General features: G+C 63.3%; 47 protein-coding genes, 1 tRNA gene, 1 pseudogene and 1 riboswitch (2 of these 50 cut by a window edge). Of the genes and pseudogenes, 22 read left to right on the top strand and 27 right to left on the bottom strand.

Translation table 11 applies throughout. The annotated features are described in order from the left end of the window. Positions 1–691, top strand: partial view of a 5-aminolevulinate synthase gene (gene hemA / locus PD284_RS21195; protein WP_274630105.1) — the 3' portion only. It extends 587 nt beyond the left edge of the window; 691 of the gene's 1,278 nt are visible here — the last part of the coding sequence; its start codon lies off the left edge, out of view; it ends in the stop codon at positions 689–691. A gap of 132 nt (positions 692–823) precedes the next feature. Here hemA and PD284_RS21200 read toward each other — a convergent pair whose 3' ends face one another. Together PD284_RS21200 and mscL are read right to left on the bottom strand one after the other, a co-directional pair. Beyond that, positions 824–1,990, bottom strand: a complete 1,167-nt coding sequence (locus tag PD284_RS21200; protein ID WP_274630106.1) for a pyridoxal phosphate-dependent aminotransferase — start codon at positions 1,988–1,990, stop codon at positions 824–826. Between the two features lie 123 nt (positions 1,991–2,113). After that, the gene (gene mscL, locus PD284_RS21205; protein ID WP_274630107.1) at positions 2,114–2,533 is read right to left on the bottom strand and encodes a large conductance mechanosensitive channel protein MscL; all 420 of its coding nucleotides are present in this window, start codon (positions 2,531–2,533) and stop codon (positions 2,114–2,116) included. 183 nt (positions 2,534–2,716) lie between these two features. On the opposite strand from mscL, the gene PD284_RS21210 reads away from it, so the two are divergent. Then, positions 2,717–6,211 carry a PAS domain-containing hybrid sensor histidine kinase/response regulator gene (locus tag PD284_RS21210; protein WP_274630108.1) on the top strand — a complete coding sequence of 1,165 codons (3,495 nt, stop codon included), beginning with the start codon at positions 2,717–2,719 and terminating at the stop codon, positions 6,209–6,211. 101 nt (positions 6,212–6,312) lie between these two features. Here the strand turns inward: PD284_RS21210 and PD284_RS21215 are convergent, their stop codons facing one another. Together PD284_RS21215 and PD284_RS21220 are read right to left on the bottom strand one after the other, a co-directional pair. After that, positions 6,313–6,972 (bottom strand): response regulator transcription factor, encoded by a 660-nt coding sequence (locus PD284_RS21215; RefSeq protein ID WP_274630109.1) that lies wholly within the window; start codon positions 6,970–6,972, stop codon positions 6,313–6,315. A gap of 127 nt (positions 6,973–7,099) precedes the next feature. Beyond that, positions 7,100–7,519, bottom strand: coding sequence for a hypothetical protein (locus PD284_RS21220; protein ID WP_274630110.1), 420 nt, complete (start codon positions 7,517–7,519; stop codon positions 7,100–7,102). Positions 7,520–7,615: 96 nt separating this feature from the next. Between PD284_RS21220 and PD284_RS21225 the strand changes: the two genes are divergently transcribed. Beyond that, entirely contained in the window at positions 7,616–7,963 is a 348-nt protein-coding gene (locus tag PD284_RS21225) for a DUF952 domain-containing protein (protein ID WP_274630111.1), read from the top strand. Next, a complete protein-coding gene (locus PD284_RS21230; RefSeq protein WP_274630112.1) occupies positions 7,960–9,042 on the top strand; it encodes a quinone-dependent dihydroorotate dehydrogenase in 1,083 nt (360 codons plus the stop codon). Before PD284_RS21225 ends, PD284_RS21230 begins: the two co-directional genes overlap by 4 nt. Here PD284_RS21230 and PD284_RS21235 read toward each other — a convergent pair. Continuing rightward, positions 9,032–10,348, bottom strand: coding sequence for an MATE family efflux transporter (locus PD284_RS21235; protein ID WP_274630723.1), 1,317 nt, complete (start codon positions 10,346–10,348; stop codon positions 9,032–9,034). The two genes, PD284_RS21230 and PD284_RS21235, sit on opposite strands and share 11 nt — an antisense overlap. A 416-nt stretch (positions 10,349–10,764) precedes the next feature. Between PD284_RS21235 and PD284_RS21240 the strand changes: the two genes are divergently transcribed. The 3 genes from PD284_RS21240 to PD284_RS21250 all read left to right on the top strand — a co-directional run bounded on the left by PD284_RS21240 (position 10,765) and on the right by PD284_RS21250 (position 16,973). Next, complete coding sequence (locus PD284_RS21240; RefSeq protein WP_274630113.1) at positions 10,765–14,439, top strand: S8 family serine peptidase; 3,675 nt, start codon at positions 10,765–10,767, stop codon at positions 14,437–14,439. Then, the gene (locus PD284_RS21245) at positions 14,432–16,012 is read left to right on the top strand and encodes an MBL fold metallo-hydrolase (protein WP_274630114.1); all 1,581 of its coding nucleotides are present in this window, start codon (positions 14,432–14,434) and stop codon (positions 16,010–16,012) included. Before PD284_RS21240 ends, PD284_RS21245 begins: the two co-directional genes overlap by 8 nt. Before the next feature lie 64 nt (positions 16,013–16,076). Beyond that, entirely contained in the window at positions 16,077–16,973 is an 897-nt protein-coding gene (locus PD284_RS21250) for a histone deacetylase family protein (protein ID WP_274630115.1), read from the top strand. Between the two features lie 53 nt (positions 16,974–17,026). On the opposite strand, the gene PD284_RS21255 is transcribed toward PD284_RS21250, so the two are convergent. Further along, a complete protein-coding gene (locus PD284_RS21255; protein WP_274630116.1) occupies positions 17,027–17,290 on the bottom strand; it encodes a DUF6460 domain-containing protein in 264 nt (87 codons plus the stop codon). 183 nt (positions 17,291–17,473) lie between these two features. Between PD284_RS21255 and PD284_RS21260 the strand changes: the two genes are divergently transcribed. Together PD284_RS21260 and PD284_RS21265 are read left to right on the top strand one after the other, a co-directional pair. Next, a tRNA-Gly gene (locus PD284_RS21260) sits at positions 17,474–17,547 on the top strand. Between the two features lie 163 nt (positions 17,548–17,710). After that, positions 17,711–18,052, top strand: coding sequence for an Arm DNA-binding domain-containing protein (locus PD284_RS21265; RefSeq protein WP_274630117.1), 342 nt, complete (start codon positions 17,711–17,713; stop codon positions 18,050–18,052). Here the strand turns inward: PD284_RS21265 and PD284_RS21270 are convergent. From PD284_RS21270 to PD284_RS21280, 3 genes and pseudogenes are all read right to left on the bottom strand, one after another. Beyond that, a pseudogene (locus PD284_RS21270) lies at positions 18,030–18,972 on the bottom strand (IS630 family transposase). The gene PD284_RS21265 and the pseudogene PD284_RS21270 overlap by 23 nt on opposite strands. Positions 18,973–19,143: 171 nt before the next feature. Then, complete coding sequence (locus PD284_RS21275; protein ID WP_274630118.1) at positions 19,144–19,905, bottom strand: reverse transcriptase domain-containing protein; 762 nt, start codon at positions 19,903–19,905, stop codon at positions 19,144–19,146. A 379-nt stretch (positions 19,906–20,284) separates the two neighbouring features. Next, positions 20,285–20,842: a recombinase family protein gene (locus PD284_RS21280; protein WP_274630119.1), complete on the bottom strand. Its 558-nt coding sequence runs from the start codon at positions 20,840–20,842 to the stop codon at positions 20,285–20,287. 321 nt (positions 20,843–21,163) lie between these two features. On the opposite strand from PD284_RS21280, the gene PD284_RS21285 reads away from it, so the two are divergent. From PD284_RS21285 to PD284_RS21295, 3 genes are all read left to right on the top strand, one after another. Then, positions 21,164–22,756: a VPA1262 family N-terminal domain-containing protein gene (locus PD284_RS21285; protein WP_274630120.1), complete on the top strand. Its 1,593-nt coding sequence runs from the start codon at positions 21,164–21,166 to the stop codon at positions 22,754–22,756. Positions 22,757–22,983: 227 nt separating this feature from the next. Then, entirely contained in the window at positions 22,984–23,394 is a 411-nt protein-coding gene (locus PD284_RS21290; RefSeq protein ID WP_274630121.1) for a hypothetical protein, read from the top strand. After that, the gene (locus tag PD284_RS21295; protein ID WP_274630122.1) at positions 23,394–25,424 is read left to right on the top strand and encodes a hypothetical protein; all 2,031 of its coding nucleotides are present in this window, start codon (positions 23,394–23,396) and stop codon (positions 25,422–25,424) included. Before PD284_RS21290 ends, PD284_RS21295 begins: the two co-directional genes overlap by 1 nt. A 281-nt stretch (positions 25,425–25,705) precedes the next feature. Here PD284_RS21295 and PD284_RS21300 read toward each other — a convergent pair whose 3' ends face one another. Next, entirely contained in the window at positions 25,706–26,734 is a 1,029-nt protein-coding gene (locus PD284_RS21300; protein WP_274630123.1) for a hypothetical protein, read from the bottom strand. A 568-nt stretch (positions 26,735–27,302) separates the two neighbouring features. Between PD284_RS21300 and PD284_RS21305 the strand changes: the two genes are divergently transcribed. Beyond that, positions 27,303–27,929, top strand: a complete 627-nt coding sequence (locus PD284_RS21305; RefSeq protein ID WP_274630124.1) for a hypothetical protein — start codon at positions 27,303–27,305, stop codon at positions 27,927–27,929. A 543-nt stretch (positions 27,930–28,472) separates the two neighbouring features. On the opposite strand, the gene PD284_RS21310 is transcribed toward PD284_RS21305, so the two are convergent. From PD284_RS21310 to PD284_RS21320, 3 genes are all read right to left on the bottom strand, one after another. After that, positions 28,473–29,123 (bottom strand): acylneuraminate cytidylyltransferase family protein, encoded by a 651-nt coding sequence (locus PD284_RS21310; RefSeq protein WP_274630125.1) that lies wholly within the window; start codon positions 29,121–29,123, stop codon positions 28,473–28,475. Positions 29,124–29,248: 125 nt separating this feature from the next. Continuing rightward, positions 29,249–30,433: an amino acid aminotransferase gene (locus tag PD284_RS21315; RefSeq protein WP_274630126.1), complete on the bottom strand. Its 1,185-nt coding sequence runs from the start codon at positions 30,431–30,433 to the stop codon at positions 29,249–29,251. A gap of 124 nt (positions 30,434–30,557) precedes the next feature. After that, positions 30,558–31,682 carry a 2'-deoxycytidine 5'-triphosphate deaminase gene (locus PD284_RS21320; protein ID WP_274630127.1) on the bottom strand — a complete coding sequence of 375 codons (1,125 nt, stop codon included), beginning with the start codon at positions 31,680–31,682 and terminating at the stop codon, positions 30,558–30,560. Positions 31,683–31,723: 41 nt separating this feature from the next. Continuing rightward, positions 31,724–31,800: riboswitch (SAM riboswitch) on the top strand. Positions 31,801–31,844: 44 nt separating this feature from the next. On the opposite strand from PD284_RS21320, the gene PD284_RS21325 reads away from it, so the two are divergent. Both PD284_RS21325 and apaG read left to right on the top strand, forming a co-directional pair. Further along, positions 31,845–33,032: an O-succinylhomoserine sulfhydrylase gene (locus PD284_RS21325; RefSeq protein ID WP_274630128.1), complete on the top strand. Its 1,188-nt coding sequence runs from the start codon at positions 31,845–31,847 to the stop codon at positions 33,030–33,032. Positions 33,033–33,137: 105 nt separating this feature from the next. After that, a complete protein-coding gene (apaG, locus tag PD284_RS21330) occupies positions 33,138–33,530 on the top strand; it encodes a Co2+/Mg2+ efflux protein ApaG (RefSeq protein ID WP_274630129.1) in 393 nt (130 codons plus the stop codon). Here apaG and PD284_RS21335 read toward each other — a convergent pair whose 3' ends face one another. From PD284_RS21335 to PD284_RS21345, 3 genes are all read right to left on the bottom strand, one after another. Continuing rightward, positions 33,531–34,514: an Hsp33 family molecular chaperone gene (locus tag PD284_RS21335; protein ID WP_274630130.1), complete on the bottom strand. Its 984-nt coding sequence runs from the start codon at positions 34,512–34,514 to the stop codon at positions 33,531–33,533. A 112-nt stretch (positions 34,515–34,626) separates the two neighbouring features. Next, positions 34,627–35,538 (bottom strand): ornithine carbamoyltransferase, encoded by a 912-nt coding sequence (gene argF, locus PD284_RS21340; protein WP_274630131.1) that lies wholly within the window; start codon positions 35,536–35,538, stop codon positions 34,627–34,629. A gap of 4 nt (positions 35,539–35,542) precedes the next feature. Continuing rightward, the gene (locus PD284_RS21345) at positions 35,543–36,739 is read right to left on the bottom strand and encodes an aspartate aminotransferase family protein (RefSeq protein WP_274630132.1); all 1,197 of its coding nucleotides are present in this window, start codon (positions 36,737–36,739) and stop codon (positions 35,543–35,545) included. 400 nt (positions 36,740–37,139) lie between these two features. On the opposite strand from PD284_RS21345, the gene PD284_RS21350 reads away from it, so the two are divergent. Continuing rightward, positions 37,140–37,652, top strand: coding sequence for a GcrA family cell cycle regulator (locus tag PD284_RS21350; RefSeq protein ID WP_274630133.1), 513 nt, complete (start codon positions 37,140–37,142; stop codon positions 37,650–37,652). Positions 37,653–37,846: 194 nt separating this feature from the next. Here the strand turns inward: PD284_RS21350 and phoU are convergent, their stop codons facing one another. After that, complete coding sequence (gene phoU, locus PD284_RS21355; protein ID WP_274630134.1) at positions 37,847–38,575, bottom strand: phosphate signaling complex protein PhoU; 729 nt, start codon at positions 38,573–38,575, stop codon at positions 37,847–37,849. Positions 38,576–38,683: 108 nt separating this feature from the next. After that, positions 38,684–39,955 (bottom strand): ATP-binding protein, encoded by a 1,272-nt coding sequence (locus PD284_RS21360; RefSeq protein ID WP_274630135.1) that lies wholly within the window; start codon positions 39,953–39,955, stop codon positions 38,684–38,686. Positions 39,956–40,038: 83 nt separating this feature from the next. On the opposite strand from PD284_RS21360, the gene ppk2 reads away from it, so the two are divergent. Continuing rightward, positions 40,039–40,935 (top strand): polyphosphate kinase 2, encoded by an 897-nt coding sequence (gene ppk2, locus PD284_RS21365; RefSeq protein WP_274630136.1) that lies wholly within the window; start codon positions 40,039–40,041, stop codon positions 40,933–40,935. A gap of 4 nt (positions 40,936–40,939) precedes the next feature. Here the strand turns inward: ppk2 and PD284_RS21370 are convergent, their stop codons facing one another. Then, the gene (locus PD284_RS21370) at positions 40,940–42,922 is read right to left on the bottom strand and encodes a glycosyltransferase (protein WP_274630137.1); all 1,983 of its coding nucleotides are present in this window, start codon (positions 42,920–42,922) and stop codon (positions 40,940–40,942) included. A 290-nt stretch (positions 42,923–43,212) separates the two neighbouring features. Then, complete coding sequence (locus tag PD284_RS21375) at positions 43,213–43,500, bottom strand: response regulator transcription factor (protein WP_274630138.1); 288 nt, start codon at positions 43,498–43,500, stop codon at positions 43,213–43,215. Between the two features lie 204 nt (positions 43,501–43,704). On the opposite strand from PD284_RS21375, the gene PD284_RS21380 reads away from it, so the two are divergent. Next, the gene (locus PD284_RS21380) at positions 43,705–44,544 is read left to right on the top strand and encodes a transporter substrate-binding domain-containing protein (protein ID WP_411956240.1); all 840 of its coding nucleotides are present in this window, start codon (positions 43,705–43,707) and stop codon (positions 44,542–44,544) included. A 6-nt stretch (positions 44,545–44,550) separates the two neighbouring features. Here PD284_RS21380 and PD284_RS21385 read toward each other — a convergent pair whose 3' ends face one another. Continuing rightward, positions 44,551–44,964 (bottom strand): tellurite resistance TerB family protein, encoded by a 414-nt coding sequence (locus tag PD284_RS21385; RefSeq protein ID WP_274630139.1) that lies wholly within the window; start codon positions 44,962–44,964, stop codon positions 44,551–44,553. 150 nt (positions 44,965–45,114) lie between these two features. Between PD284_RS21385 and PD284_RS21390 the strand changes: the two genes are divergently transcribed. Then, complete coding sequence (locus PD284_RS21390; RefSeq protein WP_274630140.1) at positions 45,115–46,767, top strand: lysine--tRNA ligase; 1,653 nt, start codon at positions 45,115–45,117, stop codon at positions 46,765–46,767. 83 nt (positions 46,768–46,850) lie between these two features. On the opposite strand, the gene PD284_RS21395 is transcribed toward PD284_RS21390, so the two are convergent. From PD284_RS21395 to PD284_RS21420, 6 genes are all read right to left on the bottom strand, one after another. Further along, complete coding sequence (locus tag PD284_RS21395) at positions 46,851–47,759, bottom strand: thermonuclease family protein (protein WP_274630141.1); 909 nt, start codon at positions 47,757–47,759, stop codon at positions 46,851–46,853. A 1-nt stretch (position 47,760) separates the two neighbouring features. Continuing rightward, on the bottom strand, positions 47,761–48,408 hold the full coding sequence (locus tag PD284_RS21400; protein WP_274630725.1) for a S24 family peptidase: 648 nt from the start codon (positions 48,406–48,408) through the stop codon (positions 47,761–47,763). A gap of 112 nt (positions 48,409–48,520) precedes the next feature. After that, a complete protein-coding gene (locus PD284_RS21405) occupies positions 48,521–50,740 on the bottom strand; it encodes a 3-hydroxyacyl-CoA dehydrogenase NAD-binding domain-containing protein (RefSeq protein WP_274630142.1) in 2,220 nt (739 codons plus the stop codon). A 173-nt stretch (positions 50,741–50,913) separates the two neighbouring features. Next, positions 50,914–52,122, bottom strand: a complete 1,209-nt coding sequence (locus PD284_RS21410; RefSeq protein ID WP_274630143.1) for an acetyl-CoA C-acetyltransferase — start codon at positions 52,120–52,122, stop codon at positions 50,914–50,916. A gap of 29 nt (positions 52,123–52,151) precedes the next feature. Then, entirely contained in the window at positions 52,152–53,321 is a 1,170-nt protein-coding gene (locus PD284_RS21415) for an acyl-CoA dehydrogenase family protein (RefSeq protein WP_274630144.1), read from the bottom strand. Positions 53,322–53,345: 24 nt separating this feature from the next. Continuing rightward, complete coding sequence (locus tag PD284_RS21420) at positions 53,346–55,142, bottom strand: acyl-CoA dehydrogenase C-terminal domain-containing protein (protein WP_274630145.1); 1,797 nt, start codon at positions 55,140–55,142, stop codon at positions 53,346–53,348. Positions 55,143–55,599: 457 nt separating this feature from the next. Here PD284_RS21420 and PD284_RS21425 point away from each other — a divergent pair, with 457 nt between their 5' ends. From PD284_RS21425 to PD284_RS21435, 3 genes are all read left to right on the top strand, one after another. Then, complete coding sequence (locus PD284_RS21425; RefSeq protein ID WP_274630146.1) at positions 55,600–56,613, top strand: adenylate/guanylate cyclase domain-containing protein; 1,014 nt, start codon at positions 55,600–55,602, stop codon at positions 56,611–56,613. Continuing rightward, positions 56,610–57,449: a tetratricopeptide repeat protein gene (locus PD284_RS21430; RefSeq protein WP_274630147.1), complete on the top strand. Its 840-nt coding sequence runs from the start codon at positions 56,610–56,612 to the stop codon at positions 57,447–57,449. The genes PD284_RS21425 and PD284_RS21430 overlap by 4 nt, the downstream gene beginning before the upstream one ends. A gap of 176 nt (positions 57,450–57,625) precedes the next feature. Then, positions 57,626–57,671, top strand: partial view of a 3-keto-5-aminohexanoate cleavage protein gene (locus PD284_RS21435; protein WP_274630148.1) — the 5' portion only. It continues 677 nt past the right edge of the window; only the first 46 of its 723 coding nucleotides appear in the window; it begins with the start codon at positions 57,626–57,628; the stop codon falls past the right edge of the window.

Raw genomic sequence — 57,671 nt, forward strand, 5'->3', positions numbered from 1 at the left:
CAAGGAGATCGTCGAGCTCGCCGAACGGTACAACGCCATGACCTATATCGACGAAGTGCATGCCGTCGGCATGTACGGCGCACGGGGTGGCGGCATTTCCGAGCGCGACGGCCTCGCCCACCGCATCGACATCATCGAAGGCACGCTGGCCAAGGCGTTCGGCACCCTGGGCGGCTATATCACCGGCACCCGCACGATCATCGACGCCGTGCGCTCCTACGCGCCGGGCTTCATCTTCACGACCGCCCTGCCGCCGGCCATCGCCGCGGCCACAACTGCCTCGATCCGACACCTCAAGGCTTCGCAGGTCGAGCGCGACGCGCAGCATCGGCAGGCGCAGCGCGCCAAGGACGTGCTGTCGGCCGCCGGCTTCCCGGTGATGCCGTCGGTCACCCACATCGTGCCGATTCTCGTGGGCGACCCTGAGCTCTGCAAGATGGCGACCGACCGGCTGCTCGGCAAACACGGCATCTACATCCAGCCGATCAATTACCCGACGGTGCCGCGCGGTACCGAACGCCTGCGCATCACACCGACACCGTTCCACTCGGATGCACTGATCGAGGAATTGAAGGATGCCCTGATCGAAACGTGGGACGCGCTGGGCATTCCCTACGGCGAAGCTGGCCAGCCGTCGCTCGCCAAAAGTGACCGCATCATCCCGCTGCTGGTTCCGAAGTCCGGCGGCTGAGCAGTCGATTCGGCCGAGGCAAGTCCCTCTTCACCGCAGCTCTGCGTGGCAGTTCACGAACGCTGCCCTCCCGGGCGCTGTGGACCAGCGACTTGAGCCATGTCCACGAGCGGCACGCGCCGACTGACGAGATCAGCGGCTGCCCAGCCGGTCGGCCACCCGCGTCGCGGCTTCCTCGACCTGATCCAGCCGGCGGTGGAAGCAGAGCCGCAGGAACCCCTCCCCGCCCGCGCCGAAGGCCGTTCCAGGCGCCAGCCCGACATTCGCCTTGTCAACGATCTCGATCGCGGCATCCATCGAGTTCTCCAGGCCGTCGACGGCGAAGAACAGGTAGAAAGCGCCCAGCGGCACAGCGAACCGCGCCCGTCCGGTCGCGCCGATGATGCCGCACACGAGATCGCGGGCGCGGTGCGCACGCTCGACCTGGGAGGCGACGAAGGCGTCACCTTCGTCGAGCGCGGCGATGGCGCCGCGCTGCATGAACTGCGCCACCCCGGACGTCGAATACTGGATGAGGTTTTCCAGCGTCTGTTGGAGCGACGGGTGCACGCGCAGCCAACCCACCCGCCAGCCGGTCATCGCCCAGTTCTTCGAGAAGGTGTTGACGAAGAGGATGCGATCCTCGGGCGCCATGATGTCGAGGAAGGACGGCGCCCGCCCGCCATCGTAGTGGAAGAGTGAATAGATCTCGTCGGCGATGATCCAGAGCCCTTTCCGGCGCGCCAGATCCAGCACCGCCTTCAGCGTGGCAAGATCTGCGGTCCAGCCGGTCGGGTTGCACGGGCTGTTGAGGAAGATCGCACGCGTCTTCGGAGTGATGGATGCTTCCAGCAGATCAAGGTCGAGGGACCAGCCATTGCCCGAAAGATGCAGCGCCACCGGGATCGGATTGGCTCCGGCCACGATCGCCGCGCCGGCAAAGTTCGGCCAGGCGGGAGAGAGATAGACGAGGTCGTCGCCGCCGCCTGCGACGAGCTGGATCGCCAGCTGGATCGCGTGCATGCCGGAACTGGTGACGATGAACTCCTCGGCCGGGAACGCCCTGCCGAAATGGCGCTGATAGTAGCGAGCAAGCGCCTCGCGCAGGTCGGGGATCCCGCGCTGCCAGGTGTAGAAGGTCTCGCCGTCGCGCAGCCCCTTGGCCGCTGCCTCGGAAATGAAGTCAGGCGTGGGCAGGTCGCCCTCGCCGGCCCAGAGCGGGATGAGGCCGGGGCGGTCGCGGCCGTAATTCACGACCGAGACGATGCCGCTGGCGGGCGCTCTGGCCGCAGCCGGCTGTATGTGGGTCATGAAGGTCATGGCGAGGTCCGGCTTCGTCGGAAGCCATGCCCATAACGCCTTTGCGGCGCAAGCGCGAGGCCGCCCACGCGACGGCCATCGGATTCCCCGGATTGGCGCAATCCGGGGAAGCTTGGGAAGTGGCTACTTCTTCGCGAGGATGTCGCGGATTTCGGTCAGAAGGGCGACGTCGGCAGGCGGCGCCGCCGGGGCGGCCGTCTTCTCCTTCTCGAGCTTGCGGCGCATCGTATTCACGCCCTTCACCATGAGGAAGATGATCCAGGCCAGGATCAGGAAGTTGATGACCACGGTCAGGAAGTTGCCATAGGCGAACACGGCGCCCTGCTTCTTGGCTTCTTCCAGCGAGAGCGCGGTGACGTTGGACGACAGCGGCAGGAAGTAGTTCGAGAAGTCGAAGCCGCCGAAAACCGCGCCGACGATCGGCATGATGATGTCGCCGACGAGCGAGTTGACGATCAGCCCGAAGGCGCCGCCGATGATGACGCCGACCGCAAGGTCCATCACGTTCCCCTTGGAGATGAACTCCTGGAATTCCTTGAGCACTTGTGCCTCCTGTGCTTTCCCCGACGCTGCAACCGCGTCTTGAATCGACGCTCGCTATGCACCCTATCAAATGGCAAGTCGCGGTGAACCCGTATTTTCTGGCGCGGTATCCACGACTATCGACAGCGCTCGCAAGCTGTGATTGCCTCGCCTGGGAATTCCGCGGGAGGAAAGGGCAAAGGCTTGCAGGCGTTGTTCGTCGGCGTTCTCGCCGTCGCCTATGTCACGCTGTTGTTCTGGATCGCCAGCATCGGCGACCGGCGGTCGGTAGCGCGCGCGTCAAGCCTGCCGCGGCCGAACATCTACGCGCTCAGCCTCGGCATCTACTGCACCTCGTGGACCTTCTTCGGATCCGTGGGCCTCGCCTCCGAACGCAACTTCGAGTTCCTGGCCATCTATATCGGACCGATTCTGGTCTTCACGTTCGGTTTCCCGTTGCTCAGACGTCTCGTACGGCTCGCAAAGGCCGAGAAGATCACGTCGATCGCCGACTTCCTGGGCGCGCGCTACGGCAAGAGTTTCGGCGTCGCGTCAATCGCGACGCTGATCGCGACGGTCGGCGCCGTGCCCTACATCGCCCTGCAGCTCAAGGCGATTTCCGGCTCGATGAGCCTGATCGTCGAGCATCACACCGGCGCACCGTTCTCCTTCGATCCGTTCGTGAGCGACATCTCGCTGGTGGTCGCCATGCTGCTCGCGGTCTTCGCGGTCCTGTTCGGCACCCGGCACGCCGACGCGACCGAGCATCAGGACGGGCTGGTGCTGGCGGTTGCGGTCGAATCCGTCGTCAAGCTGGCGGCTTTCCTGGCGATCGGGCTGTTCGTGTTCTTCATTCTGTTCGGCAGCCCGGGAGCGCTGGTCGAATCGATCGAGAACCATCCGCAGGTGGAACAGGCGCTTTCCTACCGCACCTCGCTCGGAACCTGGCTGGTGATGACCGTCCTCAGCAGCTTCGCCATCATCATGCTGCCGCGGCAGTTTTATGTGATGATCGTCGAGAACCGCACGGAGAAGGAACTGCGGCACGCCACCTGGGTGTTCCCGCTCTATCTCGTCGCCATCAATCTCTTCGTGCTGCCGATTGCCCTGGTCGGTCTGTCGACCGTCGGCGCCAAGACGAGCAGCGATCTCTACGTGCTCGCGATCCCCCTGCTGGCCGGACAGGACGCGCTGGCGCTCCTGGCCTTCATCGGGGGGTTGTCGGCGGCAACCGCCATGGTGATCGTGGAAAGCGTGGCGCTGGCCATCATGATCTCCAACGACCTCGTCATCCCGCTGTTCGTGCGCCGCCTCCTCAAGTCCGAGGCCAGCGAGAACGAGGACTGGTCGTCGCTGATCCTCAACGTGCGGCGCGCATCGATCTTCGTGATCCTGTTCGTCGCCTTCCTCTACTATCGCGAAAGCACCGACAACGCCCGGTTGGCCTCGATCGGCCTGATGTCGTTCGCGGCGATCGCGCAGTTTGCGCCGGCGTTCTTCGGCGGCCTCATCTGGCGCGGGGCCAACGCGCGCGGCGCGGTTCTCGGCATGGCCGCCGGTATCGTCGTCTGGGCCTACACGCTGCTCTTTCCGTCGCTCGTCCCGCCCAACCTTTCGATCATCGTGGACGGACCGTTCGGCATCGAAGCGTTGCGGCCGCAGGCGCTATTCGGCACCGTCGCCGAACCGCTGAATCACGGCGTGCTCTGGAGCCTCTCGATCAACACGCTCTTCTTCGTGCTGGGGTCGCTATCGCGCGCGGCGGTGGCGCTGGAGCGAATCCAGGCGGCGATCTTCGTGCCGCGCGATTCCAGCCCGATGCCCATGCTGCGCCGTTTCCGCACGGCGGTGACCATCGACGAGCTCAAGGACACGATCTCACGCTATCTCGGCGTCGAGCGGACGGAGCGTTCCTTCCAGACCTTCGAGGCGAACCACGGGGGCAGGCTGCACGGCAGCGACCAGGCCAGCATGAGCGTCATTCGCTTTTCGGAGCAATTGCTGGCCAGCGCCGTTGGTTCGTCCTCGGCGCGGCTCATCCTCTCGCTCCTGTTCCAGCGCCATGACAGCAGCGCCAAGGACACGTTCCGCCTGCTCGACGACGCGACCGAGGCGCTGCAGTACAATCGCGACCTCCTGCAGATCGCCCTCGACCAGATGGCGCAGGGCATCACCGTCTTCGACAAGGATTTTCGCCTGACGTGCTGGAACCGACAGTACCGCCAGCTCTTCGACCTGCCCGACGAAATGGGGCAGATCGGCGTTTCGCTGGACCAGGTGCTGCGCTTCCTCGCCAGACGCGGCGACATCTCCAACGAGCAGGCGGTGGGCGCGCTGAATCGCCTGACCGCCTTCGGCAATCCGTGGCAGCTCGAGTTGAAGACCAGCGGCCGCACCGTCGAGCTGAGGTCGAACCCCATGCCGGATGGCGGCATGGTCGCCACCTACACGGACATCTCCGCACGCGTCGCCGCCGACCGTGCGCTGAAGCAGGCCAACGAGTCGCTGGAGCTGCGCGTCCAGAACCGGACCGCGGAGCTGACCCGCGTCAACGAGGAGCTGGCGCAGGCGCAGATGCTCGCAGAGGAAGCCAATCTCGGCAAGACGCGCTTCCTGGCGGCGGCCGGGCACGACATCCTGCAGCCGCTCAACGCGGCGCGGCTCTATGCCTCTTCGCTCATGGAGAAAGCCGGCAGGGGTCCGATCAAGGAGGCGGCCGGCAGTATCGAATCCTCGCTCGAATCCGTGGAAACGATCCTCGGCGCGGTGCTCGACATCTCACGCCTCGACGCCGGGGCGATGAAGCCCCAGGAGAGCGTCTTCCGGCTTGACGAGCTGCTGCGACAGATCGGGACCGATTTCATGCCGTTGGCGGCGAAGAAGGGTCTGCAGCTGCGTATCCTGCCGTCGTCGCTGGCCGTTGAAACGGACCGCAACCTGCTGCGGCGCCTGGTACAGAACCTCGTCTCCAACGCCATCAAGTACACACGATCGGGCAAGATCGTCGTCGGCGTGAGGCGACGCGGCGAACTGGCGGAAATCCAGGTGCTGGACACCGGCATCGGCATCGCGCCGGAGAAGCTGAACACCGTGTTCCACGAATTCCGCCGGCTGGATGACGGCATTCGCGAGGCGGAAGGGCTCGGTCTCGGCCTGTCGATCGTCGACAGGATTGCACGCGTGCTCAGGCTGGAGCTTCGGCTCCATTCGGAAAAAGGCAAGGGAACGCAGGCGTCGGTGCTCATCCCGGTCACGCAGGCGGCGGCGCCGACGGCCGTGGCCGCCAAGAAGCGGCCGGCGCCGATCACCGTCGCGCTGAACGGGCTGCTCGTCTACGCCATCGACAACGACCCACGCATCCTCGACGGGATGCGCCTGCTGCTCGAAGGATGGGGCTGCCGCGTCGAGATTTTCCGTGGAGCGGCGGCGTTCCCTGCCGTCGGCGAAGATGTCGAACCGCCGGACCTGATCCTCGCAGACTATCACCTCGACGCCGAGACAGGCCTCGATGCGGTCGCTGCGTTGCGGGAAATTTTTGGTCCTGCCCTGCCCGCAGTGCTCATCACCGCCGACCGCTCCCAGGAGGTGCGGGACGCCGCGGAAGCGATGGACATGCCGGTGATCAACAAGCCGGTGAAACCAGCCGTGCTGAGGACGATGATGATGCGGGCGCGGCGCATGGCGCAGGCAGCCGAATAGACGCGCTTCCGCACGATGCTTTGCCCGGTCCGGGCGATGGCCCGACAAATGCCGGCCGCAAGGGGCCACCCTTCCGGCACTTCCTTGAACCGTTGAAGCGCCTAACCCGCCGCCTGGATGGACTCGGCGCCGATCTTGGAGAGCTGGATCACCGCCTGCGTGCGGCTGTCGACGCCGAGCTTCTGGAGGATGGCGGAGACGTGGGCCTTGATGGTCGCCTCCGAGACGTTCAGCTCAAAGGCGATCTGCTTGTTGAGCAAGCCTTCAGCCAGCATGCCCAGCACCTTCGTCTGCTGAGGCGTAAGCGACTGCAGACGGCGTATGAGGTCGGAGATTTCTGCGTCCTGCTCGACGCCCAGATCCACTCCGCTGGGCGCGGCAATGCCGCCCGCCAGCACCGTTTCGACGGCTTCGCGGATGTCTTCCATGCTGGCCGACTTGGAGATGAAGCCGGACGCGCCGAGCTCCAGCGCGCGGCGGATGGTTTCGGGATCGTCATGGGCCGAAACGACGATCAGGGGCATCCCGACATGAACGCCGCGCAGCGATATCAGGCCTGACAGGCCGCTCGCGCCCGGCATTGAAAGATCGAGCAGGACGAGATCGACGTCGTCGTTCTCGGCCATGATCTTTTTCGCCGCGTCGAAATCTCCGGCTTCCAGGATCGTACCCGGACCGGCCACCCCGCCGATCGCCTGCTTGAGAGCCCCGCGAAAAAGGGGATGATCGTCCGCGATGACGAACTTGTAGCCGTGCGGCACGAATTCCTCCCGCTCCCGCCGGTCTCGTTCGTCGGCGTAGAGTCGGCGCGATTATGCGACGATAGAAACAGTTTTCAAGGCGAATTGACGTTGGAACGCCCGGACTTCAGTGAGAAGAGCCTGCGCGTCAGGTTTTCTGGGGCGAAACCGGCGGCGTTTCGTCCTTCTCAAAATCCTTCACGATGTCCATGAAGCCGCGGAAGAAGCGCTCCATGTAGCCCATCGTCTTGTCGAACTCCTCCTCGGTCGGCAGGCCCGACGCCGGCGGCGCCTTCTCAAGCGCGGCGACGCGGTCCTCGAGCGCACGCAAGGAAGCGTTCAGGCGGTCGATCTCGTCCTCGAAGGCGGAGCGCTCATCGGCAGCGGTGCGGCAGACGAGGTGACCGCCATTGCGCTCCTCGCAGATCGACATCTCGCCGGTCCGGGTGTCCATCCGCACATAGCCGTCCTCGGTTTTCTCCAGCCGGTAGCGCTCAGCCTCCTGTGCATCGGCGCTCAGCACGAAAGCTGGGGCGATGGCGGCGAGCGCGAATGCGAGGGTGCGCATGAGAAACTCCTGGGTTGGCGTGCACAGTGCCACAGCTTTGTGCCGGAAATGGGATGCGCCCTTCCGAAGCGGCCTGTTTGCGACTATAGCGCCGGAATGCACTCTACCATCTACAAGATTTGTCCGGAACCGCTCTGGCGGACAGCAGAAGCGAGCGGGACCTTCAACGGGTCCGCGATCGATCTCACCGACGGATTCATTCACTTCTCGACGGCTGAACAGGCGCGGAAGACAGCGGCCAAGCATTTTGCGGGGCAGACCGACCTGCTCCTCGTCGCCGTGGATGCGGTCGCGCTCGGGCCTGCCTTGAAGTACGAGGCCTCGCGAGGCGGCGCACTGTTCCCGCATCTCTATGCGCCGCTCGACCTCGCCGCCGTGAAGTGGGTGAAGGCTCTGCCGCTCGGCGGGCACGGCAGCCACATCTTCCCGGAGTTCGACGCGTGAGCCTGTTCGAGCGGCTCGGCCGCCAGGCGCTCTTCACACTGGATCCCGAGACAGCACACGGGCTTTCGATCGCCGCGCTCAGATGCGGCGTCCCGATCGTGCCGAAGCCGCCCGCAGACCGGCGGCTCGCGGTCAATGTCGCCGGCATCGACTTTCCCAACCCGCTCGGCATGGCGGCGGGCTACGACAAGAACGCCGAAGCTCCTGACGGTCTGCTTGGCCTGGGGTTCGGTTTTGCCGAGGTGGGTACGGTGACCCCCCTGCCCCAGCCTGGCAACCCGAAGCCGCGCATCTTCCGCCTGCCGGAAGACAATGCGGTCATTAACCGGCTGGGCTTCAACAACGAGGGCCACGACGCCTGCGAGGCGCGGCTTCAGGCACGCAAAGGACGTCCCGGCATCGTCGGCGTTAATATCGGGGCCAACAAGGACAGCGCCGACCGTATCGCCGACTATGTGCTCGGCGTCGAGCGCTTCGCGCGATACGCATCCTATCTGACGGTCAATATCTCTTCCCCCAACACGCCCGGCCTGCGCACCATGCAGGCAAGGGAGGCGCTTGCGGAGTTGCTGTCGCGCGTGGCGGCGGCGCGTGAGACGGCCACCAAACGCGTGCCCGTGTTCCTCAAGATCGCTCCCGACCTGGTTGACGCGGAACTGGAGGACATCGCAGCGGAGGTCGCGGAAAAACGCATCGAAGGCGTCATCGTTTCCAACACGACGCTTGCCCGCACGGGCCTGCGCAACACATCGGCAGCAACGGAAGCAGGGGGCCTGTCGGGCCGGCCGCTGTTCGAGCGCTCGACGATCGTGCTCGCCAGGATGCGGCGACTGCTGGGGCCGGACTTCGCCATCATCGGCGTGGGCGGCGTCGACTCGGCCGAGACGGCGCTGGAGAAGATCCGCGCAGGTGCCGATCTCGTTCAGATCTACACCGGGCTGATCTACGGCGGTCCAGGACTGCCGGGAAGGATCCTGGCCGGGATGCGGCGTGAGCTGGACAGGAGCGGCGCGGCCAGCATCAGCGACCTGCGCGACAGCCGGCTGCAGCATTGGGCGGACAAGCCACTCAGCGCCTGAAGGTTTCGCGGGCGCGCCGCGGCAGCACCGAAAGCAGGCTGAAGCCGCGCACCAGAAGGAAGACGTGCAGCGACGCCCAGAGGCCATGGTTGCCGAACCAGTGCGTCAGGGCGAGCAGCGAGGCGACGAAGGCGAGCAGCGACAGCAGCATCATGTTGCGCATGTCCCTTGACCAGGTCGCGCCGATGAAGACCCCGTCCATCTGAAAGGCGAGCACGCCGCTGAGTGCGGTGAAGGCCGCCCAGGGGATGAATGCCTGCGCGGCGATCCGCACGTCCTCGGCGGTCGTGATGACGTCGATCACGGACTGGCCGAAGACGAGGAACACGGCCGTGGCCACGAAGGACAGCGCAAAGCCCCAAACCGCGGTGAGCTTCAGCGCTGCCCGGAAAGCCGGCGCGTAGCGTGCGCCGACCGCGCGACCGGCAAGCTGCTCGGCCGCCGTCGCAAAGCCGTCGAGGAAATAACCGCCGACCAGGAAGAAGTTCATGAGAACGGCGTTCGCGGCAAGCGTCACCGTGCCGAACTGCGCGCCCTGCCGGGTGAACAGCGCAAAAGCCGCGAGCAGCGAAAAGGAACGGATCATGATGTCGCCGTTCAGCGCCAGCATGCGCCTGAAGGCGGCGGTATCGAATAGCTGCGAACGGGGCAGCCGCGGCTGGGAGCGGAAGCGCCTCAGGACGATCGCCATGCCGACGACCACGGCGATCAACTCGCCGCCGACCGTTCCCCACGCCACGCCCGCTACACCCCAACCCGCCCACAGGCCGAGCGCGATCGAAAGCGCGACGTTGACGCCATTCAGCAGGAACTGCAGGCCGAGCCCCAGCGCGGCCTCGCCGCGGCCCAGCACGTAGCCGAGAATGGCGTAGTTGAGCAGCGAGAACGGCGCAGCCAGGAGGCGGATGCGAACGTAGAGATCCATGGCCGCGCTGACCTCGGCGTCGGCTCCCATGAACCAGCGACCGAAAAGCGACAGCAGCGGCGCCGCCAGCGCAAGGACGACACCGGCGGCGACCGCGATGGCGCAGGCTCGCCAGAACACTGCCTGCTCCTCCATCCGGTCATCGCGTCCGTACGCCTGGGCGACCAGTCCCGTCGTGCCCGACCTCAGGAAGTTGAAGGTCGTGAACACCAGGTCGAAGACGATGGCTCCGGCCGCCAGCCCGCCAAGCAGTGCGGCATTGCCGAACTGCCCGACCACCGCCGTGTCCACCAACCCAAGCAAGGGCGTCGTCAGATATGCTAGCGTCATCGGGATCGCGATCGACAACACGACGCGGTTGGTGACTTCAAAGGGCTTCATTGCGGTGCGACCGTCCACGGCGATTCCTCCGATAGCCGCCGTGTGCCGGTTCGGCCGCCGACGCACAAGCGCCATCACCGCAATTCTTGGGACCAGCGGCGACAAGGCGTCGCGACGTCGCCGCAGCAGTGCTGCTGCCGATCCCGCCGGCAATGCAATCGCTCCTGCATTCCCGATCTCCCTCCTTCTGGATTATTTGATTCAACTTTCCATCTACTCTCGCGCTGCTCTTCCAATAGATATTTCATCTGATATACTCATCATTCCTCAGGTTCATCTTGGAATACCTTCGGATATCGGCGCTGTTGCGCCAGAGCGGGCAGCGCAGAGGTTGCGCGCGGAATGTGCCCGCAGAGCCTTGAAGAACCGCCTGAACCGGATTTTTCCAGGCGCGGCGAACGTTGAGAGGAACCGGCATGGCCAGATCCGACGGGCTGCTCGTCAAGGTCCGGGGCGACGGCGCCGGATTTGCGGCCAACACCCGGTCGCTTCGCGCCGGCAAGGTCGAGGCCGAGGCCATCCTGTCGATCCCGGCCGCATCCGAAGGCGGCATGGGCGTCGCCGGCGGCCAGGGCGCGACATGGCTGAAGATCAGCGCGAAGAGCGTCCAGTCAGAAAATCCCTGGGACAATGCGCACCGGATCGCGGAACGTCGCGAAGCCTTCGCGGCCGCGGGCGGACCGTCGGTGCTGGCAGTCGAGCCGGATTTCGTCCAGCAATGGGACTACAAGGACGGCCGCGGCGACCCCGGCATGGCGCTGAGTGCGGCCCCGGCATGTACGTTCGACGATCAGGACAGCGGCGGCGGCAAGGCCATCTTGCCGGGCAAGGTCGCCTGGAACGCCGGTCCGGGCTTCAGCCAGTTCGCAGCGGCGCGCACCAAGGTCGGGTCGAAACAGTCCCTTATCACCGTCGCCCATCTTGATACCGGCTTCGATCCGGCACACCGCACCGTTCCGGCGAACCTCGCGGCGGCGCTGCAGCGGAACTTCGTCAATGACGGAAGGCCTGCTAACGACGCCACCGATCACGCTCCCGCCGGAACGCTGACCAGCAACCCCGGCCACGGCACGGGGACGCTCAGCTTGCTGGCCGGCAACCGCCTCGCCGGCGTATCGCCCGGCTGGGAAGACTTCAGCGACTTCGTCGGCGGGGCTCCCGGCGTGTCGGTCATCCCCGTCCGCATCGCCAACTGGGTGGTGCGCTTCACCACCTCGACCATGGTGCAGGGCTTCGATTATGCGCGGGCGAAGGGCGCGCATGTGCTTTCCATGAGCATGGGCGGCCTGTCGTCCAGCGCGCTCGTCGACGCCATCAATCTGGGCTACGACGCCGGACTGGTCATGGTGACGGCCGCCGGCAACAATTTTGCGGGCGTGTTGAGCAGCATCGTCTTTCCGGCCCGCTACAAGCGCGTCCTGGCCGCCTGCGGGGTCATGGCCGATGGCCGCGCCTATTCCGGGCTCGGGCTGACGACCATGCAGGGCAATTTCGGCCCGCCATCGAAAATGGACACTGCGATCGGCGCCTATACGCCGAACGTGCCGTGGGCCGAAATCGACTGTCCCGAAGTGGTCGACATGGACGGCGCCGGCACCTCCGCGGCAACGCCGCAGGTCGCGGCGGCGGTGGCACTCTGGCTGGCGCAGCACTGGGATACCGTCAAGACCTATCCGCAGCCCTGGATGCGCGTCGAGGCCGTTCGCCGTGCGCTCTTCGCATCGGCGGCCAAGTCCACGCCCAAGATGGGTCCGGCGGAGACCTTCCAGAAGCTTGGCCAGGGCGTCGTCCACGCCAGCGCCGCCCTGTTGCAGGCGCCGGCGCCCGCCAGCCAGTTGCGGAAGCTGCCGCCTGCCGAGTATTCGTGGCCCTGGGCCAACCTGCTCTTCGGCGGGGGCGTCAGCGTTGCGCCGGGCGGCGCGTTGTCCCAGCGCGACAGGATGCTGGTGCTGGAACTCACCCAGATGGCGCAACGCGTCGATGCAGTCGAGAAGGCCATGCTCGACCCGGACGCCGACCCTGCGCAGGTTTCGGCGGCCGCCCGCAACGCCTATCTCGAAGCGGCGCTCGACGAGGGCAATCCGTCGAAGCCGCTGAAGCATTTTTTGGAAGGCATACTTGCGCGACCGGCGGCGAAGCCCGCCAAGGCTCCCCCCATCCAGACCGCGCCCACCATAAAGCGCAAGCCGCGCCCGGCCGCACCGCCCAAACGGCGGCTGCGCATCTACGCGCTCGACCCCAGCGTCGGGACGAAGCTCGATTCCGTGTCGGTTCACGTCGCCACGCTGTCGGTGCCCTGGGACGACCGGCCTGCCACCAGCGAACCCTTGAAGCCGGGGCCGGTCGGCGAGTATCTGGAAATCGTCGACATCGACCCGGCATCGAACCGCGTCTACGACCCCGTCGACCTAAACGACAAGTACCTTCTCGCCCAGGATGGGCTGCAGCCGTCGGAAGGCAATCCGCAGTTCCACCAGCAGATGGTCTACGCCGTGGCGATGACGACCATCGGCAATTTCGAACAGGCGCTCGGCCGCCGCGCGCTGTGGGCGCCGCACTATGCCTATCGCGCCCGCAGCAGCGGCGCGTCGATGATCACAGGCTACGAGGTGCCAAGGCTGCGCATCTACCCACATGCGCTGCGCGCCGAAAACGCCTACTACAGTCCCGACAAGAAAGCGCTCTTGTTCGGCTATTTTCGATCCGAGGGCGGCGCGACCGCCACGACGCCGCGCGGATCTACGGTCTTCTCATGCCTCTCCAGCGACATCATCGCCCACGAAGTCTCCCATGCGCTCCTGGATGGCCTCCACCGTCGTTTCCAGGAAGCCTCGCCTCCCGACGTGCCCGCATTTCACGAGGCGTTCGCGGACATCGTGGCCCTCTTCCAGCATTTCACCTTGAGGGAATTGGTGAGCTTCGAGATCGGCCGCGTGCGCGGCGATCTTTCTGCGGCCAACCTGCTTTCCGGGCTCGCCGCCCAGTTCGGCGAAGGCAGCGGCCGGTCCGGTCCGCTTCGAGACTACGCCAATCCAAAAATGGCCGATCTGGACTATGACACGACCATGGAGCCGCATGACCGGGGCTCCATTCTGGTCATCGCTGTCTACGAAGCCTTCCTGGCCATCATCGCGCGCCGAACCGAGGACCTGGTTCGCCTGGCGACCGGCGGCACCGGCGTTCTTCCGGCAGGCGCGCTGCATCCCGGCCTCGTCGACCGCCTGACGGACGACACCGTGAAGACGGCAAAACACATGCTCAACATGTGCATCCGCGCGCTCGACTACTGTCCCGCGGTGGACATCACCTTTGGCGACTACCTGCGCGCGCTCATAACCGCGGACATGGACGCCTTCCCGGAAGACGGGCTGTACTACCGCACCGCCTTCATGGAGTCGTTCCGCAAGTGGAAGCTGCTGCCGCGCGACGTTCGTACCGTATCCACCGAGACACTGGCATGGGACGGTCCGGCCGACCCGTCGCCCTCCTGGTTGCGCGGCCTCTTCGAACGCGTCGACCTGTACCGGATCCAGAAGCGCCCTCGCTCAGAGACCTTTGCGATGGATGAAAGGAACCGCTGGGCGCTGTGGACACGCATGAAGCGTGCGTTCAACGACGCACCCGACCTCTACGAGCAGTTCGGGCTCCTTCCCGACATGCCGCGATATACGGAAAGGGGCGCGCTTCTGCGCCCGGCCGAGAAGGGAAGCTCGACGTTCGAGGTGTCGAGCGTGCGGCCGACCCGTCGCGTGGAGCCTGACGGCTCTTTCCGGGTCGAGGTTGTCGCCGTCATGAACCAGCGCGTTCCGTTGCGCGACGATGGAACCCTGGCCTTCGAGGGCGTCAGGGAAGGGGAAGCCTGGTCGTGGTTCCGCGGCGGCGCGACGATGATCCTGCACCCGCAGCTGGAACACGAGGAAATCCGCTACCTGATTGTCAAGAACATCAACAGCGAGCAGCGCCGGCTGCGGCAGGCGGAGACCGCATCCCGAAACTTCATGTCGCCGTCGCGGGCGCTCTACTTCGGCGGCGACACATCCGAACCATTCGCCCTTCTGCACGCGCATGACGAGGACGACGATCATGGCTAAGAGGGAAAGCAAGCCCAAAGGCGCCCGATCGAAGACGGGAGCAGCGGCCCCCTCCCCTGCCGCTACGGCAGCGGCGGCCGCGCGCGCCACGCCGCCTGCCCTGACCGTGCGCCATTACTGCCAGGGCATCGGCGACTGCCACCTCCTCACCTTCTTCAAGGACGACGGCAGGCCCTTCCGGATGCTGATCGATTGCGGCATCCACTCCTCGGTCAGCGGCGGTTCGGATCTGATCGACGCGATCGCGACCGACATACGCGACGTCACCGGGCGTTCGATCGACGTGCTCGTCGTGACACACGAGCATTGGGATCACGTCTCGGGTTTCTCAACGGCGGGAGAGATCTTCCAAAGCATCCCCGTCGGCGAGGTGTGGATGGCGTGGACGGAAGATCCGGACGATGCCGACGCCAGGGAGTTCGACATGTTCCGCGCGCAGGCGGTTTCGGCGCTGCAGGGGGCGAGCCGCCGGATGGAAGCTGCTGGAGAAACCAGCTTCCATATGTTCAGCCTCGGAAAGGGCCTGCAATCCGTTCTCGGCTTCCAGTTCGGAGCCAAGGGCGAAAAAGTGCGCGCTGCCCGCGACGCGGCGGCCAGACTTGGCACGACGCAACCGCCCCGCTACCTGGAGCCCAGCGCCGCGCCGATCACCCTGCCGGGCGTACCCAATCTCAAGGTCTACGTACTCGGGCCGCCGCGCGACAGGAAGCTCCTCAGGTTGGAGGAGAAGGCGGACGAGATGTTCCCGCTTGCGGACCTGAAGGGTTGGGCGCTCGGAAGGATGCTCGCGGCAGGACTTGCGGCCTCGGCGGGAGAGGTCGGCCCGCTGCCCGGCGAGGACGCCCCGTTCGACTACAATATCGGCACGCCGCTTGCCGACGCTCTGAACGGCCATGCCGGCGCGATCTCGGATTTCGTGAACCGGCACTATTCCGGGCCGGTTCCGCAACCCGAGCCGCCGGCGGAGCGGAAGCGCGCCAAGCGCGTCGTGGACCAGAATCTCCTCGATCAATCCTGGCGGCGCATCGACGCCGACTGGCTGGGCATCGCCGCCGATCTCGCCCTGCAGCTCGACCGCGGGGTGAACAACACGAGCTTGGTGCTTGCGTTCGAGATCGGCAGCGCGGGCCGCGTCTTCCTGTTCCCCGGCGACGCCCAGATCGGCAACTGGCTCAGCTGGAAGGATGTGAGCTGGCCGGTCGACACTGGCACGGTGACGGCCGCCGACCTTTTGGCGCGCACGGTCTATCTCAAGGTGGCCCATCACGGCAGTCACAACGCCACGCCGCGCCGGAACGGCCTCGACCTGATAACGGCCCGCGACCTCTCGGCGTTCGTTCCCGTGAGCGAAGAGAGCGCGAGGAAGGTCGGCTGGAGCGAAATGCCGTTCCAGTCGATCCTGACGGCGCTGGCCTCGAAGACCAGCGGGCGCGTGGTTCGCGCCGACGATCCGTGGATCGGCGCGTCCGGCGGCGTCCCGGGATTCACGACGCCATCCGGATCGATCCTGGCGGTGCGCAGCGGTGTCATCAAGGGCAGTGCAGCCCGCTGGGTGGAGTTCGATCTCGCCTGATCGAAGCGCTCGAAAGGGGAACAGACGCTTTTCCGCGCGCCGCGCTTGCGGTACCGATCCTCGCATGCCGCTCCAGATCGTCAGCCACCCTGACTACGATGCAGGATTTCCCGCCAGCCACCGGTTCCCGATGGGGAAGTACGGCGCCTTGATCGAGGCGTTGTCGGCGCGGGGGCTGATGAACGCCGCCGAACGGCCGGCCAAGCCACCACCGGAATGGCTGAAACTCGCCCATGACCCCACCTATGTCGAGCAGGTGCTGGCGTGCACGGTTCCCCCGGGCATCGAGCGCGAGATCGGCTTTGCGATCGGCGAGCGGGTCTCGCTGCGCGCCCAGCTCGCCAGCGCGGGCACGATCCTGGCGGCGCGGCTGGCGCTCGCCCACGGCATCGCCTGCAACGCGGCCGGCGGCAGCCACCATGCGCGCCGTGCGCACGGCGCCGGCTTCTGCACCTTCAACGACGTGGCGATCGCCAGCCTGCTGCTGCTGTCGGAGGGCGCAGTGGGGAACGTGCTCGTGGTCGACCTCGACGTGCACCAAGGCGACGGAACAGCGGAGATCCTCGCGGCCGAGGAGCGCGCGTTCACCTTCTCAATGCACGGCGACAGGAACTATCCCGTGCGCAAGGCCAAGTCCGATTGGGACATACCGCTGCCGGACGGCATGAGTGACGAGGCCTATCTCGCCACGCTGCGCGAGGCCCTGCCGAAACTGGCGGGTCTGCGGCCATGGGATCTCGTCTTCTACAACGCCGGCGTCGACCCGCACGGGGAGGATAGGCTCGGGCGGCTCGCCATGACCGACGCCGGCCTTAGAGCGCGCGAACGTCTGGTCATCGAGTGTTTCCGCGCGCGACGCGTGCCGGTCTGCGGCGTACTCGGCGGCGGCTACAGTCCGGATGTGCGCGCCCTGGCCGAGCGCCACGCCATTCTCTTCGAGGTGGCCGCGGAGTTCGGGTGATCGCCCGGGAACGATCAGATTCCTGGCTGACCGGACTGCCGGTCGCGCCGAGCTCAGCTTCGGAAGCGCGTGATGCGGATGATCAGGAAGAGCGGCACCACGATTGCCGCGCCGAGCAGCATGTAGCTCAGGAAACGGTCGAGCGTGGCGAAGCCCATGTTCCAGATGCGCTCGAACAAGGCCTGGATGCCATAGACGATATCGAGGGGCGTCCAGCCGAATGCGCTCATGACCAGGCCGACCAGAAACGAGACGACGACGAGTTTCAGCAGCACTTTGAGCGGCGAGTCGCCGAGGAACCGGGTGAGGCCTTGCATCGTCCGTCAGTCTCCGCGTGGATTCTGGCCTGCAGATACGCGGCCCGGGCGGCGGCTTCAAGGCAGATCGTCGCCCATTCGCCGCGTGGTTTCGGCCGGCGTTCCAGGGAGGCCGGCTGCGTGGAATGCGCCGCGGCTTTTCCAATTGCGGACGCACTGCCCGCCATGCTAACCACAGCCTGCGCGGGTATGATGTAATGGTAGCTTGTCAGCTTCCCAAGCTGAACGCGCGGGTTCGATTCCCGCTACCCGCTCCAGCAAACCGTCCAACGAAGGCAGCATAGGCCAGTATCCCCGGGATTCTTGGGCTGCTCGCCTCGCGCGCACGTAGCGACGTGCAGCTCCATACCGTGACATCCAGTGGGTTTTTCGGTATGGGTCACGGTATTGCGCATAAGGTTGGGGCCTCAATACCGTAAGATGGCGCTCACAGATATCCAGGCTCGTAACGCTAGGGCTGATGAGAAGCCCCGCAAGTTGTCCGATAGCGCGGGCCTTTACCTCTACATTTCTACAACCGGCGTGAAGTCGTGGCGGCTCGACTACAGCTATGCCGGAAAGCGCAGAACGCTCACCTTGGGGACTTATCCACAGCTCGGCTTGGCGAATGCCCGCGAATTGCGTGATCGCGCGAAGGGGAAACTTGCCGAGGGGATCGATCCGTCTCTAGCCAAGAAGCGCGAGCAACTCGCGATTAAAGCCGCCGCGGGAACCACGTTCGGGCTAGAGCGGCGTGCATTCAGGCATACCCGGCGGCCTTGAAGTAGTTCTGGCATTCGGTTGATGGGTAGAGGGTGCAGATGTCGCCGATGGCCTGCCAGAGGCGGTCGATGGTTCGGATGGCGCGCGTCCTGAGGTGAGCCTTCAGCTTTGAGAAGGCCATCTCGATGGGGTTGAGATCGGGGCTGTAGGGCGGCAGGAACAGCATCCATGCGCCACGCGCCCGGATGGCGGCCTGCGCCTTTGGGCTCTTGTGGGCGGCGAGGTTGTCGAGGATGACGACGTCGCCTTTGGACAGCGTCGGTGCGAGTTGGGTCTCGACATAGGTTTCGAAGATGCAGCGGTTCATCGGCCTGTCGACGACGAAGGGCGCAGTCAGGCCGAAGCATCTCAGCCCGGCAATGAAGGTCTGGGTCTTCCAGTGCCCGAACGGCGCCTTCGAGCGCAGCCGCTGGCCTTTTGGACATCTGCCGCGCAGGCGCGTCATCCTTGTGGTGGTTCCGGTCTCGTCGATGAACGTCAGGCGATGGGGTTCAAGCCGCATCCTCGGCTGGCGGGCGACCCACACCTAGCGCGCGGCTGCGACGTCGGGCCGGTCCTGCTCGCTGGCGGACAGCGTTTTTTTTGAAGCGGTAGCCGTTGCGGATCAGCCAGCGCGAGATCGAGGACGGCGCGACGACCGTGTCTCGCCCGGCCAGTTCGGAAGCCAGCTCCGGCATGGTGATGTCGTCTTGCTCGGCGATCCGGCGCACCAGGAAATCCCGGTGCGGATCGAGTTTCGAGTAGCGCCAGCCGCCCTCCGGCTTTGCCTTGAGGCTGCCGCTCGCACGATACGCCGCCATCAGCTTGACGACGAACGACACCGAAACGCTGAAATGGGCCGCAGCCGCATGGCACGTCCCGCCGCGCCCCACAAAGCCCGCAACACGCTCACGAAGATCAAGCGAATAGGATCGGGTCATCGCAAATCACCTCCAACCGAAGTGAATCACGAAAACCCAGCTGCTAGAATCCCTTAGATTCAGTCAGAACGCCCGACGCTCTAGACGTGATACTCGTTCGATAGAGATCATCACTTTTGATGAGCTTCTTGAACGGGCACAGTTCATCATCCGCGATGGTGCAGATGTAGGTCAGAGCAGGGATTGAAGACGTGCCAACTCGTTCTTGGACAAGGCTCCGACATATTTCTCTATTGCAGCCTTTCCCGCTTCCGACGCCACAACGTGATCGTCCACGAACTGCCGCATGCGGTCGTCAAGAACAGTGATTTTCTTTGCCGCCAGATGGCAGTTGAAGCTATCGACGCCTGCTACCGCGACTGCGAGCTTGTTTTTCGACAGGGGAAAACCGGCCATCTCTGCGGCGGAGGTCACGGCATCAGATACCTCGGCCAGAACGACTTGATCGTCGCAAGAGATCAGGATGTCGTCCATGTAAACTGACACAAGGAAGCCTGCGTCAGATAATTGCCTTAGTTGGCTACCCAGATGCGATAGTTCCAAAACCAGTGTCGCGAGCATCGGCGACTGGCAGAAGCCATACGGGACGACTTTCTTCAATCCCTCGACCACGACACCATCGACAGCGATGTTGAACGCTCGCGGCTGAGGAAAACCGGTCTGGCGTAGGGCGCGGTAGACCTTCGTTCGCGTTACCTGTCCAAAGAAGTTCGTGATGTCGAATCGGGAGAAGAATGCGCTCCCTTGGTGCATGCGCAGCGCCGCGACGTGGCCACCGTGACGTTTGAAGTGAAAGAAAATCCGATGCGGCTTGTATCGCTTTAGGATCTGTTTGATCGCCGCTCGACCCCTAACAACTGCGTCCTTGCGCTGAATGTAGACGAACTTACCCGGCTTTAGCTCGAAGCGCCTCTCGTAGTTGTGGATCGCCATGAGTAGAAGAAAACCTCATTCGCAAGCTTCAGAAGCGCGTAGCAGATCATGATGATCCAATACGTGCTCGGCCCGACCCTGCGAATGAGGCGAAGGATGTAGCGAGAATATGCCATGGGCAACCCTCCTCTGCACAGCTGACGGCCCTTCACTTGCGTGCAAGTCGTCTTCTAACAGTCGGTTTCCCGGTATTCCGAGATGCCGATACATGGTGTCCCCAAGTAGCCCCAGAGGCGGTCAGGGTTCTCCTATCGTCAGCCGTCTGCGATATGGGTTTACCGCGCTAAAGTTGCAAGGGGAAAGGCTGAGCGGATTCATTTGGTGAGATGCCGAAAGGGTCTGAGCTGCTCTTTGAGCGCACCCGGCTCAGGCCCATAGCTCAGCGGGCATCAGTTCCACCATTCAGGATTCGATAGATCTGCATCCGTGAACAACCCATCGCGACGGCTATCTTCGCCACCGGCGTGGCCGCCGCAGCCATTTCCGTAATGCGCCGCCGATCAAGTCGACGTTTGCCCCCAGTGTAGGTGCCCTGCGCTTTGGCAAGCTCAATACCCTCGCGCTGACGCTCCTTGATGAAGCGCCGCTCCATCTGGGCGACCATACCCAGCACCGTCAGTACAAGATGCCCCATCCCACCGCGCGTCGAGACATGCGGGTCGAGCACGGTGACGAAGGCACCTCTCTGTTCGCACTCATGGATCAGGTTCAGCACGTCGCGCGTGTCGCGGCCAAGCCGGTCGAGCCGGGTCACCACCAGTTCGTCACCGAATCTCAGAAACTCAATGATCGTGGCTAGTTCGGCTCGGCCCTGCCGAGTAGCCCCGGAGACCTTTTCTGACCGAATAATGCTGCAACCCTCAGCCTGCAGCTTCGCTACCTGCAAGTCGAGATCTTGATCGGTCGTGCTGACGCGTGCGTAGCCAATACGAGCCATGTGTCACCTCAAGGTTTAGGCCCGAGGCTACCTTATCACAAATAGTCGGTGTCAACCCAGATGTTACATCGCAGCCTGTCACACCACGCCGTCACATGCGGGTATACCTTGAGGTGATCGCCTCGAGAGCTTCATAGCGCTTGCGGCGAGCGCATGGTTGACGCGTTGCACACGCGACTTGCGTCGACAATGACCTTGTTGTTTGCTGATCTCCGCCTCCAGCCAGTTGTGCCGATGTTGGCAAGTCGCTTGGTTCTTAAATGGCTGCCGGTCTCCCGCCGCTTTTCATTGACTAAGACGTCATTTAGAGGATAGCCCGATTTGATTGACCAGCAGATATCGAACCTCGACGCTTATCATAGTGCTATCGTTCGAATCGCAACTGTTCGTGACAATTCTGGTGGGGGGCATGCTTACCTCCTCTTCGCTAGCATCGAGTTGATTGCGGCAGGCCGGCCCGTGCCTGAAAGCACTCCGACTAACGAAAGGGGCTTGCCACACGTTTATCGTTCTAAGGCGACTGATCTCAACCTAGCATTTCGCCGAGTAGCTCTGGACGCAGTGGGCGCAGTGGCGTGGTATCGGTCACTGGCTCAAAATCCGACGCTTCCAATACCTCAACTTGAAGCTGAGAGGGGGAAGTACGACGGGACAGCGATAAGAGCTGCGCCGCTGGTTGACGAGCCAACATGGCCATCGCTCTCAACGCCCTTAGCAGACCCAACGCTGTTCGGATCGGCAGACGACTTTTATCCAACACCATTCATTGGCCCGGGTGCCCGTCCGGCACGGGTTCACCGTCAGCTTGCAGCGCGGACACCGCTTATCGAGCGCGTGATTGAAGATCCCGATGTGCGGACTTGGCTACGGCAGCGGATTCACTTCGATGTCGCACGTCATGATGAACTGGTCGGTGGCGCGGTGCTTGTGGTGCCTGATCCCGACGTACGCGCCGTCCGTACGTTCATGACGCGCAACGCGGATGGACAGGAGCATCTGGTTGGAGAAGTCTTGGCGCGCCGTGGTCGTACGTTGCGCGACCTGACCTTGACGCTCTTCGAAGAGCGATTCGGTGCGATGCATCTCTTCAACACCTCAAAGGTCGCAAACACTCTAGTGATCGTGCCCACCAGCGATCAGTTGGAGCACACCGGCCATGCCCTGTCTCATATCGAACGCGGTCTGGTCGATCAGCGGAAGGCGCTGCCATACATCAGATCGATTGGTCTCAACATGGGAGTTATCGGCCGACGCGTGCGTATTGAGACCCAAGAGGGACGGCGCAAAGCCTCTAAGCCGGTCGCTCATGATATCAATGAGGTAACACGTGCGACTGATACTATTGGCCTTCGATCTGCTAGCACTACCCCGCGTGATGCTATCTCGCGCTTCTACGAAAGCTCGGAGAGACGGCAACAACAGCGGCTTGCCCGCCGCCAAGATCTACAATGGTTCGACAGGCGCGATACGGCGCTGAGCTTCATCCGTGGCCGGATTGGCAACGCCCGCGAAACGGTCCTCATCATCGACCCTTATGCAGATGGAAAAGACCTTTTCGACTTCGGGCATTTCGTTACACGCGTCGATATCCAGCTTCGCCTGCTTACTTCTAGCTTGCCGTTCAAGAACGATAGCATGATGCAAGCTGGGTTCAGAGAAGCGCTACGGAGTTTCTCGAAACGGGGCTTGCCCACACCTGAGATCAAGATCATGCGGGGTGGGAAGAAACCGCCAATTCACGACCGATTCCTCTTGATCGATGGCGATGTTTGGCTCTCAGGAAATTCGCTAAACACGATAGGGACGCGGGCCAGTGTTATGATTAAATTACCGGATCCGGGCGCCGTGCGCAAACGCTTGGAGCGCCTGTTTGCCGAAGCAAAGTCGATCTCGATTGAGGGGCGCGGCCAATGATAGTACTTCCACCGCCGATACAAGTAGAAGTGGCCACGCCAGCGCGACCCACTCGCACCTTTACACCAAGGCTGAGGTGGCCAAGCCTCGACAGCGCCTACTCCAGTGTCGATCTGGCTCGCTTTCCATCGCCTCAAGAAGAAATTTGGCGGTACACTGTCGGGGAGTTCGGAGCTTGGTCTGAAGAATTCGTATCGGCCGTTCGTATTGCTGCGTCCCGTGTCTGGTTGATCGATGGCTACCTCTTAAAGGCGGGCGAAAACGCCAGAGGCAGTTTCTCGCAGGTCTTCGAGCGCGTACTTGGCCAGACATCCGCGCAGGACATCCGCCTGCTCACGACAGGCAAGGATGGGTATGAAGAACAGATTGCGTCTCTGCGCCAGCTGCAAAATGAGCGCCGCGCACCGCCGCGAAACGAGTCCTTCACCATTGACGTCCGACTGCTTCGAGTGGGTCGAGCGAGCGCGCGTCTGCCGCATGATCGTTTTGCTCTGATTGATGACGAACTGTGGCACTGTGGTGCAAACGTTGGCGGCACGCACCATGAGATCAATGCCTACAGCTACGGGTGGCCCGCGCACGATACCGGCGCGGTAGACTATTTCGAGCGCCTCTGGAACGCGGCGGTATTGCCGTAATGAAGTGGCCGGAAGAAGAAAGCGATGAGGACAATTATACCGGTCGTTATCGGCAGGTCGCGGACGCGGTAGTTGCGCGCTACCTGACAGCGCCATGGCGTCAGGCGGCGGTCGCGAGCATCCGCGGGCTCGTTGAAGCCTGCCTTCGAGAGGCAAATCGGAACCAAGAACTTCCTCGTCCGCCTGACGCTGCGCGGCTTCGGGATTGGTTGGATAGGCATGCGCTTTCAGATGTCGTAGATGCCCTCCAGCAAGACGACAGCGAAAGCGGCTTGGCGATGGACGGCGCGATGCTCGCGGAAGCAGCCGGCACCTTGTTCTGCAATCGTCCAACCGTTTTGCGTTGGCAACTGGTTGGTCGGATCATTGGAAGCGGACCCGTAGCCCGGATGGTTCTCGTCGACTTGGTCAAGCGTCGAATCTCAAAGCGACCCAGCCTGCGCGATGACCTTCGTAACATCGCTCACAAAATAGTGCATCTTATGAGAGACAAGCCAAGCTCATCCGCAATCCGCGCTGACCGGGCGGCGATGTCGCTAATCCATCATCAGTGGCAAGCGCAGCCAGACCTGCAAGAAATCTGGTTTGGCCTACGGTCGCTGGACACGATAATGCCGGTCCGTGGTGACTGGTGCATTTTCGATCTACTCCTAGCCATAGATATCGGATTTGCGACTGAACTCATCGAGTCTCTTGGCGACCCCTATCAGCCCGCGCTGATACTGCAGAACGGTGCGTTCAATCCTCACCGCCGTTTCGACGATTGGAGAGTGCTGGTGGAGGCAGCGCTTCCTGCCTTCGAAACCGATGGCGCTTGGAACGGGCGAGTGCTGCTGCCTCTGCTTCTGCTCGCGGCCCAAGAGGCGATTCGTAGCGGGGTCGGCTATCACAATTTGACCGAAGACGAGATTGGGCATCGCGATGCGCGACTGGTGGATCTCGCCAAACACGTTGCGGCAGCCGTTTGGGCTAGATCGGACGGTCCGGCAGCCGCCTTGCGTTGGAGCGGCTGGTTGTTTCGCTTGATTCTGTCGCAGCTCAACGGAGAACATTTGAACTTTCCCGATGCCAACAGCCGAGCCCGGCCAGCTTGGCTTACGGTCCAAGAATTGGTGCGATCATCCGAGTCGTCGGCATGGCTGAACATGCGATCCGCAGATATCGCGCCTGAGGACGAGCTTTGCCTAGAGGCCGTTCGCATACTCGCTGCGCAGGAACATAACCAACCCGTTCCCGGACGGGAACTCCTCCTACAAATGCTCCCCAATCAGCCGGAAGATTTCTTCGGGGGCGAAAGTGGTAGGCGCATGCGGGAGCTCCCGACCCTATTCGTCCTCTGGGGCAAAAACCCTGATGCGTTCGGAACTCGCGTGCTGGCAGCTGCACTATTCGACCAGAGTGTCGCAATCGCCTTCGCTGATCTGTGGCGCCGGACACTGACATTGCGCGAGATCGCCGAGCACGGCCATGCTTTCGATTGGTACGACGGTGCTTACGACGACGGCGTGAGACAAGCTTCGGAAACGATCCAATTTATAATCGCGCTTGGCATCAATCTCGTCGACTACATTCAGGACGTTCGCCAGACAGTCGTGTTCGAAAACCAACGAGCTACGGCGCTCGCACTTTTCTCAACATTGCATGATGCAACGCGTGAAATGCTCGCTACCGACCCTCTTGGCCGGCAGCACATGGAGCTCACCCATAACCACCTAACAGTCCGTAGGCTTCTCTACGAAAATGGACTCCACATGGAGAATGCCGTGGCAGCGCCCCTTGAAGAAACAGACTACCCCACCGCTGGTGATCTGATCTGCGAGCGGTGCGAAGTCAGCCGTTCATTCTTTGCGGGCCTGCAAATGATGCGCGTAAACGGCATCCCCCGCGAGCGGATTGCAAGCGCGTTGGAGAGCGTCGGCGTCCAACTCGACCTGCTTGTAGGACAAGCCCAACGACTGAATGCAATTGAGCACAGTCGGACCATCGAGCTTACCGGTTTCGAGGTTGTTTCATCGATAGAAACAGGTTGACGCTTCTCTTGGATCATTCGGCGGACGGTGGATTTTTTGCGGAAGAAATGGGAGGATTGTTTGAGGTCCACGCTTCGATGCAGACGACACTAACGCACTTGAAACAGCCAGTGAGCTATGTGCAGCGCAGCTTAGTTACGTCCAACAATAGTATGGGTGAAGTGTGGGTTCTCCCAAAGCTTGAAATCAACTCCCTGCGCGACGAAGTGGCAGAGAGATCGGATTTCGTTAGACTGACTTCGACACGCCGTCTTTCATTTCAGTGGTGAGCGAATAATTACCTAGGATGGCAGTTTCCCATATGCCTTTAAAATTAGAGCGGTATCTGAGCCGTCTATGATGCAATACCTCCGGGGCCTCCGAAGGTCATACGCAAGCCCCTCCGCATTTTTCACCACGGTGTTGGCAATTTTATTGCAATGCTGCACGACCACAAGGTCAGCCGGTTCATTGAAGGCGCGAATAAGTTGGTCCCCACGCCTGCCCATGTCCTTGGGGTGCATCTCTCGGGGTAGCGACGGCCCCTTCAATATGAACGCTGCCGTGGCCGGGAGGCCGTCAATCGTAAGTCGCGACGTCAGCAAATCCGACCATTCACCACCCCAATCCTTCGATGTAAATGGCTCACCGATTATCTCAGAGAGCGCATTTTTGACGTCTTCTTCAGGAATTTTCCGAACACTCGCGACCTCGGCGCTCGTCACTCTGGCCGTACGAATTTTGCTAAATTGGTCTATTTGGCTGGGATATACGCGAATTGAAGATGACCAAGACACAGACAGGAGGCCGAAGTCCTTGGACACCTCGCCAACGATGTAGGGGAAGGCTTCTATGTTAGGTCCTTCAAACTGAAACCCACCCGCGACCAACATGCGTCGCTTACCGCTGAGCATCCCCGGCGCGCTTATCGAATAGAAATGATCATTGTGCAGTTCCCCTTGCACCTCGAACATCTCATTTCCTAGGGGGATGCTCCCCGAAAAAGTGGCATTCTTGAATGGCTTACCATCGTGCTCGCGACCGATGGCTTGTGACGCCCCGCGAAATGTGAACACCCCCCATACGAAGCCGAGAATGCGCTCACCTTCCGAGCCTATGCTTGGAGACTTTTCGGTTAGGTTTGGGACTTTACCGGTCCGCAACAACCGCTCTGCCAGATTGCCCATTTGGTTCATCGCCACAACACGCGCTCTGGAATTTTGCGCTAACGAGACTTGTGCGTCCGGTGGTGGCTCCAACCCCGCGAGGATTGAGAGGCGTCGGCTGTTGAGATAGTATGGCAACAGTCGTAGATCATCGAAGTCGGACATACAGTCTGTCTCTCCATACCGAGATGCTTCATTAGCTGCCGCTTGCTTAGTGGCAGCATGCCACCTGCGGAAGTGTCGACTTTCGAAGGCCACAGTGCGTGAACAGATCATTTTAGAAAGCACGCGGCGTGCAGCCAAGAACGGTGGGCATTCTCCCTGAAGACACGTAATTCGAGAGCGCCACGGGCGTCAGCCCCAATCATTGGGACGGGATCGTGTGGCGTCAAATACCTAAGCGATCCACTTTCCCTGTGAGCGGGTTTTTGCCGCCGGCGCGCCAGTCATTTGCAAAGCTGTGGTGGGTAGCTAGGAATAGTGAGAAGAAGTGTCCTTGGCGCTGGGCTCGACTGCTACCGGCGCGGCTGCTTCATTCTCGAAGCTAAGCAGTCTGGCAAGCAGCAAGATGCTAAAAGTCGATTCCGACCAGATGCTCCTGATCCCAAAGGACGCCACCTAGCGCAAGCCGGGCAGGCAAAGCGGGGCACACGCGGCTGAGATCAGGTGATGCGGGGCGCTCGCAAAAGCAGAGAATGAGGCCCGTGACAACAGGTGGCGTAGGGAGGGGTCATTGCTTGAGCAAATCATCGAGCTATTGAATGCGAATCTGGTTCGTGTCGAAAATCTGACCTCACGGTACGGTCCACCAAGACCGGGCAGGAAAGCTCTGAACGATACTGATATGCTGCGTGCCGCATTGGTTCTCCTGCATGCTTCAATGGAAGAGTTTCTGCGGTCTCTACTTATCTGGCGTGCTCCATCGAGTGCCAAGGAGGTGATAGATACCTTTCCGCTCGCGGGTACCGGGAAGAAGCATCCGGCAAACTTTCAGTTAGGCTCTCTTGTTGCCCATCGTGGGAAGACCGTTGAGGAACTGATCAGACAATCTGCGACTGAGTATCTGGAAGCCTATTCGAGTTTTAATGACGTTGGCGATGTAGTGAAGGCAATACGGACTTGCGGAGTTCCGCAGCAGACCGTCGAAGCTCACGATTTCAGAGGCCTCGCTGCGATGATTGAGCGAAGGCACAACATTGTCCACAAGGCGGATAGGAACAACGTGCAGCAGGGACAAGGCAATCATCGCACCAAGTCAATCGACATCGGACATCTGAACAACTACGTTGCCGCTGTTAAGTCACTCCGGGATTTCGTCAACGCACAACTGGCAAATGCAGGGCAGGGGGCTGCTAACTAACTGCATCTGTCACGTCGGCAATTCACCCTTTCTTGCAAGGCTTACCTCGGCTTGTTTCATATCCTCATCAGCAACAACCTTCCTGTGCACCATGGCGGCTAACGTCATATTGCATTTGGCGACCAGAGTTACCGGCCGCCATCGCTTGCTGGTCCGCTTTACTGGCAGGTAATCCTCACGAGCAACGGGTCTGAGTATATTCGGTATTGATTACGGTATTCATGCCTTATCCACAAAGATTTTGATTTTAAATCAGCACTTTAGTGAGCGGGTTCCCTTCCCGCTACCCGCTCCAGTGCATTCTCCAACAACGTCAAACAAGAGCCGACAAGCCTCGGTTTTCGGCGCTTTTCGCCTCGCGCGTTTCGCGTAGCGGGGCTGCACCTCGCGTCAGCGCCTCCTCCTTTCTCCCACTGCCCTTCTGGAAGAACGTCTTTCGAATGCTAGCAGCTAGCAGTTCGTGTGCTGGCTTGAGGCCGCCGGGGCGGTTCTCACCTGGTGCGGACTTCGCCAGTTGCGCGTCCCTGCCTCGTCGGGCGATGTCTAAGCGAAGAGCGCTTTCGCGACGGCGAGATCGTGGGGCGTATCGATGTCGATCGACCGCTCGACCGGCATCGTATAGGCGACCGCGTCCTCCCACCATGTCCTGCCCGACCGCAGGTAATCGGCGTCGAACACATAGACCGCCCCGTTGGGTGCGACGAACTCGGCGTCCTGACGCTGGGCGGCAAATTCGAGCGCAGGGCTGATCCGGCCATCCGCGGCCTTGGCAAACAGCCACGGCTTTGCCGGGGAGACCGAAACCACCGGCCGTCCCGTCGCCACGTGAAGATCGAAGCAGGCCGAGATGTCGGTCGCAGTGCGTAGCGGAGAGGTCGGCTGCAGCAGGATCACCGTCCTTGCTGGAAACTGCTCCAGTGCGTGCAGCACGACGGATATCGACGACGCCTTGTCGTCCGACAGGTGGGCAGGCCGCAGCCAGGGCACGAACGCACCCGCTTCGATGGCCTTGTCGGCGATATCCTGGCCGTCGGTCGACACCAGCACGGTGTCGCAGCACCCGGACTCGCGCGCGGCGCGGATGGTCCATTCGATGAGAGGGCGGCCGTGGAAATCGATGATGTTCTTGCCCGGCAGTCCCTTGGACCCTGCGCGCGCCGGAATTACCGCCAGCACGGAACCATGGTCAGCCATTCGTCACTCCAACTGCGCTGCATTGCCCGACGAACCGAGGCGCGCGGTCCGTCAACGGCGACAAATGTCGCCAAGGAGCATGGCCGGGGAATGGCGGACATACTCCGTGTCCTGGAGGCGGTCGGTCAGTCCAGGACCGAAACCACCGCCTTGGCCAGATCGTCGAGGCGGTCGTCCGGCAGTCCGGCGACGTTGATGCGACTGTCGTCCACCATGTAGACGCCATGCTTCTCGCGCAGCCGCGCCACCTGCTCGACGGTCAGGCCAAGACGCGAGAACATGCCGCGATGACGGGCCACGAAATCGAACCGGTCGGAGTTGGACTGTCGGCGGAGCGCATCCGCAAAACCCTCGCGCAGGCGGATCATGCGCGCGCGGATTTCGTCCAGCTCGCCCTCCCATTCGGCGCGAAGCGCCGGATCGGACAGGATGATGCGCACCACCGCAGCGCCATGGTCGGGCGGCATCGAATACATTCCGCGGGCAACCGAGAGCAATTGGCTGAGCGCCGTGTCGGCCTCCGCCGGGGTGCGGCCGAGAAGTATCGCAGCTCCCACACGGTCGCGGTACACGGAAAGGTTCTTGGAGCAGCTCGAGGCGGCCGCGAGTTCCGGCACCCGGGCGGCGAGCAGGCGCAATCCGGCAGCGTCGGCATCGAGGCCGTCGCCGAAGCCCTGGTAGGCGATATCGACGAACGGAAACAGTTGACGCTCGACCAGCAGGTCCGCGAGCGCGCTCCACTGGGCATGGGTGAGATCTGCGCCGGTCGGATTATGGCAGCAGCCGTGGAGGAGAACGACGTCGCCTGCTGCGGCGTCGCCGAGCGCCGCCATCATCGCATCGAAACGCACCGTCCCGGTGGCGGCATCGAAATAGGGATAGGAGGCGGTCTTCAGCCCGGCCGCATTCAGGATCGGCACGTGGTTCGGCCACGTCGGATCGGAAATCCAGACGGTGGCTTGCGGACGCGAACGATGCAGCAGTTCTGCGATGACGCGAAGCGCACCGGAACCGCCCGGAGCCTGGACCGCACGCAGGCGCGACGTGTCGGCGCCGGGCCCGAACACGAGACTGACCATGGCGGTGTTGAAACCGGGGTCGCCCGCGAGGCCCACATAGCTCTTCGAGCCCTGCTCGTCGTAGAGCCTCCGCTCCGCCGCGCGGACCGCGCGCATGACAGGCGTGCGCCCCTCCGGATCCTTGTAGACGCCGACGCCCAGGTCGACCTTGTTGGGGCGCGGATCGTCGCGGAACAGGCCGATGAGGGCCAGGATCTTGTCCGGCGCGGCCGGCTGCAAGGTTTCGAACATGATTGCGCTCCGGGATTTGGCGGCGATTTCATAGGCCGCTTTCGGCAGTCACGCCAGCGTCCATGGCCTCTGGGCCAATGGTTGCCCTCGGCTCACCGTGATGGCGTGCTCCCAACTCCGGGTCTCAGGACCGAAAATGCTTCGACAGTTTGAGGTTCTGCGCCTGGTAGTTCGAGCCCAGGTCGACCCCGTAGAGCGCCTTCGGCCGCGCCAGCATGTGCTCGTAGACGAGACGGCCGACGATCTGGCCATGTTCTAGGATGAACGGCACCTCATGGCTGCGCACCTCGAGGACGGCGCGGCTGCCGGTGCCGCCGGCCGCCGAATGGCCGAAGCCAGGATCGAAGAAGCCTGCATAGTGGACGCGGAACTCGCCGACCAGCGGATCGAAGGGAGTCATCTCCGCCGCGTAGAGGGGCGGCACGTGCACCGCCTCGCGCGAGACGAGGATGTAGAACTCGTCCGGATCGAGGATCAGCTCGCCGCTGCCGCGACCGTAGAGCGGCTCCCAGAAATCGAGCACGTCATGTGCGGCCCGCTTGTCGACGTCGATGACCGCCGTGTGGTGCTTGCCGCGGTAGCCGATGAGGTCGTCGCTGCCGCCGCGCAAGTCGATCGACAGTGCGATGCCGCCGCCGGTTATGTTGGGCTGATCGACGGCGACGAGCGTCTCGCGTTGATGAAGATCGGCGAGTTGGGCTTCCGACAGCATCGCTTGGCCGGTGCGGAACCTGATCTGCGACAGGCGGGAGCCGGCGCGCGCGACGATCGGAAACGTCCGCGGGCTGACCTCGATGTAGAGCGGCCCGTGATAGCCCGCGGCGATCTTGTCGAACTCCTGGCCGCGATCGGTCATGACGCGGGTGAATATATCGAGCCGGCCGGTCGAACTCTTCGGGTTGGCCGAAGCCGAGATGTCCGACGGCAGCGCCAGCGTCTCCAGCAGCGGCACGATGTAGACGCAACCGGTCTCCAGGACTGCGCCCTGGGTCAGGTCGATCTCGTGCAGCTTCAGCCGGTCCAACTTGTCGGCGACCAGGCTGCCGGGTCCCGGAAGGAAGCTGGCCCGAACCCGGTAGGCCTTTTCGCCCAGGCGAAGGTCGAGGCTGGCCGGCTGGATCTGATCGCCATCAAGAGGCCGCGCCGAGGCCAGCGCACCGGAGGCGAACAGCGCCTGGATAGCCTCGTCTGGAAGAATGCCTGTCTGCCGCAAGCCGTTTGCTCCATTGTTTGGCGCGGGACCTTTCATGATCAAAGACGTTGACGCAAGCATGAGCCAGCGTTAAGGGAAAGTTATCCCGTGGTGATTTGCCGGTCGGCTTGCAGCCACGTTAAACAAGTCGCTAAAGGGCCGAGATGAAACCGGTTCGCGACTTTTGCGGCCGGTTTTTTTGTTTTTTGGGTTTAGGCGATGAGCAAGATCGAGAAGAGCTGGCGGCCACAGACCGCCTTGGTCCACGGCGGCACGCTGCGGTCGGAATTCGGTGAAACGTCGGAGGCGATCTACCTGACGCAGGGCTTCGTCTACGACACGGCGGAAGCTGCGGAGGCGCGCTTCAAGGGCGAGACCCAAGGCTTCGTCTACTCGCGCTACGCCAACCCCACCGTCGACATGTTCGAACGCCGCATGTGCGCTCTGGAGGGAGCCGAGGAGGCGCGCGCCGCAGGTTCGGGCATGGCCGCGGTCGCCATGGCGCTGCTCTGCAGCCTCAAGGCCGGCGACCATGTGATCGCAGCGCGTGCCATGTTCGGCTCCTGTCGCTGGATCATCGAGACGCTGATGCCGCGTTACGGGATCGAGTCGACACTGGTCGACGGAACCGACATCGCCAACTGGGAAAAGGCGGTGCGTCCGAACACCAAGCTCTTCTTCCTCGAAAGCCCCACCAACCCGACCCTGGAGGTCATCGACATCGCGGCCGTCGCGAAGATCGCGCGTGCGATCGACGCCCGGCTGGTCGTCGACAACGTTTTCGCGACACCGCTGCAGCAGAAGCCGCTGGAACTTGGCGCCCACGTCGTCGTGTACTCGGCAACCAAGCATATCGATGGCCAGGGCCGCTGCCTCGGCGGCGTCGTTCTCTCCGACAAGAAATGGATCGACGAGAACCTGCACGACTATTTCCGGCATACGGGCCCCAGCCTTTCGCCGTTCAATGCATGGACGTTGCTGAAGGGCCTCGAGACGCTGCCGGTGCGCGTCAAGCAGCAGACCGAAAGCGCTGCCCGCCTCGCCGACTTCCTCGCCGAACACAAATCGATCGCGCGGCTCATCTATCCGGGCCGGCCCGACCATCCGCAGGCAGATCTGATCAAGCGGCAGATGCGAGGCGGCTCGACGCTGATATGTCTGGACGTCGAGGGCGGCAAAGCCGAGGCGTTCCGCTTCGTCAACGGGCTGAAGATCGTCAAGATCTCCAACAATCTCGGCGACGCCAAGAGCCTGATCACGCATCCGGCCACGACCACGCACAAGAACCTGACGGACGAGGCGCGGGCGGAGCTCGGCATCGGCGCAGGAACACTTCGGCTTTCGGTCGGCCTGGAAGACGTGGACGACCTGCTCGAGGATCTGGATGCGGCGCTGCGGGCAGCCTGAGGCGCATCGCGCTCCCGGACCGCCACGACGCGCCCGGGAGCGCGCCAAAGACAGCTAACCGTCGCTTCCCGAACCTGCTAGTCTTCCGCGCCAGAGGAAGCCAGCATGTACCGTGCCGTCACGCGCCAGATCGAAGTCAGTGTCGAGCCATTCTATCTCGTCGATCGGTCGGCTCCCGAAGAGAGACGCTACTTCTGGGCCTACCGCGTGACGATCGACAACCAGTCGGCTGAATTCGTCCAGCTGCTTTCGCGATACTGGCACATCACCGACGGGACGGGACGCATCGAGGAGGTGCGCGGGCCCGGCGTGGTCGGAGAGCAACCGGAACTCAATCCCGGAGACAGCTATCAGTACACGTCGGGCTGCCCGCTTTCCACGCCCTCGGGAATCATGGTTGGCCACTACACCATGCGCAATGCCAGCGGCGAGATGTTCAACATCGACATCCCCGCCTTCTCGCTGGATCTGCCGGACCGGTCGCGGACGGTGAACTGACTACTCGACCGCCGTGAATTCGGTTGGATCGAATTCGTAGCACTTCGAACAGAACTCGCAGTCGACGCGAATCCGGCCCTCTTCGACGCTCTCGCTGATCTCCTCGGCGGAGAAGCCGTCGAGGATGCCGCGGATCTTGTCTCGCGAGCAACTGCATTCGTCAGCGATGCGGACAGCCGGGAAGACGCGCACGCCATGATCGTGGAAGAGACGGAAGAGCAGGCGCTCGGCGCCGACCGTCGGATCGATCATCTCGGTTGGCTCGATCGTGTCGACGAGGAGTTGCACCTCCCTCCAGGAATCGTCCGTCGGATCGGCCGCATGCCCCCCGTCCCCATCCCCGCCGGGAAGATCAGGAAGCCGGAGGCGCTCAGGGGCTGCCGGCAGGAATTGCGCCAGCAGGCCGCCGGCCCGCCAGTGCTCGCCGCGGTCGCCGGGAAGCCGCTGCCGGGCCACAGCCAGGCGGACCGTGGTCGGAATCTGTTCCGACTGCCGGAAATAACTTCGCGCGGCCTCTTCGAAGGAGGTGCCGTCCAGCTGGACGATGCCCTGGTACCGCTGCATGTGCGCGCCCTGGTCGATGGTGAGCGCGAGCACGCCTCGGCCAAACAGATCCTGGGAAGCGGTTTTGCCGGCGGCGACCGCAGCGGCAACCTTTTCGGCGTCGAAACGCGCATAGGCGCGCATCGCATTGGGCGTCGCAAAGTCGGCGACCAACATGTCGACCGGACCGTCCGTCCGCGTCTGCAGGATGAACTTGCCTTCGAATTTCAGCGACGTGCCGAGCAACGCCGTCAACACGATAGCCTCGGCGAGCAGCCGGGCCACGGGCTCGGGATAGTCGTGCCGGCCGAGGATCTCGTCCAGAAGCGGGCCGACCTGAACGGTGCGACCGCGCATGTCGAGCGCCGAGACTTCGAAGGGCACGACATGGTCGTCGCCCGCGAAGCCGAACTCGCCCAGTTTTAGTTGCGTATCAGCCAATTCGCCGGCTCCCAAACACGTCGTGCGGGCCGACAGGACATGCGTCGGGCCCGCACGATGTTCATAAGTTCCTAATGTGATGCCGACCAGATAGGCATCACATTGGGCGCAATCAAGCGCCGAGACACCAGGCGAGAACGGCCTTCTGGGCGTGGAGACGGTTCTCCGCCTCGTCAAAGACCACCGAATGCGGCCCGTCGATCACCTCGTCCGTCACTTCCTCTCCGCGGTGGGCGGGAAGGCAGTGCATGAACAGGGCGTCCGGCTTGGCGTGCGCCATCAGCGCCGCGTTGACCTGGTAGGGCAGAAAAACGTTGTGGCCGCGCGCCCTGTGCTCCTGGCCCATGGACACCCAGCAATCGGTAATGACGCAGTCGGCGCCCTCGACGGCTTCCTCCGCGCTCTTGGTGAACTTGATCGAGCCGCCATTGTCGCGCGCCCAGCGTACGTACTTCTCGCCGGGCTCGCTCCCTTTCGGCACGGCGACGTTCAGATTGAAGCTGAACCGCGCCGAGGCCTCGAGCAGAGAATGGAGCACGTTGTTCCCATCGCCCGTCCAGGCGATCGTCTTGCCCTTCACCGAGCCGCGATGCTCCTCGAAGGTCATGATGTCGGCCATGATCTGGCAAGGATGCGTGTCGTCGGTGAGACCGTTGACGACCGGTATGGTGGCGTTTTTCGTCAGCTCGATGAGCCGCTTGTGCGAGGTCGTGCGGATCATGATGGCATCGACGTAGCGCGACAGGACCTTGGCCGTATCCGCGATCGACTCGCTGCGGCCGAGTTGCATCTCGGCCCCGGTGAGCATGATCGTCTCGCCACCGAGCTGGCGCATGGCGACGTCGAACGACACGCGGGTGCGCGTCGAGGGCTTGTCGAAGATCATCGCCAGCACCCTGCCGTCGAAGGGCCTCGACCGATTGCCCGCCTTCAGCTCGGCCTTGCGGGCCGAAGCGTCATCCAGGATTGCGCGCAACTCCGCCGCCGAAACGGCGGACAGATCCGTGAAGTGGCGAATGCTCATGGGTTCATTCCGCCGCGGCCACGGACGCACGCGAGACGCTCTGGGCGCCGGCGCGGATGCGCTCAAGGCCTTCGCGGATATCGGCGTCGGACACGGTGAGCGCCGGCAGCAGCCTGATCACGTTGTCGCCGGCCGGCACCGCAAGCAGCTTCTGGTCGCCCAGCGCCACGTTCACCTTGCTGTTCGGGTGTAGGCATTTCAGGCCAAGCATCAGGCCAGCGCCGCGCACTTCCTCGATCACGTCGGGAAACTCGTCGGCAATAGCGGCCAGGCCCTGCTTCATCAGCAGCGACTTGCGCTGGACGTCCTCCAGGAAGCCGTCCTCGAGCACCACGTCGAGCACGGCATTGCCGACCGCCATGGCGAGGGGATTGCCGCCGAACGTCGTGCCATGCACGCCGGGCGTCATCGCCGACGCCGCCTCGTCGGTCGCAAGACAGGCGCCCATCGGAAAGCCGCCGCCGATGCCCTTCGCAATCGCCATGATGTCCGGGGCGACGCCCGACCACTCATAGGCGAACAGCTTGCCGGTCCGGCCGATGCCGCATTGCACCTCGTCATAGATGAGCAGGAGGCCGTGCTGGTCGCATAGCTCGCGCAGGCGCTTCAGCGTTGCTGCGGGAACGTTGCGGATGCCACCCTCGCCCTGCACCGGCTCGATGAGGATCGCGGCCGTCTCGGGCGTGATCGCCTTCTGCAGGGCGTCCATGTCCCCAAACGGAACCTGGTCGAAGCCATCGACCTTCGGCCCGAAACCTTCGAGGTACTTCTTCTGACCGCCGGCGGCGATGGTCGCCAGCGTGCGGCCGTGGAAGGCGCCCTCGAAGGTGACGACGCGGAAGCGCTCGGGATGGCCTTTGGCGTAGTGATATCGGCGGGCCGTCTTGATGGCGCATTCGAGCGCCTCCGCACCCGAGTTGGTGAAGAAGACCTTGTCGGCAAAGGTAGCGTCGGCCAGGCGCTCGCCCAGCCTGCTCTGTTCGGGGATCTCGTAGAGGTTCGAGACGTGCCAGAGCTTGCCGACCTGCTCGGTCAGCGCAGCGACCAGATGCGGATGGCTGTGCCCCAGCGAATTGACCGCGATGCCGCCGGCAAAATCGAGATATCGCTCGCCATCGGCCGTAACCAGCCAGCTGCCCTCGCCCCGTTCAAAAGCCAGGGGCGCGCGCGCGAAAGTCTCGTAAAGCGCCGAACCACTCATAGTCGTCTCGTTCTCCAGCCGCGCCGCGACCGGGTCAGCCCGAGGCCTTATGTCGGCGCGCAAAATGTGAAAAAGCCGCTGAAGCGCGGCTTTGACCGGCATATTGGGGTTTTCCCTTATGAAGTCAACGAAAACGTCGCTCCGGGGACCGCCGTTTCCTGCCCCTGCGGCAGCGAATGGAGGCTCGCAGTAGGCAAGTTGGGGAAAACTGCGGAAAGCGATTCGTGTGGCATCCGCGACTCTTGCCACAGAGTCAGTCAATAGTTAGATTCTTGCCAACGATAACAAGATTTCGTGCGGCGGACCTAACAACTGCTTATTAGTGGTATCACTCCCGCGGTGAAGCCTCGGGCAGGGATTGGATTCCGATTGCGCACGCTGCTACACAGGAGCGTGTCCGATGTGGACTGACGAACGCGTTGAGCAACTGACAAAACTTTGGGCAGAGGGTCTGAGCGCAAGCCAGATTGCGGCTCAACTTGGCGGAGTCAGCCGTAACGCGGTGATCGGCAAGGTTCACCGGCTGCATCTCTCCAGCCGGGGACGGACGACCAGCAGCGGATCCCGACCCAAGAAGGCAGCACAAAGCAGCCCGTCAAAGGCGGCCCCCAAGCCCGTGACAAGCCCCCGCATCGTGACGACGACGGTCGGCGCCACCGCGCTGCAGGCGCAGTTCGACGCAGAGCCGGTCGCCCGTCAGCACTTGCGGCCGGTCACCGATGTCGTCGTGCCGATCTCGCGCAAGCTCCAGCTCATCCAGCTCAGCGAAAAGACCTGCAAATGGCCGAACGGCGATCCGCTGTCGGAAGACTTCAGCTTCTGCGGCAACGACGTCGGCGAGAGCGGCCCCTATTGCAGCTTCCATGCATCCGTGGCGTTCCAGCCGGCTGCCGAGCGGCGCCGCAGCCGCTGACACAGGCATTTTTCCGCGCCGATAAAAGCGAACATCCCTGCATGACAGGGAGTTCGCTTCGCGCCTGATTGCAGCGGTTTCGCGGTCACATTCTTCTCCGCCGAGCAGGAAGGAGCGCCGACGCGCCTCCCCCCGTCTTGAGGCGGGCAAGCGAGCGGCGGACCAGGGCCTGCGCGGTTGCCCTGGGTTCCCGGTCAGCGGGACGGGTTGTCGGAACTCACGGTGACCCGATGGCTCTTGTCGTCCTTCGGACGCTCGATCGGCATCTGCTCGCCCGTGGCGACGTAATACACGGTTTCGGCGATGTTCGTCGCATGGTCGCCGATCCGCTCGATGTTCTTCGCGCAGAACAGCAGATGCGTGCAGGGCGTGATATTGCGCGGGTCTTCCATCATGTAGGTCAGGAGTTCGCGGAAGAGCGACGTGTACATCGCGTCGATCTCGCCATCCCGATCCCTGACCGTGGCGAGATTCTCGACCGAGCGTGAGGCGTAGACGTCGAGCACATCCTTCAGCTGCGTCAGGGCCAGTTCCGCGAGAGCCTGCAGACCGCGAAACAGGCTGACCGGCTGGCGGAAATCCGTCACTGCCACCACACGCTTGGCGACACTCTTGCCAAGATCGCCGACCCGCTCGAGGTCCGACGCAATTCGGATGGCGCCGATGATCTCGCGCAGGTCGCCGGCCATGGGCTGGCGCCTGGCAATGATGACGATGGCCTTGTCGTCGATCTCGCGCTGCGCCCCGTCCAGGACCGCGTCGTCGGCGACGACCTGCTGCGCCAAGGCGTGATCCGAACTGACCAGGGACGTGATGGCCTGGTCGACCATGCGCTCCGCCTGACCGCCCATCGCAGCAATGCGCTTGGCGAGGAATTTCAACTCCTCGTCATAGGTCCGAAAGATATGCGGCGCTGCAGTCACGTCACTGAACTCCTGGCGACGACTCGCGCGCCATCTATAGGGTAAGCCTGTCAGATGACAGAATGAAGAAACGCCGAGACCCACGTCCGACGTATGCAAGCCGCAACACTATTTCGCCGGCAAAAAAACTGCAAACTGGGAGCCGATGCCGACCTGCGACCGCACCACCAGGCGCCCATTGTGGCGCGTGAGGATGTGCTTCACGATCGCCAAGCCCAGCCCGGTGCCCTTCTGGGAGCGACTGGTTTCCGCGTCCACACGGTAGAACCGCTCGGTGATGCGGGGGATGTGCTCCTCGGGAATGCCCGGCCCGAAATCCTTCACCGTAACGCAGATCTCCGGCTTCGGCCCGTTGTCGAAGCGCGCCATGGACACGACAATCCTCCCGCCCGGCCGACCATATTTGCAGGCGTTCTCCACCAGATTGGCGAAAACCTGGAACAGCTCGTCGCGATCGCCGGCCACAATGGCCTGCTCGACGGCGATATCCGTCTCGATGGCGACCGAGAGGTCGCCAGCAAGCGGTCTCAGCGTATCGAGGACATTCTCCAGCAGCTGCCGCAAATCGACCTGAGCCGTCGGCCTGCCATGCGGCTTCATCTCGAGGCGGGACAGCGACAGAAGGTCGTCGATCAGCCGCGACATGCGGCCCGTCTGGTCCTGCATGATCTTGAGAAACCGCTCGCGCGCGGCCGGATCGTCCCTCGCAGGACCGAGCAGCGTCTCGACGAAGCCGCTGATCGAAGCCAGTGGCGTGCGCAGCTCGTGGCTGGCGTTTGCAATGAAGTCGGCGCGCATGCGGTCGATGCGGCGGGACTCGCTCTGGTCCTTGAAGAGCAGGAAGAACAGCCCACCATCGGTGCCGATGCTGCCGCCGGTGATCCGGTAGGTCGCCTCGATCGGAACGCGCTCCGAGTATTCCGCCGTGAGAGGGCCGATGTGGCCGGCGACGATCGAGCCGATGAGTTCCTGCACTTCGGGCGCCCTGAACTTGAGCAGCAGAGACATGCCATTCTGCAGGACACCGAAAGCCTGGTGCGCCGCTTCGTTGGCATAGGCGATTGACGACGACGCCTCGAAGATGATCAGCGGATCGGGAACCGCAGCGGCGAGATCGACCGCCGATATCTGGTTGCTGACCGCAGCGGCCTGCAGTTCCGGAACTTCCGCGTCAGGCGTCCCGTGCGGAGACGTGGCTCGCACCAGGAGCCAGGCAGCCAGCGCCAGAATGCTCGCAACGAGGCTCGGCGCAGCGAACTGGGGGACGGCGAGCGCCGATAGAGCACCCGCGGCAACGATCGCCAGGGCAGGCCAATCGCGGCGCAGGGCGGCCAGGGGGCCGCCAACCGTCTCATCTGCCTGCGCGTCTTCGGCGCTCATTGCAGCTCTCCGACCAATTCACTTCGATCTGGACCATGTCCTATCCACCCAATAGCATGATGAAGCCGGGTGAAAGGTGACAAATGGAAACCAAAAGCGACGCCTCGAAGCGCCCCTCCGTGGTCACGTTGAAGATTGGCGGCGAGGAGCGGGTCTTCGACATCGACAACCCGGAGCTTCCGGACTGGATCGAAAAACGAGCGCTCGGTTCCGACGGATATCCCTACCCGGACAAGATGGACAAGGACGAATACGAGGACACGCTGGAACGTCTGCAAATCGAGCTGACGAAGCTGCAGGCGTGGCAGCACGCGAACGGGCAGCGCGTGCTCATCATTCTGGAGGGCCGGGATGCGGCGGGCAAGGGTGGCACGATAAATGCGCTCCGCGAGTACCTGAACCCTCGCAGCGCTCGCAACGTGGCGCTGTCCAAGCCGACCGAAACAGAACGCGGCCAGTGGTATTTCCAGCGCTATGTGACTCACTTCCCGACAGCCGGCGAATTCGTGACCTTCGACCGCTCATGGTACAACCGGGCCGGCGTCGAGCCGGTCATGGGCTTCTGCACGCCTGAGCAGCACCGCGATTTCCTCGACGACACACCCGGCTTCGAACGGATGATCGTCGGAGAGCGCATCCACTTCTTCAAGTTCTGGCTGAGCATCGGCCAGGAGATGCAGCTCAAGCGCTTCCACGACCGACGCCATAGCCCCCTTACAAACTGGAAGTTCTCGCCGATCGACATTGGAGGCATCTCCAAGTGGGACGCCTATACGGAAATGCGCGACCTGATGTTCGAGCGCACCCACACCGCGCATGCGCCGTGGATCGTCGTCAGATCCAATGACAAGCGCCGTGCGCGGATCGCGGTGATCCGTCGCGTGCTCCAGAGCCTGCCCTATGAGGGACGCGACGACGAGGCAATCGGCAAGCCGGACACCAAGATCATCGGAGAAGGGCCAGAACTCCTGAAGGAATAGCGGCTCAGGCGGACAAGGGTTCTGCCGAGGTCCGATGCGCCGGCGGCGGGCGGAAGGCAGCAGCTGTCGCACCATGCGGGGTTTTCTCCCACAGATGCGGAACCCTGTAGAGGTGGATCACCGAGCGCCACGCCGCATAGGACATCAGCATCCAGTAGAAAAGCGTGCAGAGCACGATCTTCCGCATGCCGCGCCTCTCGCCTGGCGCCCTGGAGTGCCAGCCCAGAAGCCAGAACGACACATAGCCGCAAGCGATGTTGATCGTGTCGACGACCAGGAGCGTCGACTGGAAGGTGCTGAGCGATTTACCCTGAATGAGGTCGGCGCCGACTATCGCGATGGTCGCCAGCAGGATCGGATGAACCAGGGCCGAGATCACCATTCCGCCAAAGACGACCTGCACCACCAGGAATGATTTCGGGCCGAGCTCCCTGTAGAGCGCCGTCGGCGCGCGCATGTGAACCAGCCAGCTCTGCAGCCATCCCTTGAACCATCGCGTCCTTTGCGGCACCCAGACGCCCCGCGTCGTTGGGGCCTCCTCGAGCGTCGGCAACGAGATGGTCTCCGTCCGGTAGCCGAAGCGCATCAGCCGGGCCCCGAGATCCGCGTCCTCGGTGACGTTGTATGGGTCCCAACCGCCGACTTCCTCGAGCGTGGCCCGACGGAAATGGTTTGACGTGCCGCCGAGCGGAAGGATCAACTGGCGCGCCGAAAGCCACGGAAGCAGGCCGCGGAAGAGCGCCGAATATTCAAAGGCGAAGAGCCTTGCGATCCACGTCTCGTCGCCATTCGTGATCTCCAGCGGAGCCTGCAGGCAAGCCACCGCGGGAGGCGAGGAGCGGAAACGCCGCCAGGCTTCCATCAATTGCCCGGGATGCGGCTTGTCCTCCGCATCATATAGGACGATGAACTCGCCGCGGCAGGTCTGCAGCGCATAGTTCAGCGCCTTGGGCTTGGTGCGCGGCCCGAAATCGGGCACAGCCACGACCTGCATGTAAGGTGGAGGCCGTGCCGCTCGTATTGCAGCGATCGTGGCGTTGTCGTCCGCCTCGCAGACCAGTTTGATGTCGAGCTTGCTTGCGGGCCAGTCCAGCTTGCGGAGCGCGGCGATGAGTTCGCCCACCACGTCGGCTTCCTTGTAGAGCGCGACCAGCACCGAATAGATCGGCAAGTCGGCCGGACAAGGCCGCTCCCCTGCGGCGCCTCCGACGGCCGGCGCGGGCTTTGCGAGCGCCATGAAGCGCAACACCACGCAGGAAAAGAAGAATAGTGTGAAGACGATGTGCAGCGCGGCAAAGGCGAATGCTGGCCACGCCCAGACAGCGACCGGGAGCCCGATTGCCAGCGCACCGAGCGCGCATCCCTGCCACGCGTTGACGACGGTTCGCGCCGAGTACGCCGGGTGCCGCGTGAACAGGTCGAAGGTGGCGATGTTCTCCAGCAGGTGCGTGACCCGGGCGGCAAGGGCTGAACGCAGCACAGTCACGGGCACGAGACGCAGACGCTCGGCAGCATGCGGCGTCGACCCGACATGGTGAGCGAGGTCGCGCAGCCTGTCAGTGGCGGCGAGCACGTGGGTTTCGGCGCCCTCGTTCATCTTCACGAACATCGTGGATCGCGCGCTGCCAATCAGCGCGGCTGCCTGAGAATCGGGCAGCGCAAGTGAGTCCGGGTCCACCGTCAACCGCGCTTCGATGCCGAGTTCGTCGGCGATCGCAAGCGTTATCCTTTCCTCCGTCGCATGGCCGAGCGCAACCGCCTCCACCGGCAGGCTGGTTCCGTTCCGCTCGGCGGATGCAGCGATCCTTACCGCCTGATCATCCGTGATGCCGCCGCGTTCGAAAACGCCCCACCATTCGGCCAGCACCGGAAACACCCTGTTTGCCCAGCGCCGTGCCGGGGACAGTGCGGCGCTGGGCGCAAATCCATGCAGCGCCCCTCTGTGGGGAACATGGACCGGAAGGGCGTCACGCGGGTCGATCGACATGGACCAGCCCCCCGCACAGGCAAGCATCAATCACGGAGGCACGCAGCGCGCCCAGGCAACCGAAACTCACTTTGATTACCCCAAAAAACGCTGGAATCCGGGACACATTTCCATAGAACCGTCGGCTCCGTGGCGAGCTTCCAGCACTCCCTGGACCTCAGCATAGGAGATTTCACTCGCGTATAAATTGCGTGATCGCGTAGGTTTCAGCTTTTCCGCATCAAGCAGCCATTACGAGCGGCATCGCCTCGCCAAACAGCTTGAGCGATTCTGATACATTCGATCAGTGTCTAGGCAATAAGTCCCCTGCGGATTGCCACGGCGACCGCCTGAACGCGGTTGACAGCGCCGAGTTTCATCTTCGCGTTGAGCAGATGCTTCTCGGATGTATGCTCCGAAATGCCCAGAATTCTTGAGATTTCCCACTCACTTTTTCCCGCGGCGGCCAGTCCGAGACATTCGGCTTCACGGCGAGACAGAAGCGAGACACGGCAATTTTCCGAAGAACTTTCTCGCGCAGCTTCACGGTTATTTTCGCGCTCGACAGCGCTTTTACTCTCCCGCTGCTCCTCGCTCACTTCTTTTCCCCTCTGGGTAGAAAGATGTTCTACCGCCTCCCGCGTTTTAAATTATCTTTTCTCGAAAATGCAATTTCAAGCACCTTATGGTTGCAGAATCAAAGCACACGATTTGCGTTGCTTTCGAGCCGACATTGAAGCAACCCACTCAGCGCGGTAACCTCAGCGGTCATCATCCGCCGAGCGCCGCCACGGAGATCATTTTTGCGCTTCCTATGTATCACCGTGTTGTGTCTCGCCGCCGTCCTTGCCGCCCTGCCGGCCAGATCGCAGTCTCCCGCCATCCCGATGTTCTGGGATGAAAAGGAGCGGATCGCCAAGCCTGACGTGTCCACGCTGGAGCGCCTGCGCTTTCTCACGACCACGGACTTCGCCCCGTTCAATTTCCTCGACGGCAGCGGTCGCCTATCGGGCTTCCACGTCGATCTCGCGCGAGCCATCTGCAAGGAACTGAAGATCATCGACCGCTGCCAGATCCAGGCACTGCCCTGGGCCGAACTCGAGACGGCTCTTGCCGACAGACAGGGCGAGGCGATCATCGCGGGCGTGGCGATCACCGCCGAGAGCCGCAGCAAGCACGCGTTCACCAGACCCTATCTGAGCTTTCCTGCACGTTTCGTCGTCGCGAAGGGAAGCTCCCTTGCAGATCCCCTGCATGCGGCGTTGGCAGGCAAGCGCGTGGGGACAATCGCCGGTTCGTCTCACGAACGCATGCTGCGGGCCTATTTCCCGGAAGCAAAGGCGGTCACCTACTCGCGCGCCGACTGGATGTTCGGCGACCTCAGGTCAAGCAAGGTGGACGCGGTTTTCGGCGACGGCATGCGCCTCGGCTTCTGGCTGGCGGAACCAACCGGCGCGGGCTGCTGCAAGTTTCTCGGCGGCCCCTACCTCGCGCCGGAATTCCTGGGCCAGGGTCTGGCCATCGCGGTGCGGCCGGAAGACGCCGATCTCGCACGAGCCTTCGACTTCGCGCTGCGCGAAATCGGCGTCAAGGGGATCTTCGCCGAACTCTATCTGCGCTACTTCCCGGTCGGCTTCTTCTGAGTTGCATCACGTGAGCATGCGGTGGCGCGCCTTGGCGGCGCGCTCGATCGCCGTACAGGTCAGGGGGTCGAGATCGAGGCTGCCCCGCAGCATCTGCAGGATGCGGACCTCTTCCATACGCATCTCCAGGTCGACCGCAGCCACCTCGAATGCTGCCGCGTAGGCCGTATCGTGGAGACGCGAGGGGATGGCGCGGGTCGCATCCTTCAGGACAGCCTTCAAGCCGCCTTCCCGATGCAGAAGCTCCTGGCAGCGCTGCGCGACCTCCACCAGCTTGTCGCGGTCGAAATCGGTAAAGACGGGCCACGACTTGACGACCTCGCCGATGCGGGCCAGTTCGTCGTCCGTCATGTCGCGATCGGATGCCGAGGTGATGACCATCAGATAGATGATGGCGTCGTGAACTGTGGGTAGCGGCACTTTGGTTCCTCAACTTCGATGCCCAGAAACTGTAGGAACGCGGCGGGTGTCGTTCAAGGAAATTCCCGGCCATCGTTGACGCATCCCCTTGGCGCGCATAGAGCAGGCCCCGTACCGCACAGATGCCGGCCGTCCACCAGGAAAGTTGCAATGCCTCGATCCAACCTGATCGATCAGTCACCCGATGTTCTCGCTGCTGCAGCGGAGAGCAAAGCCTGGCCGTTCGAGGAAGCGAAGAAGATCGTCAACCGGTACAAGGGCCGCGACTATCCCGAGACGGTGCTCTTCGAGACCGGCTACGGCCCCTCCGGCCTGCCGCATATCGGCACCTTCGGCGAGGTGGCGCGCACGACCATGGTGCGACATGCGTTCCGCGTGCTGACGCAGGACAAGGTCAAGACCAAGCTCCTTTGCTTCTCCGACGACATGGACGGCATGCGCAAGATCCCGGACAACGTGCCGGACCGTGCGTTTCTGGAGCCCCATCTGCAGAAGCCCCTGACGGCGGTTCCGAACCCCTTCGGCGGCGACTACGAGAGTTTCGGCCACCACAACAATGCGATGTTGCGGCGTTTCCTCGACACGTTCGGCTTCGATTACGAATTCGCGAGCGCCACGGAATACTACAAGTCGGGCCGTTTCGACGACGTGCTGCTACGCGCCGCGGAACGCTACGACCAGATCATGAAGGTGATGCTGCCGACGCTCGGCGAGGAGCGGCAGGCGACCTACAGCCCCTTCCTGCCGATCTCGCCGAAGAGCGGGCGCGTGCTCTACGTGCCGATGAAGCATGTCGACGCCAAGGCCGGGACTATCACCTTCGACGACGAGGACGGTGTGGAGACGACCCTGCCTGTCACCGGCGGCAAGGTGAAGATGCAGTGGAAGCCGGACTTCGGCATGCGCTGGGCCGCACTCGGCGTCGATTTCGAGATGTTCGGCAAGGATCACCAGACCAACGCGGCGATTTACGACCGGATTTGTGAGATCCTCGGCGGACGAGCGCCCGAGCATTTCGTCTACGAACTGTTCCTCGACGAGAACGGCCAGAAGATCTCGAAGTCCAAGGGCAACGGCCTGACCATCGACGAGTGGCTGACCTACGCGCCGACCGAAAGCCTTGGCCTCTACATGTACCAGCGGCCACGCCAGGCGAAGAAGCTCTATTTCGACGTCATCCCGAAGGCGGTGGACGAGTACTATTCCTTCCTTTCCGCCTATCCCAGGCAGGCCTGGAAGGAGCGCCTCGGCAATCCCGTCTGGCACATGCACAACGGCAACCCGCCGGCCATCGAACTGCCGGTGAGCTTCGCACTCCTGCTCAACCTCGTCAGCGCCTCAAACGCACATGACCGTTCGGTGCTGTGGGGCTTCATTTCGCGCCACGCGCCCGGCGTCACCCCGGCGACGCATCCCGAACTCGACAAGCTGACGGCCTACGCCATCCGCTACTTCGACGATTTCGTGAAGCCGACGAAGGTTTTTCGCGCGCCGGACGAGGTGGAACGCGAAGCGTTGTCGGCACTGGGCGTTGCACTCGGCGCGTTGCCGGTCGAAGCGGACGGCGAGGCGATCCAGAACGCTGCTCTCAACGTCGCGCGCAGGATCGAGCGCTATCAGGACCATTCCAAGCAGAGCCCGGAAGGCGGACCGGGCGTGTCGGTCGCCTTCTTCCAGATGATCTACCAGGTGCTGATCGGTCAGGAGCGCGGCCCGCGCTTCGGCTCGTTCGCTGCGCTCTACGGCGTCGAGAACACCCGCGCGCTCATCGAAAAGGCCCTGGCCGGAGAACTCGTAGTCTAACCACAACATCCGCCTGACCGGCACCGCTCTGCGGTTTGCGGCCGCAAGACCGCGAGGCGGCGGCGCAGTGCGCCGGCAATGCCCTATTGCGGGCTTTCAGGCGCAGGCGGCGGAGGCGGGAACGGTCCGTCAACAACCGTCGCCGGCGCGGCCGTGACGTCCCCGCGTTCGTCCAGGATGGGTTGGTCGGGTCCCGGGTTGATTGAAGACAGCGGCAACGTTGGCCCGATCGTGACGGTGATGCGCTCCGGCGGCGGTCCGAACAGACCCTTCCTGTCGGCTTTGGCCGTTGCCGCCATTTCGGCGTATGGTCCGCCCGCTGTCGCCCTCGCCCAGCCGCTCGACGCCAGCCAGCTCGAGACATCGTCCCTGCCGACGTCGCATTCGGCCGTGATCAACTGCAGGTCGGGCGACGGCGGCACGACGCAGCGCACGGCCCTGGCTCTCAGCCAGGCGCGAAAGGCCGTGCGCGCTTGCGCCCCGCACGCCCACGCGGCTCCTTCGAATGTGCACATTTCGTCGACGGGTGTCGGCTCGATGCCCGCCAGCGCGACCCGGTAGCCGTGAGCCTCCAGGACCCCCGCGGAGGCTGCGACCGGGTTGAACAGCCGCGTCGGCTTCCACTGGTCGGGCGGCGGCGCCTTGGCGCGTCCAGGCGGCAGCGCCTGCGACAGCTCGCTGAGGGGATCGCGCGGCGCGAGGCGCTCGAGGCCGCTCTCTTGGAGAGCCTCTTCGTTGTTCACAGTGGGGGAAGCCGTCGGCGGCGAAGCCTGCCCTGCCAGTTCGCCCGATCCATCCGACGCCGCCCCGGCAGAAGCATCGTTCTCGGGGACCGCTTCTTCGGTATCGTCGAACATTCCTTCCGGAAGAGGCCCGATCTCATCGACCGTAACGCCCACGTTCCTGTCAACGATACTGCGACCGCCGACCGCGACCAGGCCGCAGAGCGCCAGCACGCCGGCGACCGCCACCGCGGCGACGACCGGACGCATGCTACTGGCTCGCCCAGACGATGCGCGCCATCCACTCGACGTCGGACAGCGGAACGCGGCGCTCGGGATGCTCGGGATTGAGCGAGGCAAGGTCGACCGAAGTCTGGCCGCGCCGTTGCAGGATCTTGGCCATGACCTCGCCGGACTGCGTCTTCACCACGACGCGGTCGCCCTGTCGGACCGCAGCGTCCGGCTTCACGATCAGGATGTCCCCCTTGCGGTAGAGCGGCAGCATGGAGTCGCCTTGCACGCCGAGCGCAAAGGTCCCCTCGCCCGCGCTGTCAGGCAGTTCGACCAGTTCGAACCCGTCGCCCGGCTGAAAGCCGCCATCCTCGAAATAGCCGCCGCCCCCCGCCTGCGCGAAGCCGATCATCGGGACGGTTGCGACCCGGCGCGGCAACGCCTTGGCCTCGGGCGCGGCTCCGCGCACCAGTTCGACGAACTCGTCCAGGGTAGCGTTGGTCGCCTCGATGACCTTCGACAGGGACTCGGTTGACGGCCAGCGCGGACGTCCATCGGCCGACGTCCGCTTTGACTTGTTGAAGGCAGTCGAGTCGAGGCCCGCACGCCTGGCAAGACCGGACGGGGATAACGAATAGCGCGCGGCAAGAGCGTCGATCGCCGCCCAGACGCGCTCGTGCGAGAGCATCATTGCTCTCCTTTCGACAGGAAAAAATGCCTGTCGGTCTTAGCCCCCCGCCGCGCGCGTGTCCAGCCTGAATGGATGGCCCCCTGTCTCGAGGGCCATGGCAGGCGAGCGCTCAGGCCGCCTTCTTCGCCTCGCCCGTCTTGTAGGGATCGAAGCGCCCATAGAAGGTTTCGCCCGCATCCGCCATCTGCTGGAGAAGCTTCGGCGCCTTGAACTGCGGGCCGTACTTCTTCTGCAATTCCTTGGCGCGCTTGACGAAGTTCTTCGCCCCGATGCCGTCGATGTAGGAGAGCGTGCCGCCGGTGAAGGGCGCAAAGCCGAAGGCGAGGATCGAGCCAACGTCTGCCTCGCGCGGATCCGTCACGATGCCCTCTTCCATGACGCGGGCAGCTTCGATCGCGATGACGTACAGGAAGCGCTGCTTCAGTTCCTCGACGTCGATGCCGTCCGGGTCCTGCTGCTTGTAGAGGTCCTTGAGGCCCGGCCACAGCTTCTTCTTGGCCGGCTTCGGCGGGTAGTCATAAAAACCCTTGGCGTTCTTGCGTCCGAAGCGGCCGTGCTTGTCGACCAGATTGTTGATCAGAGCGAACTGCTCCTTGTCCACGGCCTTCTCGCCGAGGTCGCGGATGGTCTGCTTCATGATCTTCTGGGCGAGATCGATCGCCGTCTCGTCGGTCAGGGCCAGCGGGCCGACCGGCATGCCGGCCATTTTTGCGGCATTCTCGATCATCGCGGGGGGCACGCCCTCGATCAGCATCTGGAAGGCTTCCGACATGTAGCGCAGCACGCAGCGGTTGACGTAGAAGCCGCGCGTGTCGTTGACGACGATCGGCGTCTTCTTGATCGCGCGGACATAGTCGATCGCGGTCGCCAGCGCCTTGTCGCCGGTCTTCTTGCCCATGATGATCTCGACCAGCATCATCTTGTCGACCGGCGAGAAGAAGTGGATGCCGACGAAATTCTTCGGCCGCTTCGAGTTCTGGGCGAGCGAGGTGATCGGAATGGTCGAGGTGTTGGAGGCGAAGACTGCCGCCGGCTTCAGCACCGCCTCGGCCTGTTCGGTCGCCCCCTTCTTCACTGCGGAATCCTCGAAGACGGCCTCCACGATGAGGTCGCAGCCGTCGAGCGCGGCATAGTCGGCGGTCGGCGTGATCAGGGACAGGAGCTTTTCCTTGTCCTCCGGCTTGGCACGGCCCTTCTTGATGGCATCGGAGACGAGCGTGTCCGAATGCGCCTTGCCCTTCTCGGCCAACTCCATGTCGCGGTCGAGCAGAACGACCGGGATGCCCGCCTTGGCGGTGACATAGGCTATGCCGGCGCCCATGAAGCCCGCCCCAAGCACGCCGATCTTGGTGAATTTGGTGGCGGGGACCTCGGCCGGGCGGCGTGCGCCCTTGTTCAGTTCCTGCAGGGAGACGAAGAGCGAGCGGATCATCGCCGCCGCCTCCTTGGTCTGCAGGATTTCAGTGAAATAGCGCTGCTCGATGCGGAGCCCGGTGTCGATCGGCACCAGCAGGCCCTCATAGGCGCATTTCAGGATGGCGCTTGCAGCCGGATAATTGCCGAAGGTCTCGCGGCGCAGGATGGCGATCGCCGGCGGCCACAGATTGGCGCCGGCGGCGGAATAGACCGGACCACCCGGCAGCTTGAAGCCCTTCTCGTCCCATGGTGCGACAGGCTTGAGGCCGGCCTTGATCATGCCCTTGGCCGTCTCGATCAACTGATCGGGGGCGACAACCTGGTGGATCAGGTTCATCTGCTTCGCCTTCTGCGGCGACAGCGACTTTCCGGTCGTCAGCATCTCCAGCCCGGCCTGCGGGTCGGCGAGGCGCATGACGCGCTGGGTGCCGCCTGCCCCCGGGAAGATGCCGACCTTCACTTCAGGCAGTGCCATCGTCACCTTCTCGCCGTCGGCCGCGACACGGCCATGGCAGGCGAGCGACATCTCGAAGGCGCCGCCCATGCAGGTGCCGTTGATGGCCGACACCCAGGGCTTGCCGCAGGTCTCGATCTTGCGGAACAGGCCGGTCATGAGCCCGACATTGTCGAACAGAAGCTTCGTCGCCGCCTCGGGGTCCTTCGCCTTCTTCTCCTGGAAGAGCGTGAGCATGCGCTTCAGCATGGTGAGGTCTGCGCCGCCGGAAAACGTGTCCTTGCCGGAGGTAATGACCGCGCCCTTGATGGCCGCGTCGACGACGACGGCGTCGGCGATCCGGTCGAGCTCCTCCATCACCTCCTCGGTGAAGACGTTCATCGAGCGGTCGGGCATGTCCCAGGTAATCAGGGCAATCCCGTCGGTGTCGGTGGCCAGGGTGAAGTTGGTGTAGGTCATTGGAGCTCCTCGGCGGCGCTCCCTCCCCCTTGAGGGGAGGGTGACCCGCGAAGCGGGTCGGGTGGGATCGTTTCAATTGTCTCGACTTGAAGGTGGCGCCGCGTTCGACGTTCAGGCGACCCCACCCGGCCGCTGCGCGGCCACCCTCCCCTCAAGGGGGAGGGATATTCGCGTCAAACCCGTTCGATGATGGTAGCCGTGCCCATTCCTGCACCGATGCAGAGCGTCACCAATGCTGTGTTGAGGTCGCGCCGTTCCAGTTCGTCCAGCACCGTGCCGAAGATCATGGCGCCGGTGGCGCCGAGCGGGTGGCCCATGGCGATGGCGCCGCCGTTCACGTTGATCTTGTCGTGCGGAATATCGAAGGCCTGCATGTAGCGCAGCACCACGGCGGCAAAGGCCTCGTTCAGCTCGAACAGGTCGATGTCCGACATCTTCATCTTGGCGCGCTTGAGCAGCTTCTCGGTGACGTCGACCGGGCCCGTCAGCATCAGCGCCGGCTCCGAACCGATGTTGGCGAAGGTGCGGATGCGGGCGCGCGGCTTGGCGTCGATCGTCTTGCCGGCCTTCTTCGAGCCGAGGAGGACCGCAGCCGCGCCGTCAACGATGCCGGAGGAATTGCCGGCATGATGGACGTAGTTGATCTCCTCGACCTCCGGATGCCGCTGGATGCCGACGGCGGCGAAGCCGGCCATCTCGCCCGGCATGACGAAGGAAGGGTTGAGCGAAGCCAGCGCCTGCATGTCGGTGGTCGGGCGCATGTGCTCGTCATGGTCGAGGATGGTGAGGCCGTTCTGGTCCTTCACCGGAATAACGGACTTCTTGAAATAGCCCTTCTCCCACGCCTTGGCGGCGCGTTTCTGGCTCTCGACGGCATAGGCGTCCACGTCGTCGCGCGAAAAACCGTACTTCGTCGCGATGAGGTCGGCCGAGACCCCCTGCGGCATGAAATAGCCCGGCAGGCCGACCGAGGGGTCCATGAACCAGGCGCCGCCCGACATGCCCATGCCGACGCGCGACATCGACTCGACGCCGCCGGCGATCACGATTTCGTCGGACCCCTGGGCGATCTTCGCAGCGCCGAGGTTGATGGCGTCGAGGCCCGAGGCGCAGAAGCGCGAGATCTGCATGCCCGGCGCGCTCATCGCGTAGCCCGCCTCGAACGCCGCCGAGCGCGGGATGACCGAGCCCGCCTCGCCGACCGGATCGACACAGCCGAAAATGATGTCATCGACCGTGGAGGTATCGAGGCCGTTGCGGTCGCGGACCGCTTCCAGGACCTTGGCGCCGAGACGAACGGCCGGCACCTCGTGGAGGGAACCGTCCTTCTTGCCGCGTCCGCGCGGGGTGCGGACGGCATCGTAAACAAATACGTCGGGCATCGTGGTCTCCTTGATAGCTCGGTCGCCGCCTAGAGGCCGCGCGCGATCAGCAACTTCATGATCTCGTTGGTGCCGCCGTAGATGCGCTGGACGCGGGCGTCGCGGTACATGCGGGCAATCGGGTATTCGTTCATGTAGCCGTAGCCACCGAAGAGCTGCAGGCATTCGTCGACCACCTTGCCCTGCAAATCGGACAGCCAGTATTTGGCCATCGAGGCGGTGGCGGGATCGAGGCCGCCGTCGATGTGACGCTGCACGCAGTCATTGTAGAAAACGCGCCCAATCGTCGCCTCGGTCTTGAGTTCGGCCAGCTTGAACTGGGTGTTCTGGAAGTCGATCAAGGGCCGGCCGAACGCCTTGCGTTCCTTGACGTAGTCGATGGTGACGGCGAGCGCCCGCTCGATCATGCCGATCGACTGGGTGCCGATCAGAAGCCGTTCCTGCGGCAGCTGCTGCATGAGCTGGACGAAGCCCTGCCCTTCCTGCGAACCGAGGAGGTTGGCGGTCGGCACGCGGACGTCGTTGAAGAACAGTTCCGACGTGTCGTTCGCCTTGAGGCCGATCTTGTCGAGGTTGCGGCCGCGCTGAAAGCCATCGACCTCGTCCGTCTCGACCACGATCAGAGAGGTGCCCTTGGCGCCTTCCGACGGGTCCGTCTTGGTGACGACGATGATGAGGTTTGCAAGCTGGCCGTTGGTGATGAAGGTTTTCGAACCGTTGATCCGGTACTGGTTGCCGTCCTTGTCGGCACGTGTCTTAACGCCCTGCAGGTCGGAGCCCGCGCCGGGCTCGGTCATGGCGATGGCGCCGATCAGCTCGCCCGTCGCCAGCTTCGGCAGCCACTTCCGTTTCTGCTCCTCCGAGCCGTAGTGGAGGATGTAAGGGGCCACGATAGCGCTGTGAAGCGCGATGCCGAAGCCGTCGGTGCCGACATGGCCGAGCGCCTCGATGATGGCGCTCTCATGCGCGAAGCTGCCGCCCGAGCCGCCGTACTGCTCCGGCATGGAGGCGCAAAGCAACCCCGCCGCGCCGGCCTTCAGCCAGCTTTCGCGGTCGACCATCTCGTTCTTCTCGAATTCCTCGTAGCGGGGCGCGATCTCGGCCTCGAGGAATTTCGTGGCCATGTCGTAGAGCATGGACACGTCTTCGCCGGCCCAGGCGGGCTTGGGCAGGCCCAGAACTTCTGCGGGATTGGTCATGCGGGCTCCTCCAACCCTGGCAACTTAGAACGCCTCGGCCGGCAGCGCCATCATGGTATCGGCGCCCGTCGAGATGCGGGCAAGGTGGGCGGCGGTCTCGGGCATCACGCGCTCCATGAAATAGCGGCCGGTCACCAGCTTGTGCTCGCAGAACGGGGCGGCATCGCCGGCGCCGCCGGTGAGCTTCTGCTGCGCAGCCTTGACCATCTGGCCCCACATGTAGCCCAGCGCGACGAGCCCGAAGAGGTGCAGATAGTCGGTGGATGCCGCGCCAGCGTTGTCGGGTCTTTGCATAGCGTTCTGCATCAACCACATCGTCGCTGCCTGGAGGTCGTTGAGCCCCTTCTTCAGCGCCTTGGTGTAGGGCGCCATCTTCTCGTCGGAGCGGTTCGTCTCGCAGAACTCGCCGACCTCCTTGAAGAACGCCTGGACGGCGCGGCCGCCGTTCTGCGCCAGCTTGCGGCCGACCAGATCGAGAGCCTGGACGCCATTGGCGCCCTCATAGATCATGGCGATGCGCGCGTCGCGCACGAACTGGCTCATGCCGTGCTCTTCAATGTAGCCGTGGCCGCCGAACACCTGCTGCGCCATGACCGCGTGCTCAAAACCCTTGTCGGTGAGCACGCCCTTGACGATCGGCGTCATCAGGCCGAGCAGGTCGTCGGCGAGCTGCCGATCCTTCTCATCACCGGAACGGTGGGCGACGTCGGAGCGGAGCGCGGTCCACAGCGCAAGCGCGCGACCGGCTTCGTTGAACGACCTCATCGTCATCAGCTTGCGACGGATGTCCGGGTGGACAATGATCGGATCGGCTTGTCTGTCCGGCGCCTTCGGCCCCGACAGCGAACGGCCCTGGATGCGCTCGCGGGCGTAGGCTGCCGCGTTCTGGTAGGCGGCCTCGCCGATCGCCAGGCCCTGCAGGCCGACGCCGAGGCGGGCCTCGTTCATCATCACGAACATGGCCTTGAGGCCGCCATTCTCCTGGCCCAGCAGCCAGCCGGTCGCCTCATCGTAGTTCATGACGCAGGTCGAGTTGCCGTGGATGCCCATCTTCTCTTCGATCGAGCCGCAGGAGACGGCATTGCGCGCGCCGGGATTGCCCTCGGCATCCAGCACGAATTTCGGCACGATGAACAGCGAGATGCCCTTGACGCCCTCCGGCGCCCCTTCGATGCGGGCCAGCACCAGATGGACGATGTTTTCGGAGAGGTCGTGCTCGCCGGCGGAGATGAAGATCTTCTGGCCTGAGATCTTGTAGGAGCCGTCGGCGTTCGGCACGGCCTTGGTGCGCAACAGGCCAAGATCCGTTCCGCAATGCGGCTCGGTCAGGTTCATGGTGCCGGTCCAGGCGCCGTCGGCCATCTTCGGCAGGTAGGCGGCCTTCTGCTCGTCGTTGCCGTGAGCAACGATCGCAGCAATCGCGCCCTGCGTCAGGCCCGGATACATCATGAAGGCCATGTTGGCCGAAACGAAGTATTCGCCGACCGCGGTGTGGACTGCATAGGGAAGCCCCTGCCCGCCGAACTCGGCAGGGACCGCAAGGCCGAGCCAGCCGCCCTCGCGATACTGGGCCCAGGCGTCCTTGAAGGCCTCCGGGGTCGTCACCGATCCGTCGTCGTTGCGCTTGCAGCCTTGCGTGTCGCCAATGCGGTTGGTCGGCTGGATCACTTCCTCCGCCAGCCGGGCACCCTCGGCCAGGATGGCTTCCAGCACGTCGCCGCTTGCATCAGCGAAACCAGGCAGGTTGGCATAGCGCTCGTAGCCGAGCACATCGTTGAGGACGAAAAGGGTGTCTGCAACCGGCGCCCGGTAGATCGGCATACGCTTCCTCCAGCATGTGACGTGCATGTTGCGGCGGACAGCCGCATCAGGCGGTGCTCACCGCTCATAATTGACGTTTGCGTAAACGTCAATTCGGCGCGTGTGAATTTCGACTGCGATTGCATGGGTATGAGCCATGTTCGGGTCGCAGTTTCTACATCAGGCCCCTGCCTATACGCCTGCATCGAATACGGACCGGGCGCCCAGTTCAACGATACCGCCATCACCGCCGTGCAAACCGCCCCCGAGAGGTGAGCCCGGATCGCCCAGCAGACCCGTTGCTGCGCCGATTGGATCTCACACGTCGGGTGCAGGAAGTTCGTAGCCTTTCTCTCCGGTACGGCCATTCGACAGAACCGACGCCGGTAAGCCAGGAGTTTGGATTTTGCTCTTTCTTTGATCGCGATTATTATGGGGGCGCTGCCAGAATCCTTGGCCTGCTGAAAGAGGCAGGGGGATGGAACGTAGGCTTTCCGCGATTCTCGCTGCCGACGTGGTCGGCTACAACCGCCTCATGGAACGTGACGAGGTCGACACGTTCGAACGCCTGCGCTCTCATCGCGTCAATCTGTTCGAGCCCGAGATTGCAGCTCATCACGGCCGCATCTTCAAACTCACCGGTGACGGCCTGCTGGCCGAATTCGGCAGCGTCGTCGACGCCGTCGAGTGCGCGGTTCTGCTGGAGCGCGAGATGTCGGAGCGCAACAACGGCCTGTCCGCGGATCGACGGATAGACGTGCGCATCGGGCTCCATGTCGGCGATGTCATCATCGACGGCGAAGATCGCCATGGCGACGCCGTCAACGTCGCCGCGCGGCTCGAGCAGGTCGCCGAAAGCGGCGGCATCTGCCTCTCCAGTGCGGTCCTCGGACATGTCCGCCACAAGGTGGCGCTGCGGTTCGAGCCGCGTGGCGTGGTGCACCTCAAGAACATCGCAGAACCGGTCAAGGTCTTCAGTGTCGCCCTGGAACATCGGCCTGCGGAGAAATCGATCGCCCGATTGGCTCGCGCAAAGTGGCCCGTCCTGGCCGCGCTGATGGTGCTTCTTGCATCAGGCCTCGGCTACTTTCTACTCCAGACGAGCCATGAGTCGACGCTGCCCGTGGCACCGATCACGGGTAGCGAACGCGCGCAGATGTCAGCGCTGCTGCCCTTTACACAAGCGGTCGCGCCAAGCGCGCCTGCGTCGGTTGTGCCCCCCGCCGGGTCCGTGTCGGGCGACCAGGGCATTCCCGTGATCGTCGTGCTGCCGTTCGAGGATCTTACCGGCGACGACTCCCCCGGCGGCCTGGGCAAGGGCATAGCGGAGGCATTCATGTCCGATCTGGCGACCTTTCCAGATTTCGAGGTCGTATCCAGCACGTCGTCCTTTGCCTACGCAGGCAAGCCCGTACCTGAAATCGTCAAGCAGACGGGAGCCCTGTTCGTCAGTGGGGAAGCGTCAGGCGGACCGGCGGGAAAGCTGCCGTGACCATGCAACTCGTTCGCGCCGACACGGACCGGCACCTGAAGATCGCACAGATCGAGGAACAGCTGACTGATCCTGTTCTGCTCCAGAGCAGGGTTGCCAGCAGGCTGCGCGATGAACTCGGTGGAATGACGGGCGTCATTCGCCAGGAATACGACCGCATTGCACAGTCAAGGGCCGAAACGGAGCGCACTGAGTATGACTATTATGCTCTCGGACACGTCGAAATGCTGCGTGGACGAGGCGAAGCTGCCGGCAAGATTTGGCAGGAGGGGTTGGCTCGGTTTCCCCGATCCCCCCTGCTCCACTACAAGGTCGTGATCTACCATCTCAATCAGCATGCTTCCGTAGAACCCGCCGCGAAGCTGTGGGCGGATGCCGAGAAGCTGCCAAGGCGGACGCGCCTCGATGACTGGTATCGACATTGGCTTAGCGCGTGGCTGCACGGCTATCGCAACGAGCATGCCGCTGCCGTCTCCGAGGCGCGAGCGGCGATCGCCATGGCGCCATACGATGCTGTCTCGCACAACGCCTTGAGCTGGGTCATGCTTGAAGCGGGGAAGACGGACGAGGCAATCGAATGGGCCACGTTCGCCGCGACGCATGATCCGAACATGTACGATCGATCGTACTTCCGGAATCTCAAAGACGCTTACAGTTCAGCGCGAAAATGGCCGGAAGCCGTTGCGCTGGGCGAGGCGCAGGTCGTCAACGATCCTGTCTACGCCAAATGGTGGTACGAATTTCTCGATTTTGCCTACTCGGGCGCAGGTCAAACGGAGAGGGCCCACGCGGCCTGGAAGACGGCTCTGACCCTTCCCGAGCCGCCGGAACCGTGATGGCACTGCTGTCTCAAGCGCTTCACCCCGCGCTGCGTGCCACTGTCCGGCGGAGACGCCCAACGGGTATCGCCCGACGGGTTCGGGCATCGGCGAGCCGATTTCGACCGACCAAAGGACGGGGCACGATCGCTCCAGGAGGCGGATGGCGTGGTCACAAGAGGACCTGAAACGAGATGATCGTACAAGCCTGTCTCAACGGGGCGCGCGCCAGCGACTTTC

The organism is Mesorhizobium shangrilense, assembly GCF_028826155.1.
Lineage (GTDB): Bacteria > Pseudomonadota > Alphaproteobacteria > Rhizobiales > Rhizobiaceae > Arvimicrobium > Arvimicrobium flavum.

Bases quoted from the DNA above. Each gene is read 5' to 3' on its own strand.
- PD284_RS21200 (WP_274630106.1), bottom strand. From the start codon at position 1,990: ATGACCTTCATGACCCACATACAGCCGGCTGCGGCCAGAGCGCCCGCC.
- PD284_RS21220 (WP_274630110.1), bottom strand. From the start codon at position 7,519: ATGCGCACCCTCGCATTCGCGCTCGCCGCCATCGCCCCAGCTTTCGTG.
- PD284_RS21225 (WP_274630111.1), top strand. From the start codon at position 7,616: ATGCACTCTACCATCTACAAGATTTGTCCGGAACCGCTCTGGCGGACA.
- PD284_RS21235 (WP_274630723.1), bottom strand. From the start codon at position 10,348: ATGAAGCCCTTTGAAGTCACCAACCGCGTCGTGTTGTCGATCGCGATC.
- PD284_RS21240 (WP_274630113.1), top strand. From the start codon at position 10,765: ATGGCCAGATCCGACGGGCTGCTCGTCAAGGTCCGGGGCGACGGCGCC.
- PD284_RS21245 (WP_274630114.1), top strand. From the start codon at position 14,432: ATGGCTAAGAGGGAAAGCAAGCCCAAAGGCGCCCGATCGAAGACGGGA.
- PD284_RS21250 (WP_274630115.1), top strand. From the start codon at position 16,077: ATGCCGCTCCAGATCGTCAGCCACCCTGACTACGATGCAGGATTTCCC.
- PD284_RS21255 (WP_274630116.1), bottom strand. From the start codon at position 17,290: ATGCAAGGCCTCACCCGGTTCCTCGGCGACTCGCCGCTCAAAGTGCTG.
- PD284_RS21265 (WP_274630117.1), top strand. From the start codon at position 17,711: ATGGCGCTCACAGATATCCAGGCTCGTAACGCTAGGGCTGATGAGAAG.
- PD284_RS21275 (WP_274630118.1), bottom strand. From the start codon at position 19,905: ATGGCGATCCACAACTACGAGAGGCGCTTCGAGCTAAAGCCGGGTAAG.
- PD284_RS21280 (WP_274630119.1), bottom strand. From the start codon at position 20,842: ATGGCTCGTATTGGCTACGCACGCGTCAGCACGACCGATCAAGATCTC.
- PD284_RS21295 (WP_274630122.1), top strand. From the start codon at position 23,394: ATGAAGTGGCCGGAAGAAGAAAGCGATGAGGACAATTATACCGGTCGT.
- PD284_RS21300 (WP_274630123.1), bottom strand. From the start codon at position 26,734: ATGTCCGACTTCGATGATCTACGACTGTTGCCATACTATCTCAACAGC.
- PD284_RS21310 (WP_274630125.1), bottom strand. From the start codon at position 29,123: ATGGCTGACCATGGTTCCGTGCTGGCGGTAATTCCGGCGCGCGCAGGG.
- PD284_RS21315 (WP_274630126.1), bottom strand. From the start codon at position 30,433: ATGTTCGAAACCTTGCAGCCGGCCGCGCCGGACAAGATCCTGGCCCTC.
- PD284_RS21320 (WP_274630127.1), bottom strand. From the start codon at position 31,682: ATGAAAGGTCCCGCGCCAAACAATGGAGCAAACGGCTTGCGGCAGACA.
- PD284_RS21325 (WP_274630128.1), top strand. From the start codon at position 31,845: ATGAGCAAGATCGAGAAGAGCTGGCGGCCACAGACCGCCTTGGTCCAC.
- apaG (WP_274630129.1), top strand. From the start codon at position 33,138: ATGTACCGTGCCGTCACGCGCCAGATCGAAGTCAGTGTCGAGCCATTC.
- argF (WP_274630131.1), bottom strand. From the start codon at position 35,538: ATGAGCATTCGCCACTTCACGGATCTGTCCGCCGTTTCGGCGGCGGAG.
- PD284_RS21345 (WP_274630132.1), bottom strand. From the start codon at position 36,739: ATGAGTGGTTCGGCGCTTTACGAGACTTTCGCGCGCGCGCCCCTGGCT.
- PD284_RS21350 (WP_274630133.1), top strand. From the start codon at position 37,140: ATGTGGACTGACGAACGCGTTGAGCAACTGACAAAACTTTGGGCAGAG.
- PD284_RS21360 (WP_274630135.1), bottom strand. From the start codon at position 39,955: ATGAGCGCCGAAGACGCGCAGGCAGATGAGACGGTTGGCGGCCCCCTG.
- ppk2 (WP_274630136.1), top strand. From the start codon at position 40,039: ATGGAAACCAAAAGCGACGCCTCGAAGCGCCCCTCCGTGGTCACGTTG.
- PD284_RS21370 (WP_274630137.1), bottom strand. From the start codon at position 42,922: ATGTCGATCGACCCGCGTGACGCCCTTCCGGTCCATGTTCCCCACAGA.
- PD284_RS21390 (WP_274630140.1), top strand. From the start codon at position 45,115: ATGCCTCGATCCAACCTGATCGATCAGTCACCCGATGTTCTCGCTGCT.
- PD284_RS21395 (WP_274630141.1), bottom strand. From the start codon at position 47,759: ATGCGTCCGGTCGTCGCCGCGGTGGCGGTCGCCGGCGTGCTGGCGCTC.
- PD284_RS21400 (WP_274630725.1), bottom strand. From the start codon at position 48,408: ATGCTCTCGCACGAGCGCGTCTGGGCGGCGATCGACGCTCTTGCCGCG.
- PD284_RS21405 (WP_274630142.1), bottom strand. From the start codon at position 50,740: ATGACCTACACCAACTTCACCCTGGCCACCGACACCGACGGGATTGCC.
- PD284_RS21410 (WP_274630143.1), bottom strand. From the start codon at position 52,122: ATGCCCGACGTATTTGTTTACGATGCCGTCCGCACCCCGCGCGGACGC.
- PD284_RS21415 (WP_274630144.1), bottom strand. From the start codon at position 53,321: ATGACCAATCCCGCAGAAGTTCTGGGCCTGCCCAAGCCCGCCTGGGCC.
- PD284_RS21420 (WP_274630145.1), bottom strand. From the start codon at position 55,142: ATGCCGATCTACCGGGCGCCGGTTGCAGACACCCTTTTCGTCCTCAAC.
- PD284_RS21425 (WP_274630146.1), top strand. From the start codon at position 55,600: ATGGAACGTAGGCTTTCCGCGATTCTCGCTGCCGACGTGGTCGGCTAC.